At 35.6% G+C, this 57,671-nt stretch carries 54 protein-coding genes, 1 pseudogene and 1 riboswitch (2 of these 56 running past the window's edge); of the genes and pseudogenes, 35 read left to right on the top strand and 20 right to left on the bottom strand.

Annotated elements, in window-relative coordinates:
• Positions 1-365, top strand: partial view of a hypothetical protein gene (locus AAGD90_RS03800; RefSeq protein WP_244226866.1) — the 3' portion only. 229 nt of this gene lie to the left of the window's left edge; only the last 365 of its 594 coding nucleotides appear in the window; its start codon lies off the left edge, out of view; it ends in the stop codon at positions 363-365.
• A 180-nt stretch (positions 366-545) separates the two neighbouring features.
• Here AAGD90_RS03800 and gatA read toward each other — a convergent pair whose 3' ends face one another.
• Positions 546-2,015 carry an Asp-tRNA(Asn)/Glu-tRNA(Gln) amidotransferase subunit GatA gene (gene gatA, locus AAGD90_RS03795; protein WP_010962643.1) on the bottom strand — a complete coding sequence of 490 codons (1,470 nt, stop codon included), beginning with the start codon at positions 2,013-2,015 and terminating at the stop codon, positions 546-548.
• A gap of 389 nt (positions 2,016-2,404) precedes the next feature.
• Here gatA and mtaB point away from each other — a divergent pair, with 389 nt between their 5' ends.
• Both mtaB and AAGD90_RS03785 read left to right on the top strand, forming a co-directional pair.
• Positions 2,405-3,631, top strand: coding sequence for a tRNA (N(6)-L-threonylcarbamoyladenosine(37)-C(2))-methylthiotransferase MtaB (gene mtaB / locus AAGD90_RS03790; protein WP_341821657.1), 1,227 nt, complete (start codon positions 2,405-2,407; stop codon positions 3,629-3,631).
• A 66-nt stretch (positions 3,632-3,697) separates the two neighbouring features.
• Entirely contained in the window at positions 3,698-4,636 is a 939-nt protein-coding gene (locus tag AAGD90_RS03785; RefSeq protein WP_341821656.1) for a P44/Msp2 family outer membrane protein, read from the top strand.
• Positions 4,637-4,643: 7 nt separating this feature from the next.
• Here the strand turns inward: AAGD90_RS03785 and AAGD90_RS03780 are convergent, their stop codons facing one another.
• The 3 genes from AAGD90_RS03780 to AAGD90_RS03770 form a co-directional block, all read right to left on the bottom strand.
• Positions 4,644-6,149: a secretion system protein gene (locus AAGD90_RS03780; protein ID WP_341821653.1), complete on the bottom strand. Its 1,506-nt coding sequence runs from the start codon at positions 6,147-6,149 to the stop codon at positions 4,644-4,646.
• A gap of 133 nt (positions 6,150-6,282) precedes the next feature.
• Positions 6,283-7,647, bottom strand: a complete 1,365-nt coding sequence (locus AAGD90_RS03775) for an ankyrin repeat domain-containing protein (protein WP_341821652.1) — start codon at positions 7,645-7,647, stop codon at positions 6,283-6,285.
• Positions 7,648-8,577: 930 nt separating this feature from the next.
• The gene (locus AAGD90_RS03770) at positions 8,578-9,252 is read right to left on the bottom strand and encodes a septal ring lytic transglycosylase RlpA family protein (protein ID WP_209472799.1); all 675 of its coding nucleotides are present in this window, start codon (positions 9,250-9,252) and stop codon (positions 8,578-8,580) included.
• 26 nt (positions 9,253-9,278) lie between these two features.
• Between AAGD90_RS03770 and murC the strand changes: the two genes are divergently transcribed.
• The 4 genes from murC to fumC all read left to right on the top strand — a co-directional run bounded on the left by murC (position 9,279) and on the right by fumC (position 14,851).
• Positions 9,279-10,775, top strand: a complete 1,497-nt coding sequence (murC, locus tag AAGD90_RS03765) for a UDP-N-acetylmuramate--L-alanine ligase (protein ID WP_038250394.1) — start codon at positions 9,279-9,281, stop codon at positions 10,773-10,775.
• A 4-nt stretch (positions 10,776-10,779) separates the two neighbouring features.
• Complete coding sequence (gene eno / locus AAGD90_RS03760) at positions 10,780-12,054, top strand: phosphopyruvate hydratase (protein ID WP_010082238.1); 1,275 nt, start codon at positions 10,780-10,782, stop codon at positions 12,052-12,054.
• A complete protein-coding gene (gene cgtA, locus AAGD90_RS03755) occupies positions 12,042-13,064 on the top strand; it encodes an Obg family GTPase CgtA (RefSeq protein ID WP_341821651.1) in 1,023 nt (340 codons plus the stop codon). The genes eno and cgtA overlap by 13 nt, the downstream gene beginning before the upstream one ends.
• A 392-nt stretch (positions 13,065-13,456) precedes the next feature.
• The gene (fumC, locus tag AAGD90_RS03750; protein ID WP_341821650.1) at positions 13,457-14,851 is read left to right on the top strand and encodes a class II fumarate hydratase; all 1,395 of its coding nucleotides are present in this window, start codon (positions 13,457-13,459) and stop codon (positions 14,849-14,851) included.
• Between the two features lie 194 nt (positions 14,852-15,045).
• Here fumC and grxD read toward each other — a convergent pair whose 3' ends face one another.
• Together grxD and AAGD90_RS03740 are read right to left on the bottom strand one after the other, a co-directional pair.
• On the bottom strand, positions 15,046-15,369 hold the full coding sequence (grxD, locus tag AAGD90_RS03745; protein ID WP_341821649.1) for a Grx4 family monothiol glutaredoxin: 324 nt from the start codon (positions 15,367-15,369) through the stop codon (positions 15,046-15,048).
• A 15-nt stretch (positions 15,370-15,384) separates the two neighbouring features.
• Positions 15,385-15,603, bottom strand: coding sequence for a BolA/IbaG family iron-sulfur metabolism protein (locus AAGD90_RS03740; RefSeq protein WP_006280012.1), 219 nt, complete (start codon positions 15,601-15,603; stop codon positions 15,385-15,387).
• A gap of 165 nt (positions 15,604-15,768) precedes the next feature.
• Between AAGD90_RS03740 and AAGD90_RS03735 the strand changes: the two genes are divergently transcribed.
• The gene (locus AAGD90_RS03735; RefSeq protein WP_341821648.1) at positions 15,769-16,641 is read left to right on the top strand and encodes a P44/Msp2 family outer membrane protein; all 873 of its coding nucleotides are present in this window, start codon (positions 15,769-15,771) and stop codon (positions 16,639-16,641) included.
• A 14-nt stretch (positions 16,642-16,655) separates the two neighbouring features.
• On the opposite strand, the gene AAGD90_RS03730 is transcribed toward AAGD90_RS03735, so the two are convergent.
• Entirely contained in the window at positions 16,656-17,978 is a 1,323-nt protein-coding gene (locus AAGD90_RS03730; protein ID WP_341822178.1) for a malic enzyme-like NAD(P)-binding protein, read from the bottom strand.
• Between the two features lie 134 nt (positions 17,979-18,112).
• Here AAGD90_RS03730 and pgsA point away from each other — a divergent pair, with 134 nt between their 5' ends.
• The 10 genes from pgsA to lepA all read left to right on the top strand — a co-directional run bounded on the left by pgsA (position 18,113) and on the right by lepA (position 28,540).
• Positions 18,113-18,646 carry a CDP-diacylglycerol--glycerol-3-phosphate 3-phosphatidyltransferase gene (pgsA, locus tag AAGD90_RS03725; RefSeq protein ID WP_341821647.1) on the top strand — a complete coding sequence of 178 codons (534 nt, stop codon included), beginning with the start codon at positions 18,113-18,115 and terminating at the stop codon, positions 18,644-18,646.
• Positions 18,647-18,766: 120 nt separating this feature from the next.
• Positions 18,767-19,708, top strand: coding sequence for a hypothetical protein (locus AAGD90_RS03720; RefSeq protein ID WP_341821646.1), 942 nt, complete (start codon positions 18,767-18,769; stop codon positions 19,706-19,708).
• A 60-nt stretch (positions 19,709-19,768) separates the two neighbouring features.
• Complete coding sequence (locus AAGD90_RS03715; RefSeq protein ID WP_010962627.1) at positions 19,769-20,476, top strand: outer membrane protein assembly factor BamD; 708 nt, start codon at positions 19,769-19,771, stop codon at positions 20,474-20,476.
• 59 nt (positions 20,477-20,535) lie between these two features.
• Positions 20,536-21,270: a YebC/PmpR family DNA-binding transcriptional regulator gene (locus tag AAGD90_RS03710; protein ID WP_341822176.1), complete on the top strand. Its 735-nt coding sequence runs from the start codon at positions 20,536-20,538 to the stop codon at positions 21,268-21,270.
• A 3-nt stretch (positions 21,271-21,273) separates the two neighbouring features.
• Positions 21,274-22,212, top strand: coding sequence for a M23 family metallopeptidase (locus AAGD90_RS03705; RefSeq protein ID WP_264329854.1), 939 nt, complete (start codon positions 21,274-21,276; stop codon positions 22,210-22,212).
• Between the two features lie 7 nt (positions 22,213-22,219).
• Entirely contained in the window at positions 22,220-23,065 is an 846-nt protein-coding gene (locus AAGD90_RS03700; RefSeq protein ID WP_265017881.1) for an SPFH domain-containing protein, read from the top strand.
• A gap of 76 nt (positions 23,066-23,141) precedes the next feature.
• Positions 23,142-23,243: riboswitch (TPP riboswitch) on the top strand.
• The gene (locus tag AAGD90_RS03695) at positions 23,232-23,507 is read left to right on the top strand and encodes a SemiSWEET family sugar transporter (RefSeq protein WP_006280002.1); all 276 of its coding nucleotides are present in this window, start codon (positions 23,232-23,234) and stop codon (positions 23,505-23,507) included. (Overlaps the previous riboswitch by 12 nt.)
• The gene (locus tag AAGD90_RS03690; protein WP_010962623.1) at positions 23,488-24,180 is read left to right on the top strand and encodes a thiamine diphosphokinase; all 693 of its coding nucleotides are present in this window, start codon (positions 23,488-23,490) and stop codon (positions 24,178-24,180) included. Before AAGD90_RS03695 ends, AAGD90_RS03690 begins: the two co-directional genes overlap by 20 nt.
• Before the next feature lie 1,093 nt (positions 24,181-25,273).
• A complete protein-coding gene (locus tag AAGD90_RS03685; RefSeq protein WP_038198837.1) occupies positions 25,274-26,668 on the top strand; it encodes a malonyl-CoA decarboxylase in 1,395 nt (464 codons plus the stop codon).
• A 75-nt stretch (positions 26,669-26,743) separates the two neighbouring features.
• Positions 26,744-28,540: a translation elongation factor 4 gene (lepA, locus tag AAGD90_RS03680; RefSeq protein ID WP_341821645.1), complete on the top strand. Its 1,797-nt coding sequence runs from the start codon at positions 26,744-26,746 to the stop codon at positions 28,538-28,540.
• Between the two features lie 466 nt (positions 28,541-29,006).
• On the opposite strand, the gene AAGD90_RS03675 is transcribed toward lepA, so the two are convergent.
• Positions 29,007-29,866 (bottom strand): IS630 family transposase gene (locus tag AAGD90_RS03675; protein WP_156518142.1). Its coding sequence is split into 2 segments (ribosomal slippage): positions 29,007-29,542 and positions 29,542-29,866, totalling 861 coding nucleotides; the frame shifts between segments, so codons are not numbered across the junction.
• Between the two features lie 125 nt (positions 29,867-29,991).
• On the opposite strand from AAGD90_RS03675, the gene AAGD90_RS03670 reads away from it, so the two are divergent.
• Both AAGD90_RS03670 and AAGD90_RS03665 read left to right on the top strand, forming a co-directional pair.
• A protein-coding gene (locus tag AAGD90_RS03670) for an IS5-like element ISWpi1 family transposase (protein ID WP_341821644.1) occupies positions 29,992-30,824 on the top strand; the annotation gives its coding sequence in 2 pieces (ribosomal slippage) (positions 29,992-30,361 and positions 30,361-30,824; 834 coding nt in all).
• Positions 30,825-30,847: 23 nt separating this feature from the next.
• A pseudogene (locus AAGD90_RS03665) lies at positions 30,848-31,117 on the top strand (TrbC/VirB2 family protein); the annotation flags it as partial.
• Here AAGD90_RS03665 and AAGD90_RS03660 read toward each other — a convergent pair.
• Both AAGD90_RS03660 and AAGD90_RS03655 read right to left on the bottom strand, forming a co-directional pair.
• Positions 31,093-32,091, bottom strand: coding sequence for a pyruvate dehydrogenase complex E1 component subunit beta (locus AAGD90_RS03660; protein ID WP_006279663.1), 999 nt, complete (start codon positions 32,089-32,091; stop codon positions 31,093-31,095). The pseudogene AAGD90_RS03665 and the gene AAGD90_RS03660 overlap by 25 nt on opposite strands.
• A 489-nt stretch (positions 32,092-32,580) precedes the next feature.
• Entirely contained in the window at positions 32,581-33,681 is a 1,101-nt protein-coding gene (locus AAGD90_RS03655) for an ATP-binding protein (protein ID WP_341821643.1), read from the bottom strand.
• A gap of 719 nt (positions 33,682-34,400) precedes the next feature.
• On the opposite strand from AAGD90_RS03655, the gene AAGD90_RS03650 reads away from it, so the two are divergent.
• The 4 genes from AAGD90_RS03650 to AAGD90_RS03635 all read left to right on the top strand — a co-directional run bounded on the left by AAGD90_RS03650 (position 34,401) and on the right by AAGD90_RS03635 (position 38,448).
• The gene (locus tag AAGD90_RS03650) at positions 34,401-34,577 is read left to right on the top strand and encodes a hypothetical protein (protein WP_174930852.1); all 177 of its coding nucleotides are present in this window, start codon (positions 34,401-34,403) and stop codon (positions 34,575-34,577) included.
• 245 nt (positions 34,578-34,822) lie between these two features.
• Positions 34,823-36,028, top strand: coding sequence for an MFS transporter (locus AAGD90_RS03645; RefSeq protein ID WP_244663081.1), 1,206 nt, complete (start codon positions 34,823-34,825; stop codon positions 36,026-36,028).
• Positions 36,029-36,665: 637 nt separating this feature from the next.
• Positions 36,666-37,525 (top strand): IS630 family transposase gene (locus AAGD90_RS03640; protein ID WP_156518142.1). Its coding sequence is split into 2 segments (ribosomal slippage): positions 36,666-36,990 and positions 36,990-37,525, totalling 861 coding nucleotides; the frame shifts between segments, so codons are not numbered across the junction.
• A 90-nt stretch (positions 37,526-37,615) separates the two neighbouring features.
• Positions 37,616-38,448, top strand: a protein-coding gene (locus tag AAGD90_RS03635; RefSeq protein WP_341821642.1) for an IS5-like element ISWpi1 family transposase whose coding sequence is annotated in 2 segments (ribosomal slippage) — positions 37,616-37,985 and positions 37,985-38,448 — 834 coding nt in all. Because the reading frame shifts where the segments join, the coding sequence is not laid out codon by codon here.
• 257 nt (positions 38,449-38,705) lie between these two features.
• Here the strand turns inward: AAGD90_RS03635 and AAGD90_RS03630 are convergent.
• From AAGD90_RS03630 to secG, 3 genes are read right to left on the bottom strand one after another with little or no spacing between them, the layout of a single operon-like run.
• Complete coding sequence (locus AAGD90_RS03630) at positions 38,706-39,116, bottom strand: nucleoside deaminase (RefSeq protein ID WP_015588966.1); 411 nt, start codon at positions 39,114-39,116, stop codon at positions 38,706-38,708.
• Positions 39,117-39,141: 25 nt separating this feature from the next.
• Complete coding sequence (locus AAGD90_RS03625; RefSeq protein ID WP_341821641.1) at positions 39,142-40,746, bottom strand: CTP synthase; 1,605 nt, start codon at positions 40,744-40,746, stop codon at positions 39,142-39,144.
• Positions 40,746-41,066, bottom strand: a complete 321-nt coding sequence (secG, locus tag AAGD90_RS03620; protein ID WP_264723320.1) for a preprotein translocase subunit SecG — start codon at positions 41,064-41,066, stop codon at positions 40,746-40,748. Before secG ends, AAGD90_RS03625 begins: the two co-directional genes overlap by 1 nt.
• A gap of 163 nt (positions 41,067-41,229) precedes the next feature.
• Here secG and AAGD90_RS03615 point away from each other — a divergent pair, with 163 nt between their 5' ends.
• The 3 genes from AAGD90_RS03615 to AAGD90_RS03605 all read left to right on the top strand — a co-directional run bounded on the left by AAGD90_RS03615 (position 41,230) and on the right by AAGD90_RS03605 (position 43,650).
• On the top strand, positions 41,230-42,180 hold the full coding sequence (locus AAGD90_RS03615) for an IS481 family transposase (protein WP_341821639.1): 951 nt from the start codon (positions 41,230-41,232) through the stop codon (positions 42,178-42,180).
• Between the two features lie 58 nt (positions 42,181-42,238).
• A protein-coding gene (locus AAGD90_RS03610) for an IS5-like element ISWpi1 family transposase (RefSeq protein WP_341821638.1) occupies positions 42,239-43,071 on the top strand; the annotation gives its coding sequence in 2 pieces (ribosomal slippage) (positions 42,239-42,608 and positions 42,608-43,071; 834 coding nt in all).
• Positions 43,072-43,134: 63 nt separating this feature from the next.
• On the top strand, positions 43,135-43,650 hold the full coding sequence (locus AAGD90_RS03605) for a gamma carbonic anhydrase family protein (RefSeq protein ID WP_264373819.1): 516 nt from the start codon (positions 43,135-43,137) through the stop codon (positions 43,648-43,650).
• A gap of 40 nt (positions 43,651-43,690) precedes the next feature.
• On the opposite strand, the gene AAGD90_RS03600 is transcribed toward AAGD90_RS03605, so the two are convergent.
• Positions 43,691-44,956 (bottom strand): hypothetical protein, encoded by a 1,266-nt coding sequence (locus AAGD90_RS03600; protein ID WP_264706235.1) that lies wholly within the window; start codon positions 44,954-44,956, stop codon positions 43,691-43,693.
• A gap of 249 nt (positions 44,957-45,205) precedes the next feature.
• On the opposite strand from AAGD90_RS03600, the gene AAGD90_RS03595 reads away from it, so the two are divergent.
• From AAGD90_RS03595 to AAGD90_RS03585, 3 genes are all read left to right on the top strand, one after another.
• A complete protein-coding gene (locus tag AAGD90_RS03595; RefSeq protein WP_341821637.1) occupies positions 45,206-47,683 on the top strand; it encodes a valine--tRNA ligase in 2,478 nt (825 codons plus the stop codon).
• Between the two features lie 73 nt (positions 47,684-47,756).
• On the top strand, positions 47,757-48,893 hold the full coding sequence (locus AAGD90_RS03590; RefSeq protein ID WP_341821636.1) for a hypothetical protein: 1,137 nt from the start codon (positions 47,757-47,759) through the stop codon (positions 48,891-48,893).
• Between the two features lie 263 nt (positions 48,894-49,156).
• Complete coding sequence (locus tag AAGD90_RS03585) at positions 49,157-49,324, top strand: hypothetical protein (protein WP_341821635.1); 168 nt, start codon at positions 49,157-49,159, stop codon at positions 49,322-49,324.
• Between the two features lie 25 nt (positions 49,325-49,349).
• Here AAGD90_RS03585 and AAGD90_RS03580 read toward each other — a convergent pair.
• Positions 49,350-50,209 (bottom strand): IS630 family transposase gene (locus tag AAGD90_RS03580; protein WP_156518142.1). Its coding sequence is split into 2 segments (ribosomal slippage): positions 49,350-49,885 and positions 49,885-50,209, totalling 861 coding nucleotides; the frame shifts between segments, so codons are not numbered across the junction.
• Between the two features lie 50 nt (positions 50,210-50,259).
• Between AAGD90_RS03580 and AAGD90_RS03575 the strand changes: the two genes are divergently transcribed.
• The 3 genes from AAGD90_RS03575 to AAGD90_RS03565 are packed head-to-tail and all read left to right on the top strand — an operon-like array spanning position 50,260 to position 52,876.
• Entirely contained in the window at positions 50,260-51,324 is a 1,065-nt protein-coding gene (locus tag AAGD90_RS03575) for a hypothetical protein (protein WP_341821634.1), read from the top strand.
• A gap of 30 nt (positions 51,325-51,354) precedes the next feature.
• Positions 51,355-52,029, top strand: a complete 675-nt coding sequence (gene pyrF / locus AAGD90_RS03570) for an orotidine-5'-phosphate decarboxylase (protein WP_264339403.1) — start codon at positions 51,355-51,357, stop codon at positions 52,027-52,029.
• Positions 52,030-52,078: 49 nt separating this feature from the next.
• Positions 52,079-52,876, top strand: coding sequence for a hypothetical protein (locus AAGD90_RS03565; protein WP_341821633.1), 798 nt, complete (start codon positions 52,079-52,081; stop codon positions 52,874-52,876).
• A gap of 192 nt (positions 52,877-53,068) precedes the next feature.
• Here AAGD90_RS03565 and AAGD90_RS03560 read toward each other — a convergent pair whose 3' ends face one another.
• Entirely contained in the window at positions 53,069-53,362 is a 294-nt protein-coding gene (locus AAGD90_RS03560) for a hypothetical protein (RefSeq protein WP_010962608.1), read from the bottom strand.
• A gap of 48 nt (positions 53,363-53,410) precedes the next feature.
• On the opposite strand from AAGD90_RS03560, the gene AAGD90_RS03555 reads away from it, so the two are divergent.
• Positions 53,411-54,610, top strand: coding sequence for a phage major capsid protein (locus AAGD90_RS03555; protein ID WP_065094900.1), 1,200 nt, complete (start codon positions 53,411-53,413; stop codon positions 54,608-54,610).
• A 390-nt stretch (positions 54,611-55,000) separates the two neighbouring features.
• Here AAGD90_RS03555 and AAGD90_RS03550 read toward each other — a convergent pair whose 3' ends face one another.
• From AAGD90_RS03550 to AAGD90_RS03540, 3 genes are read right to left on the bottom strand one after another with little or no spacing between them, the layout of a single operon-like run.
• Positions 55,001-55,642: an amino acid ABC transporter ATP-binding protein gene (locus tag AAGD90_RS03550; protein WP_010962606.1), complete on the bottom strand. Its 642-nt coding sequence runs from the start codon at positions 55,640-55,642 to the stop codon at positions 55,001-55,003.
• The gene (locus AAGD90_RS03545) at positions 55,626-56,273 is read right to left on the bottom strand and encodes an amino acid ABC transporter permease (RefSeq protein WP_007548901.1); all 648 of its coding nucleotides are present in this window, start codon (positions 56,271-56,273) and stop codon (positions 55,626-55,628) included. The genes AAGD90_RS03550 and AAGD90_RS03545 overlap by 17 nt, the downstream gene beginning before the upstream one ends.
• A complete protein-coding gene (locus tag AAGD90_RS03540; RefSeq protein WP_341821632.1) occupies positions 56,273-57,007 on the bottom strand; it encodes a substrate-binding periplasmic protein in 735 nt (244 codons plus the stop codon). Before AAGD90_RS03540 ends, AAGD90_RS03545 begins: the two co-directional genes overlap by 1 nt.
• Before the next feature lie 125 nt (positions 57,008-57,132).
• Here AAGD90_RS03540 and AAGD90_RS03535 point away from each other — a divergent pair, with 125 nt between their 5' ends.
• Positions 57,133-57,588 carry an ArgR family transcriptional regulator gene (locus tag AAGD90_RS03535; RefSeq protein WP_338406790.1) on the top strand — a complete coding sequence of 152 codons (456 nt, stop codon included), beginning with the start codon at positions 57,133-57,135 and terminating at the stop codon, positions 57,586-57,588.
• 53 nt (positions 57,589-57,641) lie between these two features.
• On the opposite strand, the gene tatC is transcribed toward AAGD90_RS03535, so the two are convergent.
• A protein-coding gene (gene tatC, locus AAGD90_RS03530; RefSeq protein WP_341821631.1) for a twin-arginine translocase subunit TatC crosses the window boundary here: on the bottom strand, positions 57,642-57,671 show its final stretch. Its footprint extends 732 nt past the window's final position; only the last 30 of its 762 coding nucleotides appear in the window; its start codon lies off the right edge, out of view; the stop codon is at positions 57,642-57,644.

The following is a 57,671-nucleotide window of genomic DNA, read 5'->3' as shown; positions in this document are numbered from 1 at the left end:
GCTTACAAGGGATAGAAGAAGAGAAAAAAAAGGTAGTTGATCAGAAGGCAGTAGAAAAAGGAATAAGTCTTATTATAAATAGCATAAAGAATTTTTATTCTAGTGTAAAATCGAACCTGGAACAGCTAGATTGGCAAACTAAGCGCGGCATTATTAAAGCATTAATAGGACAAATTAACATTGGTTGTGATCAGGTAGAAGTAGGATTTCAGATCGAAGAACCAGCACAGGATGGGGGAATTCTTAATTTGTATCATTGTACTACACATCATAATAAGGGGGTTGGCAAAATGTGTCAAGCAAGTTTTTTCGTTTCTATAAATCTGGATTTCAGCGTTATGCGCTGGAATGACAACGTGAGGTAAATTTTTCAACATCCCAAAATTACAGAATTCAGTCTGTTTAATTAAGTGTGAACTGTTACACGAAAATTTTGTAAACAGATTAATATACCCTGTTTTTGCTATTCATCTAAAAATGGAACCATAGAGTACGTTGAGGAGCGTAAGCAAATTTTAATGCAAAAATTACTATCAAAAAATAGATTATGCAAGAGGTCTAATTATTCTGCCGCAATTTTGCTCTATCACACTTGCCACATTTAATATTCCAGCTTCATCATAATAATTTCCAATCACTTGCAAGGCAAGTGGTAAACCCTCATTGGAGAGCCCAACAGGAACAGAAATAGCAGGCAATCCTGCCAGACTTGCCGGCACAGTAAACACATCATTGATGCACATAATTAGCGGATCTGGCTTTTCATTTAAGCCAAAAGCTTCTGTTGGAGCAGATGGCACAAGTATGTAATCTATTTTTTCAAACGCTTTTATAAAATCATTTCTGATTAATGCCCTGATACACTGTGCTTTTTCGTAATATTCATTGTAATGACCTGAGGAAAGCGCATAAGCGCCAATTAAAATTCTTCTTTTCACCTCTTTACCGAAACCTTCTGCTCTTGTTAGTGAATACATTTCTTCAAGGGTATCAGCATCAACCCTGAACCCATAACGCACACCGTCATAACGAGCAAGATTGGATGAAGTTTCAGCAGAACAAATTAAATAATAGACTGGTATTGCATATTTAGTATGTGGCAGAGTAACGTCAACAACTTCAGCGCCATTTTCTTTTAAATAGGAAGCAACTTTCTCCCAATTATGGACTATTTCCTCTGAAATTCCATCCATCCTATATTCTTTTGGTATACCAATACGCTTACCCTTGACATCACCATTTATAAAGCTAGAAAATTTAGGCACTGGCTTTTCGCTTGATATTGAATCTTTTGTATCATAGCCACAGATTGCTTCCAGCATTAATGCTGAATCAGAGACAGAACGAGTAATGACTCCTGCTTGATCTAGAGAACTCGCAAATGCAATCATACCAAAACGCGAGCATCTTCCATAAGTTGGCTTTATTCCAACCACTCCACAATAAGCTGCTGGTTGGCGCACAGATCCACCGGTGTCACTCCCTAGTGCTCCAGCGCATAAAAATCCAGCCACCGATGCTGCAGATCCACCAGATGATCCACCAGGAACAACTTTTTCCCCATCGCTTTTTCTAATCCACACATTTTCAACAGGGCCAAAATAGCTATTTGTGTTCGCAGAACCCATAGCAAATTCATCCATATTAAGCTTACCGAGCATGGCTGCTCCACTTTTTAAAAGCAAGTCAGACACCGTAGATTCGTAAGTCGGAACGAAATTTTCCAGCATTTTTGAGCATGCTGTTGTTTTTATTCCTTTTGTACAGAATAGATCTTTGATGCCAACTGGTACACCCATGAGCGGCGAGATTAAATCATCCTTTTGCCTAGAGAAATGTTCATCTGCAGCTTTAGCAGCTTTCATTGCTATCTCTGGGGTTTTTGTTATAAATGCATTTAATTTCTCATTTTCAACCGCACTGATGTGCGCCTCTACGAGTTCAACGGCAGAAAAACTCTTTTTTTTGAGCCCGTCATGCATTTGTGTAATACTTAACTTTCTTAGTTCATTCATCAATATTTAATTTTTAGCAAGACGTTAATTATAACATGGCACGATAAAAAATCCATACATTTATAGTTACAGCTAGAAATGTAGCTAAGGTAACTTAGATTCACCGACAATCGTCATCCCGCTACTTGTTAGCGGCTAAGAGATACCACAGCGGTATGACGTAGAAGCTATACTTTTATACTCACCAACTCAGTATCCAATCCGGATTGTATCTTAAAAAGGTCAAAAGACTATAATAAGCAAAGGAGTGATACTGTGTCTGAGTGAAAATCGTTGAGATCCCAGTGTCTGCTGCTTGCATAGCATTTATTTACAAAAAAATAGTCATGCAAGAGACTTTGCTTGGATATTTGATATAATTTAGGTCTATTAAAGCAAAAAATACTAACATGAATGAAGTGATAACATTTGGTTGTCGTCTAAATTTTTACGAGAGCGAGTTAATCAAAGAAGCATTAAAAAAAGCAAAGAGAGAAAATGTTGTTGTGGTGCATAGCTGTGCAGTGACAAACGAAGCAGAACGTCAGGTAAAGCAAAAGATACGTAAGATTTACAAAAATGATCCAAATAAAGAAATTATCGTAGTTGGTTGTGCTGTTCAGTTGGATCCAGAAGTTTACAGTAGCATTCCTGGTGTAAGTAAAGTGCTCGGTAATCAAGATAAGCTAAAAGCTGAAAATTACTTACTAAATGACGATAAAATCTTGGTCAGTGATAACCAAGTAGAACCTGTTCTAATTAATGGATTTGAAGATAAGTCAAGGGCATTTATTGAAATTCAAAATGGTTGTAATCATAGCTGCACATTTTGTTCAATTACTGAGGCAAGAGGGAATAATCGATCTGTGCCAATAAACAGTATTATAGAGCAAATCAGGATCTTTGTAGAAAATGGATATCAAGAAGTAGTGTTTACAGGGGTTGATATTACTGACTTTGGTACAGATTTGTTGGGTAAGCCATCACTTGGTTCAATGATTAGGAGAGTTTTAAAGGATATACCAGAGTTGAAGAGGCTAAGACTTTCCTCTATCGATATTGCTGAAGTTGACGACGAATTAATGGATTTAATAGCTAATGAGTCAAGACTTATGCCTCATTTACATTTGAGTCTACAATCTGGTAATAATTTAATACTAAAGAGAATGAAGCGTCGTCACAACAGAGAACGAGTGATAGAATTTTGTCATAAAATGAAGAGCTTGAGGCCTAATATAGCATTTGGCGCTGATATTATTGCTGGATTTCCAACAGAAACTGATGAAATGTTTCAGGATACAGTTGATTTACTGAAAAAAACAAATATAGTTTACCTACATGCTTTTCCATATTCAGAGCGGAAGAATACACCTGCTGCACGAATGCCACAAGTACCAGAGAATGTGCGTAAAGAACGAGTAAAAAATTTAAGAGAAATGAATAGAGAAATGATGAGTAGCTTTTATCAATCTTTGATAGGCACTGAACAAAGTGTTCTGGTTGAGCAAAATCATATCGGTAGAGCAGAAAATTTTGCATTAATAAAGCTTGAATCAAGAGCGCAAGCTAAAAGTATTGTGAAAGTTAATGTTACAGGCGTAGAGAATAATTATTTAATTGGAAATACTCTTTCTTAATTTTTGTACATTAAAGAAATATATGATATGATGGTTATACTATAAATGATAATTATGGGTTCATTTGTGATAACTAAAAGATCTATTACTTTATTTTTGATTTTAATTTCATGTGTCTATTTTTTTATTACTTATATCGGTAATTATGTACACGTTGAACAAGTTATTGGAACACAACTCTTAAAACTAGAAACGGACAATAATGAAGATGTAATGCATTCTAAAGAGGTTAATGAAAAAGAAGTACTAACAGAGGATTTAAAATATCAAGAACCTGAAAATAGTCCTATTGAACAACCTTCTATTCTCCAAGTAGCTGATCAGAAAAATATGTGGTCACGTATTGCAGATCAAGCTGAGCCTACAAAAGAAAAATCAAAAAAACTTGATTTTTATGTTAGCGCTAACGGTGGTAAGGTATACCATGATAATTCAGAAACATTTGTAAAGGGTATACAAGAAATAGGAAAAAGAGTCCTAACTTTAGTTGAAAGTCATTATGGTTTTATAATAAAAAATATAGTGGCAGATGAAATTAAAAGTATACAGCAATTTGATGGTAAAATTGATTTCCAGTGGTTTAGCAGCATGTCTTTAGGTTACTATGCTGGAGAAAATGGTAAAATTGATTTTGAAGCCGCGTATTCTATAGCCAATATTGAAGATAGTAATTCTCCTCCGGTATTTGATAAATCAGCAAGTATATTTGCGTTTTTGTTAAACTTCTATTATAATCCCAGCGTTCAGGATACACAATTTGCTCCGTACATCGGTCTTGGTATAGGACCAACAGTTTTTAGATTAAAAAGGATTAATGGGTCACCCCAAAATTCAATGCCACTGAATGTTCCTTGGTTTGCTTATCAAATAAAACTTGGTGTTGATTATTCAATAATCCCAGAAATCAAAACCTTTCTCGGCTATCGTTACTTTAGCGTTCCGATACCTGTTGCAGATGACATATCTACTCACAATATTGAAGTTGGTTTGATATTTAATTTTTAGTGATAATTTAATATATATATAAATTCTTATCTTTTCTATCTAACAAACCAAATGTTGGTACGATTGTTGCTTTTAAAAAAATGACAGTTTCTACTGTTCTAATATTATTCGCTAGCCTTTTTGATTTCTGATGCAATAAGCTTTGCTTATCTTCTCTATGTTCTATAAGCCCGCCGATTACCATAATTTCACCGCTCTTAATTTTTAACATAGAGTTCATTTCTCTGATTTCAACAATTGGAATGTCGCTATTTAATTTCATTTTACTCTGCTGTGCGACGTACTCTATATCTGGATCTTTAGTGTAGCCGTTAATTCTTGATAAAGTTGGATGTATATCCATGAATATTTCACTAGTATCAATGTTAATGCTTGGGTGGATTATTAGCACAACACCTATTGGGACGCTATTCATCTTGGTAATTAAGGTCTGATTAGAGTTTCTAGTATCTTTTTGTATATCGGAAGTAAAATAAATATGGTTTTTAGTAAATGAAATCATCGCTTGCTGATTATTTATAGCATGTACTCTGGGGCTTGAAATTACAGTTGAAGTGCCAAATTTGTCTAAATTTTTTACTAAATCTCCTAGATCATTCGCACCAAAGTTCATTGCTAGGTTAATAATGGAGTTATCTTGATTTATTATAGACTTAGTTCCATCGTGTAAGTCATTTAAGTTCATACCAGAAAGGTATTTGTCATCTAGCACAACTTCAACTATTTTTGCCTCTATCATTACTTGAGAAGACGCTAACTTCTTAACCTTATTAATATATTCTTCAACAGCTTTGTGGATATCTTTTCTAGCATTCAAAATAATAACACCAGCTTCTCTGTTGGATGAGAGGAATTCGCCATCATCCACCCCGTTAACATCCATTATTGCATTCAAGCCTTTTTCTAATGAATTCCATAAGTCACTACTGTATTGAGACTTCATAACATTGTTATAGTCCCTATCAACGTTACTTCCATCACTGTTAGTAATATTGTTACTAATGACGAAACTGCTTTGAGCAGAATGTTGAATATTGATGAAGTCTACGTAATAATTTTGCGCGTATGGCAAGTCCTGCTCAATTCTAATTACACCATTACTTGTTGAATAGCGCAGTTTGGCGCTATTTGCTATACTCTGAATTACTTCATTTATATCCTTATCTTTTAGCTTTAAAATAATATTACCTGATATTTTTGGGTCCATATCCAAGTTAACGTCAGAAAGTTTTCCTATCTCAATCAGCAAATCTTTTACTGATACTTCTTCACTAACATTAATAGAAATAAGCTGATTACTGATTGTGAGATCGGGAAACTCTATTGGTAAAGGCATAATTTCTGGTATTGCCGATTCATTACTCTCCAAAGAGGTGTTATATTGTTGCAACGAATAATCGTGCTCACCTATATCATGATGATCTTCGTTGCCTATATTAGTAAGATGTTGCTTAGTAGGCAGGTGTGTGCAAGAAATAATGAAGAGGAGTATTAAGCATTTAAAAATAGCCATTAGAACAGCATATAGATCTATACTAATAGATTTCTATAAAAATATTAAAAATGTATTTAATCTCATTTTCATCGAGCAGATAATTGTCATATATTAGCTTTGGCTATGTATTTTTTGTATACTCTTCTTGTACTTAAATGTAGACCAGCATAGCCTTAGTTTTTTTATATATTTTACTTCTTTCTCTATATTTAATAATAGGCTTGAAAATAAATGGTAAGCCTATAATTGTTAGGCTTAGAGCTAGGGTTGAAAGTATACAACAGGCTTTGTGTTTACTATGTAGCTCTTTCAGGTAAAGCATCAAAAATCTACAAAATTTTTTGTAATTTTCTTCGATGTTTTTTTTGCTATGAGCCTTGCTAATGAACATATCTATTGCGGTATGACCGTTATTACACTTAATATTAAGGTCTGCACCTTTTTCTATTAACATCTGAGCTATATCAAAATAATCCTTTTGAACAGCAAGATGTAGAGGTGCAAAACCTTGTTGCTCACAAATGTTCATATTGGCTCTAACTTCCAATAACATTTTCACAATTTTTGTATGGCCTTTTTTAACTGCCAGTAGCAAGGGAGTTCTGTTACATTTAGTAACAGCATTAATGTTTACCTTAAGCTTCAATAAGAGCTTAACTGTTTTAGTGTTACCATTATGGCTAGCTTTATGCAGCCTAGCGTTACCATTAAAATCTTGATCGTTTGCTTCTATTCCCTTTAAAACAAGAAATGTTACCATTTTTCTATTATTATGCTCAATAGCGCAATCTAACGCATCAAAACCATGGTTGTTTTTTGTGCAAAAAAACTCTTTAAGTTTAATTTTATCGTTACTTGCTTGCTGTTTTTTTGCAATAAGTTTTACTATTTGCATTTTGTTGTTATACGCTGCTAGGAAAAGCGTAGTGTTATTTTCTGCATCTTTGGCTTCTATATTTGCACCTTTCTTTATCAGATATTCTATAATTTCTGCTCTGCTGTCATAATGTGCGGTGCATTGATAAATGGTTAAAAACAAAGGAGTACGAAAATTGTTATCTTCACATTCGAGATTTGCTCCGCTATCAATTAAAATTTGGACGCTTTTTTTAGAACCGTATAGTGAAGCTATATGAAGAGGAGTATAGCCCTCTTTGGCATCTTTTTCATTAATTTTTGCGCCTTTTGTTATCAAAAAATCTATTAATTCCGTGTCATCTTGTAGTGCAGCAAGGTGCAGTGGAGTGAATCCATTTTTATCCTTGGAATTAATTGTCAGTTGGTTAACAAAAAGTTTAGCAACTTTCTTGTGTCCATGCATAATGGCGTAATGCAGAGGGTTTCTATTTTCGTTGTCTACGACATTGAAATCAGCTTCGTGCTCTAGTAATGACTTTACTCCAACTAAATCGCCTTCTTTTGTGAACTTATGCAAGAGAGTGATTCCACTTGCATCTTTTGAGTTAATATCAAATCCATTTTCTACTAATTGGTTTATATCTTCCTCACGCGCCATATCACTTAAATCTCTAATTAAACTCTTTTCGCGTTAATAATACTCCTACTTGATTAAGTTTAAATGAATCTGTGAGAAATGGCTAGTGCATTCTTGCATAACAAACTTTTGGCAGCGCATTGGATGAAACGAAAAACTTACTTGACAAACTCCGCCAGCCCTCCTATCATGAAACTGAAGCTATTTATTTATCTTCGCAATCTCTGCAGTGGATTAATGACAAAAAACTTAATGTATTTGGCGTAAATCATGCTTAATTTTTTGCACTATGTGCACCTCATGTCTTTATAAAACTTTTAGGTTTCTACCTATACAAGCCGAAACGCGCTTATAAAGTGTTTAAGACAGTAAAAGACGTCAAATAGACAAGGGAGAATTTGAATACTAGCTACCCTAGGGTTTCTTTGCCTTTTTTTTTATTTGGTAAATTTCTTAACATTTATAGCTAAACGACAACTGTCATTCCTGTAAAGGTCAAGTATCCCGCTACTTGTTAGCGGGATCTAGAGATACCGTGACGGTATGACGTAGGATTGCTGTCATTCTGCTACTTGTTAGCGGCTGAGATACCGCGAATGAATCGCGGTATGACGGTTCGCGGTGGCATGACGATAAGCTCGTCATCCCGCTACTTGTTAGCGGCTGAGATACCGCGAATGAATCGCGGTATGACGGTTAGCGGCGGCATGACGTAGGATTGCTGTCATTTCGCTACTTGTTAGCGGCTGAGATACCGCGAATAAATCGCGGTATGACGGTTAGCGGTGGCGTGACGATAAGCTCGTCATTCCGCTACGTGTTAGCGGCTAAGAGATATCGCGGTGGTATAGCTATAAATTGTTGATATCTTTTTTATATCACATTTTTAACTTACAATAGTTAGCCAGCGTTCCTTACATTAACCAAATCTTTCAAATTCTGCACTCACCACTACCTATAACTCACTTTCACGCAATATTGATCGTTCTTAAAAAGCAATCTAACATTTTTTATTCCTTGATTGCGAAGCTTTGATGCAGCTGATTTAGCAGCCTGAGCACTTTTAAAAAATGCAACATATCCCTTACTTTCTGCACTGTCTTGTTTCGGGTGACGTTTCTGCATTTCTTTTTCATATTGCTTTCTGTAATGAGGAGTATTTTGTATCAATTGTTCTGACATCTTTCTTAGGTATTGAACTTTTACTTTTGCAAGCCCAGATTTATGAAATCCTAAGACTTGAGCTGCTTTTTCTGATAAGTCTATTATTCTGCCTTCAATAAAAGGCCCTCTATCGTTAACCCTTGTAACAAGCTTTCTTCCATTTTCTAAATTAGTGACAAGAACAAAGCAGGGTAAGGGCAAAGTCTTATGCGCTGCAGAGATCAAGTGACGGTTAAACGCTTCACCATTTGCTGTAAGTGTGCCATGATCTTCTATTCCATACCACGATGCTATCCCTATCTCTTCATAGTGTTTACAGTTTTTTGGGTGATAAGTTATACCATTTATTGTGTAGCTGCTGCCAATTTTATAATGACCTGCAGTGCAGTTAAACCTGTTGCTAAAACTGCAGCTACTTATCAAAACAAATATTAGACATAGAAAGGTTAGGTTTTTTATCATTGTATTCGGTAAGAGGGTTCGATACTATGAGGATTTTAAATTATACTATAATAAATTTAGTAATGAGTAAACATCTACTGCTAAATATTAACAAAACTCAAAAAGGAATAATACATATTATTGGTATAGGTGGAATCGGAATGAGTGCCATTGCTGAAATTCTTCACAATTCCAATTGCAAAGTTCAAGGCAGTGATGCACAATCAAACGACAATATAAATAAGTTACAAAAGCTAGGTATAGAGGTTTTTATTGGTCACAATGCTAATAATATAAGCCAAGCTCAAATAGTTGTACATTCTTCTGCAATAGAATCTGATAATGTGGAGTTAATTGCGGCAAAAAATAACAATAAAACCGTTTTGCATAGATCAGACATACTTGCTGAAATTATGAAAGGTAAATATGTGATAGCGGTTTCAGGTTCAAGCGGAAAGACAACAACAACCGCTATGATTGCTTCCATTTTTGATCATTCTGGCATTGATGCGACTGTAACTGTAGGAGGGATATTAAATTCCTATAAGAGCAACTTCAAACTTGGAGGGAGTGACACTTTTCTGATCGAGGCTGATGAGTCTGATGGAACTATGCTAAAAATCCCTGCAAAGATTGCTGTCATAACAAGTATCAACAATGACCACATAGATTATTACGGCACATTTGATAATATCAAAAATGCATTTTCCCAATTCGTGAATAATGCAGGTTCTGCAGTTTTACCTGATTCTGTAGACATCGATTATGATGCGGGTAATTCTATAACGTTTGGGTTTGAGAATGGTAGCATAAGAGCCAGCAACATTAAACAGCATGCTAACAGCATAGAATTTGATGTGTTGAACAACTGGATTCCAGCATTACGTGCTGGAATGACAAAAGGAAAGTGTACAGAGATGTCATCCCAGTGCGTGACACTGGGATCCAGCCCTTTAAAAAACATAGTACTATCAAATGCAATTGGAATTCACAAAGTAAGCAACGCCCTAGCTGCAATATCAGTTGCGATAAAGCTCGGAATTAGCGATGCAGATATTAAAAAAGGCCTTTTGGAATTTCAAGGAGTAGCAAGAAGATTCTCTTTGATTGCCGATATTAAAGGTGTTAAGTTAATTGAGGATTATGCCCATCATCCAAATGAAATATATGCAACTTTAACGGCTGCACGTTCGATTACTAAAGGAAAAGTAATAGGAATTATCGAACCACTTCGTTTTGCCCGCATTCGTAATTTTTTTGATGAATTCATACGAATTTTCATGATGTTTGATTATGTCATCCTCACTCCTGTTCATCCCCCAGAAGACAAGCCTATTCCTGGTTGTGGGATTGATGATATACAAAAAGCTTTAATCAGTAATGGATTTAATAACACAAAAATTATGAATGATGCTTTGCTCATTTCACATTTTATTAGTGATTCGACAAGTCCAAGTGATATAGTATTATTTATTGGTGCTGGTAGTAATATAGCTAAATTGGCAAAGGAAACTGCAGCACTTATTGCGGAAGTTAAGGTTTAATGTAATGAATAAGATAATCAATAACGTATTTGCAAGAGAAATTTTAGATAGCAGGGGTTACCCCACTATTGAGGTAGAAATTGAGCTCTGTGATGGTGCAATAGGCAGGGCATCTGTACCTTCTGGAGCTTCAACCGGTAAATTAGAAGCCTTGGAACTCAGGGACCAAGATGAGAAAAGGTATTGTGGTAAGGGAGTGCTGAAAGCTGTTCAAGCTGTAAATGGGATAATAGCAGATGAAATCATTGGAATGAATGCAGCGGACCAAAATGCAATTGATAAAGCATTAATTGAACTGGATGGAACAAAAAACAAATCAAAACTTGGAGCAAATGCAACTTTGGGTGTGTCTCTTGCAGTTGCAAAAGCAGCAGCAAACAGTTTCAAAATGCCGCTATATAGATATTTGGGAGGAAAGCAGACGAGTGTTATGCCGGTTCCACTCATTAACATAATTAATGGTGGAGTACATGCAGACAATAAGCTCGATTTCCAAGAATTCATGATTCTTCCGGTCGGTGCTGAGACTTTCAGCGAAGCGATTAGAATATCTGCGGAGGTATTCCACAACTTACGTAGCATTCTTAAGAAAAAAGGTTATAGCACAAATGTAGGGGATGAAGGTGGTTTTGCACCAAATATTGAAAGTACTGAAGAAGCACTTGATTTGATCATATACGCTATAGAATCAGCAGGTTATTCAGCGCAAAGTGATTTTGCACTAGGCCTTGATGTTGCTTCATCTACTTTTTATGAAGATGGAATTTACAAATTTGAACACAGAGATCTTACTTCAGAAGAGTTGACTGAATATTATTGTAATCTTGTGGAAAGATATCCAATAATTTCTATAGAAGATGCAATGAGTGAAGACGACTATGAAGGTTGGAAATTACTTACTGCAAAATTGGGGAGTAAAATTCAATTGGTTGGGGATGATTTGTTTGTTACAAATTGTGAACTGATATGCAAAGGAATAGAGGAAAAAATGGCAAATGCTGTACTGATCAAGCCAAATCAAATAGGGACGTTAACAGAAACTTTTGCTGCTATTGAAATGGCAAAATCAAATGGCTATAAAGCTGTTGTTTCTCATCGCTCAGGTGAAACAGAAGACACAACAATATCTCATATAGCAGTTGCGTCAAATTGCGGGCAAATAAAAACCGGGTCGCTATCGCGTTCTGATAGACTCGCGAAGTATAACGAGCTAATCAGAATAGAAAGCGCATTAGGAAAGGATGCTAAATATTATCGTGGGTTAGCATGGGTTTTATAGACGAAGTAAAATTGTGTTTAAAAGCTGGTGACGGTGGTGATGGCTGTGCAAGTTTTCGTCGAGAAAAGTTCGTTGAATTTGGTGGTCCAAATGGTGGTAATGGAGGAAAGGGTGGAAACATAGTTTTCATCAGCGACGCTAATCTCAACACTTTGCTTCATTTTCGTTATAGAAGACACATTAAAGCAGATAGTGGAAAAAATGGTGCAGGCAGGGATAGATCTGGCACAGCAGGGAAAGGCGTTATACTTAAAGTTCCAGTCGGTGCACAAATAATTGATGAAGAAAGTGAAGAGATAATAGTAGACCTTGACAAGCCTGGTATGGAATTTCAAGTAGCACAGGGTGGAAAAGGTGGACTTGGAAATACTAATTTTAAATCTTCTACTAATAAGGCACCAAGACATTTTACTTACGGTCAGCCTGGCGAAGAAAAACATGTATTATTAAAACTAAAAGTTTTATCAGATGTTGGAATTATTGGCATGCCAAACGCAGGTAAATCAAAATTTTTGACTCGCTGCTCAAATTCCGATACAAAAGTAGGCGATTATCCATTTACCACCGTAAGACCTCATTTAGGCATGGTAAAAGTGGATGATAGCGAAGTTGTAATAGCAGATATTCCTGGAATAATTACTGATGCTCACCTTGGAGTTGGGCTCGGGCATAAATTTTTAAAGCACATAGAAAGGTGTCAAATTTTACTTCATTTAATCGATGTAACTCACGATGACGTTGTTTCGGCTTATAGTTGTATCCATAATGAATTGGAACTTTACAATAGTGATCTTGTTGAAAAAGAAGAGATTGTAGTATTAAACAAATGCGACTTATTGAGGGAAGCAGAAATTCTGGAAAAGAAGAATCACCTAGCTAATTATCTCAATAAAGAAGTGCTGTGCTTATCAATTAATGGTGATTTACAGCCTATTTTAAGATTATTAAGTGAAAAATTGAAAAAGAGTAATTCTAAGGAAATCGATGTATATGATCCTTTTAAAGCGTAAATTTTCTATTTATGGATGTACAAGAATGGTAGCGTGCAACCAGAACTAAGCGTACAGCTGTGCAAACATCGTGATTTGAGTCCACCAGAAGGGTGTCATCCCAGTGCCCAGACACTGGGATCCAGGAATTTTATTAAGTTGGTAAGCATAAAAGTAGCCGTTTTATGTTAAAATACAACGTTTTGATGATTATGAAAAGGCTGGATTCCAGACTGGAATGACACCATCATAAAGTGAATCAGTGTCAGCTACTTGCATCTACCATGCAAGTTAACTGAAAATTGCAATGTTCGTACACTTGACTACTTGGATCTAGTATGATTTAATTAACCAAGAAGTAGGCATGAAAAAATTATGTAGTGAACCAGTTTGCATAACACCAGGAGGAAAATATGGATAGAAAGACGAGAATAGAATCAGACAGCTTAGGGGAAGTAAAAGTACCAAGTGAACATTACTGGGGAGCACAGACTCAGCGTTCTTTAGAAAATTTTAAGATTGGCACAGAAAAAATGCCAGAGCCTCTGATTAAAGCATTAGCAATAGTAAAACTTGCAGCAGCGCGTGTTAATATGAAACATGGTGTTATAGATGATAGGGTAGGGGACGCAATTTGCACAGCCGCGAGGGAAGTAATAGATGGCAAATTTAATAATGAATTTCCGCTTGTTGTTTGGCAAACCGGATCCGGAACGCAGACTAATATGAATATGAATGAAGTGATCAGCAATCGTGCAATAGAGATTTTAGGTGGTAATTTGGGTAGTAAATCTCCAATACATCCAAATGATCATGTGAATTATGGTCAGTCGTCAAATGACACCTTTCCAACAGCAATGCATATAGCAGCAGCAGAGCAAATAAACTGCTTGCTTATTCCAAATCTTGAAAAATTGCATAAGGTGCTGGATAATAAGGTTCAGGAATTTAAAGATATAATAAAAGTAGGACGTACTCATCTGCAAGATGCAACGCCCCTAACACTAGGACAGGAGTTCTCTGGCTATGCAGTCCAGATTAAAAAGGGGATAGAGAGAGTAAAATCAACTTTAAGTGGTATATACGAGCTTGCACAAGGTGGCACTGCGGTTGGCACGGGACTCAATACTAAAAAGGGTTTTGCTGAAGATTTTGCAAAGCAAGTTGCAGGAATTACTAACCTTCCATTTACTTCAGCAGGCAATAAATTTGAAGCGCTAGCAGCAAATGATGCTTTAGTTGAGCTCAGTGGAACACTCAATACAGTAGCAGTCAGTTTAATGAAAATTGCAAATGATATAAGGTTGCTTGGTTCTGGTCCAAGATGCGGAATTGGGGAAATAATGTTACCGGAAAATGAGCCTGGTTCTTCAATTATGCCAGGTAAAGTGAATCCAACTCAGTGTGAAGCGGTGACTATGGTATGCACTCAAGTTATGGGAAATCATGTTGCTGTAACCATTAGTGGTTCAAACGGTCATTTTGAATTGAATGTGTTTAAGCCAGTGATAATTTACAATGTTTTGCAGTCTATAAGACTTTTAGCTGACGCAAGTTTAAATTTTACAGAAAAATGTGTAGTTGGTATTAAAGCAAATGAAGAGAGGATAAAAGATTTACTGAATCAGTCGTTGATGTTGGTCACTATATTAAATACGCATATAGGGTACGACAATGCAGCAAAAATAGCGAAGCTTGCTTATAAAGAAAATATCACTCTAAAAGAAGCAGCAGCAAAACTTCAACTGCTCACTGAGGAAGAGTTTGAAAGGATAGTGAAACCAGAAGAAATGGTAAATTATTTGTAACCGCTCACACTTAATTCTTCAATCTCACTAATAGAAAGGCCAGTAAACTTGACAATAGTGTTAACATCAACATTATTATCTTGCTTTGTCTACCTTATTTTGCCGCTCCCCTGAACGGATACGGTTTAAGACATAAGATCCTTTTTCATAGCTATACTACGTTATCCAGCGTCTGGGCACTGGTTTCTTGGTACTTATTCCGCAATAATTTTTTTTTCCCTCAATAAACTTTGCAGTTCGCCTTTTTCGTACATCTCGCGAGTGATGTCGCAACCACCAATAAACTCTTCCTTTATATATAATTGTGGAATTGTTGGCCAATCAGAAAACTTTTTTATAGATTCACGTATTTCATCATTCTCCAACACGTTAATATACTTAAACTTCACGTTCAATTTTTTTAGGATTGACACGACGAGTCCAGAGAATCCGCATTGAGGAAAATCAGAAGTGCCTTTCATATACAATACCACATCATTTTCTGTTATATCTTTTTTTATTTGTTCAAAATTGCTCATAAATTCACCTTATTTTTAAGTATTAGTTTCCAGTTGCAAGGCGTGTATAGACTGACCTTCCAGAGCTTTATATACCATTTTATGCTGTTCTATTTTTGTCTTTCCAAGAAAACACTTGGAGTTTATTTTTAAATGATAATGGTCATCATCTCCAGCAAGATCATGAATCTTTATATCAGCGTCGGGGAACGATTGTTTGATGATCCTCTCTAATTCGTGAATTGCAATAGTCATTGATTTGCTTTAAATTACAATACTTTCATTATAAATCTAAAACGATTGAGCGCAATAAAAAGTTGCTATCATAAAAAATAGAAGCATACTATAATAATGGAATGACAAATTATGCAGGGAGGCTTTTTGGTGGGCGAAAGATTTAAATTCACATATCTATTGGTTTTGCTAACTTTTTCATTTAGGTGCTTATCTTACGATGATAAAATAAATAACTTAGAGAATGTTTACATCAAAGCTAACTATTTTGGAGCATTCTTCAATGCAATAGGTTCTCTAGAAGGAAAAGAAGATGCAGGTGACAATATAACAGAGGGGGTTTTTAGTTTTAATAAGAAGGAGCGAATTGAAGCTGGATACAGTCCTAAATATGTTCCAGGGTTTGCCGGTAGTGCTGCAATAGGGTATTTATTCAAAAATATGAGAGTTGAGTTTGAAGGCTTATATTCTCAGACTAACTTATATGATGAAGATTATTCAGATAAGAAAAAAGCAAGATATATTGAACTTCGTCGTCACAATGATGCGTCTACTGGAGCGGAATGCAATTCACCTTGGAGAAGTGGAAAGGTTGATATTCACATTCAAGAAAATTGTAGTGTTGAAGCAGAGTTCAGAGCTGCATTTAAGATGAAAAATGAAGGTTTTAATAACTTAGCTGGAATGGTCAATGTATATCGTGATTTTAATATAGCAAAAATGCCATTCACCCCATATGTTGGTATTGGTGCAGGTGTAACTAGGGTTAAATTTCTAGGAAAAACCAGATATGCCTTGGCTTACCAAGCAAAACTTGGTATCAATCACCAACTTACAGCACAAACTCAAGCATTTGCTGGTTTACGCTATTTTGGTATCCTTGATAACCAATTTAAAGATATTGTACCAGAAATAAAGATACTAGCTGGTGAAGGATATATTCCTGCCGGTGGAGGAAGTAAAGTTGATGGAACTGCACGTGTTGAATCAACAACTGCAACCATTACCAATAGGTTTGGCATATATGGCTTAGAGTTTGGGTTGGTTTATCACTTTTAACTTTATCCAATAAATTACATATGTGAAGATAGTAAATTCAGCGTGCTGAGAACATTAGAAAGACGAGATTTTAATTGATTTTCATATTTACTCCAATCTTGTATTGCCTTTCTTGCAACACCTGAATCAACTGCGGCTTTTGCAACAGCAGAAGCTACTATAGAAATTAATCTTGGGTCAAATGGAGTAGGTATTATATATTCACGTCCATAGCCCATTTTACGACCGCCATAGACTGCAGATATCTCACCTGGTACTGGCTCACGGGCAAGCTTTGCTATTGCATCTGCAGCTGCAATTTTCATTTCATCATTTATTGTTGTTGCATGTACATCAAGTGCCCCTCTAAATATATAAGGAAAACCCATTACGTTGTTGACTTGGTTGTTGTAATCTGACCTACCAGTTGCAATTATTGCATCTGGCCTCACAGATTTTGCAAACTCAGGCCTTACTTCTGGATCGGGATTGGCAAGAGCAAAAATAATCGGGTCTTTGCCCATACTCTTTAACATCTCTTCATTTAACACATCTTTTGCAGATAGTCCGATGAATACATCAGCGCCTTTTATTGTATCAAGTAGAGAACGTTCGGAAGTATCAATTGCATACTTTTCCTTCCACTCATTCATATCCTCGTTTCTACCTTTGTATATTACTCCTTGCTTATCACACAGCACTATATTTTTAGCGCCCATGGACTTTAGTATTTCTAAACATGCAATACCGGCTGCTCCAGCACCATTCATAATGATCTTAACGTCCTCTAATTTCTTTTCAACAATATCAAGAGCATTTTCTATGCCAGCTGCAACAACCACCGCAGTTCCATGCTGGTCATCATGGAACACTGGAATATCCATCAGTTCATTCAGGCGTTTCTCTATTATAAAACAATCGGGAGATCTTATATCTTCTAAATTTATCCCCCCCCAACTTGGCCCAAGATACCTTACTGCATTGATGAAATCTTCTATATTTTCTGTACCAACTTCTATATCAACTGCATCAATATCAGCAAAACGCTTAAATAAAACAGCTTTGCCTTCCATGACAGGTTTTGCAGCAAGAGGACCGATATTACCAAGTCCAAGCACTGCAGTGCCATTTGAAATGACAGCAACACAGTTGCTTTTTGCTGTATAATCATAAACAACCTCAGGATTTTTAGCTATTTCAAGGCACGGAGCTGCAACACCAGGGGAATAAGCAAGTGACAAATCATACTGGGTAGATAAAGGTTTTGTTGGCATGATTGAAATTTTACCAGGGTTACCACCTCTGCTGTGATACTTAAGCGCTTCTTGTTTTGTGGTACTATCTAAATCATCGTTCATCATTACATCCTTATATTTTAAGCTTGTATTTTTTAAGTATATGGAGTTTTTATAAATGTTCAATTGTAAACTATTAACTTGTGAACTCTGTTGTACTTCTGTATAAGTTTACCTATTACGTAAGATGATGTTACATGCTTAAAAAAAACGTGCCTAATTTGCTTACAATTTCTCGTGCACTTGCAATACCAGCAATAATATTAAGTTTTTATATAGAAAATAAATATGCAGGCCTGATAACAATATCAATCTTTGTGTTTGCGTGCATTACGGATTTTTTTGATGGTTACTTGGCGCGTGCGTGGAAAGTCCAATCAAAATTTGGCAAGCTATTTGATCCAATTGCTGATAAATTAATAGTGGTTTCAACGATAATTATGCTAGTTTATAAGCAGAAGATAAATGATTTTACAATAGTACCATCGATTATCATCATCTGTAGGGAGATATTAGTCTCGGGTTTGCGGGAGTTTTTGATAGCTACAAATGTTAGTCTACCTGTAAGCAAAGCTGGAAAAATTAAAACATTTTTGCAGATGGTTGCTGTAGTAGCGCTAATAATGAACGATTATTATATGATTCAATATACAGGTGCGATTTGTTTATGGGTTGCAGCTATTATAACTATGTGGTCAGGCTATAATTATATCCTAGCCTGCATCAAATAGATTGATTAAATCTCCTAGGAAATAGTTAATAGACAAGAGTAGTTAATATCTTAGTGATATTGACTCAGAAAGCAAAAAGGTGTATAATTGTATTAACTTACTACTAATTAGGTTAATATTATGAAAATACCTAGTGGCAAATTTTCTTCTACTAAAAAGGTTCCAGGAAAGAATAAGAAAAAAAGAGATTTTGAACCATTAGAAGAGTTTTTTTGGGATTTTTGGCCAACAGTTGATAAAGAAGTCAAAAGAGAAAGGCTAGAACAAGAACTATTAGCACTAAAAAAAAGAGAGCTATATAGAAAATGTGCATCATTGGCAACAATGGTCCCATTTACATTGCTGATGGCGATTGAACTGGAAAAAACATATAGCGATCAGGTATTACTTGGCGTGATAAGTGGCGCGCTAAGCCACACTATATTACCTTTTACAGTCTTATCTCTTATTTGTACGCTATATTTAATTTACAATAATAGGAAGATAGCACAAAAAGAACGAGAGTTGGAGATTATTGAAAATGGAAAGGAAGTAAAGGAAAAAGAGCACAATATTTCTGATATAGGTCAGTGTTTGATCTATATTGAGGCTATAACAACTGCACTGGTTATTGTAGGTATGATAATGGGTGAAACATCTTCACTTGAAGCAGCAGAGGATGCAATTTTATTTCTTGCCAATGCAATTGCTTTTCTTGCAACTCTTGTTTCTTATATTGATAAGCATGAAAAAAATAAGAAAAAGGAAACAGAAAAGTCTGATCTTGATGAGAAATCTAGCAAGAAAACTAGCAATATATCTGTAGCCGGATTGGCGCTTGCTGGTTCTTCTGTGTTTTTAATAAGAAGGATAATGTTAATAGCATTAGCATCGTCCTTAAATCCTGCTGTTGGACCTACTTTAGGCTTGATAGGTATTGCAATTTTTATGGCTGTACAGGTCTTAACTATACATTCCTACAGTAAGACGCTGAAAGATCCAAAAGTGGAAGGACGAGGTGAATCAAGAAATGCAGGTAGTTCTGACCGTAGTTATAAAGAAGAAGGACCGGCTATTGCCTAAGAAATTTATTTATTTAAGTAATATTTAGGTCTATACTTTATTTTGATCGAAAAAAATCTTATGTATAAGACTTTAATCACGTGCTTTATTTTCCTAATTTGCTCCTTTACACAATCGTATGCGGATGATCTTGAAAAAACTGAAACTGAACTATATGAAGAAGCAGTTGAACTTTTTGACCAGAAAAAATATAAACAAGCTATTAGGGCATTTCATAAGATAGAGGATTTGTATCCTTTTTCTTATTGGGCAATGAAAGCAAAATTATTATCTGGGGTCTCTCACTATAATATGGGTAACTATAGCAGTGCTGCAAGTGATATGGCTGATTATATATATGTTTATTCAAATGGTGAAGATTTACCATATGTATACTACTTAAGAGTATTATCTTATTACATGCAAATTAATAAAGTGCAACTTGGACAGCAAACTGCATATAAAACTTTAGAGCTAGCCACTGAGTACATTAATCTCTTTCCAGGCAGCGAATATGTAGACGAGATAAAGGAAAGAGCAAAATTAATCACAGAACATATATCAACAAAAGAGTATTCTATCGGTAAATTTTACCTGAGGCGTGGTGAATATTTAGCAGCAATTAAGCGTTTCCAGAATATGGCAAGCTATAAGGATTCTAAATATTTTTCTAAGTCTATTAACCATTTAATAGCAGCCCATTCAGCTCTTGGCCTTGACTTAGAAGCTGAGCAGTATGAAAGTATGTTATTAGCAGAAAACCTGCAAGATGCCAAGCCAGAGGCTTGAAAATTTGCTTTAGCTTTTTCTATGCTTTGATATATAATTAGGTTTTTAACTATTTGAATATGGCTGGTCATTCACAATTTTCAAATATAAAACATCGGAAAGGCGCTCAGGATGCAAAGCGCTCTCAAAAATTTACGAAGATGATTAGAGAAATAGCAGTTGCTGCAAAGCAAGGGCTACCCGAACTCAACCCGCGCCTTCGCTCTGCTATATTTGCTGCACGCAAGGAAAATCTACCAAAAGATAAAATAGAAACAGCAATAAAAAATGCAACTGGTAACGTTGCTGGAGAAAATTACGAGGAAATACAATATGAAGGTCATGGGCCTTCTGGCACTGCACTCATTGTCCATGCCTTGACTAATAACCGCAACCGTACTGCTTCTGAGGTACGTTATATCTTTTCTCGTAAAGGTGGAAATTTAGGAGAAACAGGAAGTGTTAGTTACCTTTTCGATCATGTAGGCTTAATCGTCTATAAAGCAGAGGGTGTGAATTTTGATGATTTATTCAGTCATGGAATCGAATTAGAAGTATTGAATGTTGAGGAAAATGACAAAGAAGGATTACACGTTATAACTTGTGAAATAAAAGATTTTGGTAAAGTACGCGATGCCTTTTATGCAAAATTCGGAGAACCAGAACTTGCTCGTCTTTCATGGCAGCCAAAAGATCTGATTGAAATTAGCGATAAAGAGTTGATTGATAAATTATCTGCATTGGTTGAAGAATTAGAAGATAATGATGATGTACAGTATGTGGAAGGTAATTTTACTTTTGTTGATGCTGTTTAAATGATGAAGCTGATTGTATTTATGCTGCTCTTTATCTTACCGTTATATACCGCTGAAACATCAACAGATCTTGCACAGCCATTCCAGCATGGAATCAGAAAAAAAAAAGCTACTTTGACGACAGAAAGTGATAGAAAGTTGTTATTCATATCCAGTACCATAAAATCTTCCTTTTTTGCCACGGAAGGGTTGGCGCCAAATACAGTGGTGAAATTGATCAACATATATAAAGATTTCGGTGTTGATTTTAAAAAAGACATTGTGCCGAAGAGTAAATTGGAGGTTCTTTTTGAGAGATTGCCTAATAATCAGAAGACTGAAGAAAAAATTTTATATGCTTCACTGACAATAAACAAGAAAGCTATTAGTTTATATCATTATAAATCGCAAGACGGCAAAGAAAGATATTTTAATAAAGAAGGAATAAGCTTAAAAAATGGCGAAATTTTTGCAAATCCTTTAAATGGAGATTATCGCGTATCCTCGAAATTTGGTAATAGAAAGCACCCTATTCGCGGTAAAATTGTTTTTCACAAAGGAGTGGATTATGCAGCTAAACTTGGCACTCCCATATACGCTGCTGCAGAGGGTGTGATAGAATATATAGGAAAGAATGGTGGCTATGGAAATTACATCAAAATAAAACACAAAAATGAATATTCAACCTGTTACGCGCATGTAAGTAGATTTAGTGGCGATATAAAGTTAGGCTCTAAAGTAAAGCAGGGGCAGATCATCGCTTATGTTGGTAGCACTGGTGTTGCAACAGGACCCCATTTACATTACGAAGTTATATATAATGGCAAACACATTGATCCGCTTACGATAGCACATAAAACTGAAGTAAAATTGCCTGATCATGAATTAAGAGAGTTTAAACTATTTGTAAATAAGATAAATAAAACGATCAACAGAGAGGGTTCAAGTGAAAAAGAAGTTTAAAGACAATATGGATAAGAATACGATAAACGATAGAAATTTAAGTCAACTCCGGTTTTTTCCTGTACTAATAGCGCTAGGATTAATTTTATCGCTGCTTTTTTTGGCATATGACAGCACAATTGCACTTGGAGTTGCTGCCGTTTCAATTTTGACTTTTCTTCAAGGATTTTTTATTAATGACCCTAATGAAGCAAGAGTGATAGAATTTTTTGGTCATTATATTGGAACTTATTTTAAGTCTGGAATATGTGTAACGCTTCCCTTTTCAAGCAAATATATAGTTTCCCTAAAATTTCAAAATATCAACACAGAAAAAATAAAAGTGAATGATGCCAATGGAAGTCCAATAGAGATTTCAGCAGTGATTGTTTGGAGAGTAAATAGCCCTGCAAAGGCGTATTATAATGTTAACAACTATCACGAATTTGTTTTTGTACAAAGTGACTCAGTAATAAGAGAATTAGCTAGTAACTATCCGTATGACAGCGAGAGCAATGAGGAATCTTTACGTAAAAATTCTGATAAAATTTCAGATGAATTGCGGTCAATGTTACAACAAAGATTAGATATTGCAGGAATTGAGATTACAGAAGCAAGAATATCGCATTTGGCGTATTCGTCCGAGATTGCACAAGCAATGTTAAGGCGTCAACAAGCACATGCTATCACTTCGGCAAGAAGGCATATAGTGCAAAATGCAATAGGAATTGTCGAGGAAGTAATAGCTCATTTTGAAAAAAACAAAAGCTTACAATTAGATGGCAAGCAAAAGGTTCAATTGATAAATAATTTGTTGGTTGCCCTAATCTCTGAGCAAGATGCACAACCGACGATTAGTTTAGATAATAATTAGCATAGAAGCCGATTGGGTTTCATAAATGCAAGTCACTATTAATTTCTTGATTAATAGACTAAATGATGTTATAAATTACACGCATTAGGGGTGCTCTAGAAAAGCTGAGAGTACATAAAGTACAACCCTTTGAACCTGATATGTTAAAGCAAGCGTAGGAAAATGTATGTATATAAATATTGAAGAATGCTTCGGCTTCATTGCGTTAATTGCATCTCTAATTGGATTATCACCTCAAGTATATAAAGCATATATCACTAAAGTTACTCGTGATGTATCGATGTTAATGTTAGTAAACTATCTTATTTGTTCATTGTCTTGGATTGGCTATGGTCTTTACCAGAGCTCAATTTTTGTGGTGCTTAGCAATATTGCTGGATTAGTGATTAGCATAATATCAATTATTCAAAAATGTTACTACGATGCAAAACCTGCACCATGATCATGTGCTGCACTGCAGTACACAACAACAATATCGTTCTATTGTAGTGCTAAATGGAAAAATACCGAGCTCATCGTTTTTTAAACGAGATATACCTATTATTGCTGTAGATGGAGGAGCAAACAAGCTTCTATCAATTGGCGTAAAACCTGATCTTGTAGTAGGAGATTTGGATAGCGTAAATCTGGATTTACGTGCTAATTTGAATACGATATATCTACCTGATCAAGATTATTGCGACTTTTCTAAAGCAATGGCTCACTTAAAAACAGTAAAGTTATTGCCATCAATAGTAACGGGTATTACTGGAGGAGCAATTGATCACATACTACAGAATATTAACATTTTTCTAAGTACGGGCAGTATCTTTTACACACCTTCACCTCCCATGGTAGGTTACACTTTACAAAAAGGTATTACCCATTTTTTTTCTTTGCCAAAAAATACTAAAATATCTTTACTTGGTATACCGAGAGCTCAAATATCAACTAAAGGATTAAAATGGGAACTGCACCTTAGTAATCTTGCTTTTCCGGGAAAAAATTCTTGCTTTAATCGAAGTTTAGGCAATAAGGTATCCGTAGAAGTACACAGTGGTATATGTCTAGCAATGATTTATTTAGAGACAGTAGATGATGCTGCAAGACATCATGTGCGTCAAGTTAAGAAGTAAATAGACTTCTTGCATAACCCAAACTAAGTAGAAAAAAGGTATCATCCAAGTAGCTGACACTGGTTCCTTTATGACGTGTCATTCCAGTTTCAGCTACTTGAATGACAGCAGTCCTACGTCATACCGCCGCGGTATCTCTTAGCCGCTAACAAGCAGCGGGATGACGAATTGCTTAACCGTCATTACACCGTCATACCGCGATTCATTCGCGGTATCTCTTAACATAGATCCCTTACTTAACCGTCATACCTTAACATAGATCCCGCTAACAAGCAGCGGGATGACGAATTACTTAACCATCATCTACACCGTCATACCGCGATTCATTCGCGGTATCTCAAAGCATAGATCCCGCTAACACGTAGCGGGATGACGATTGTCGTTTAGCTATAAACATTAAGAAATTTACCAAACGAAAAAAAAGGCAAAAGAAGCCCCGTGGTTATTATCCGCTTTAAAATATTGGCGTTTTTTATGTTTTAAACGCTTGACAAGCGAAATTCAGCTGCTTTTAATTGCAACTAACTTACGCTGCAAATGTTTAAGAAATTTACTAAGCAGAAAAAAAGACAAAGAATCCCCGAGTTAGCTAGTCTTTTACTATCTCTGTCGAGTATTGGCATTTTTTGATGTCTTGTAACGCTTTATAAGCGCGTTCAGCTTATTTAGATAAAAATCTAGATGTAGATGAAGTTTTGTAAAGACATACAGTATCTATATACTGCAAAAAATTGAACATAAGACGCCGATACATTAAGTAATCCTTACCTTTTAATCTGCAGATTGGCGAAAGCAAATACAATAGCTTCAGTTTCATGATAAGTGGGCTGGCGGAGTTTGTCAAGCAAGTTTTTTCGTTTCTACTGAATGACAGTTGTGGCTTGGGAGGTAGTGCAAGAAGTCTATTGTATTACTGAATTATTAATAATTCAGTAATAGTGCCTGCTATGTAGCTAAAATTTTCCTTTAACTTAAGCTATATGTAGCTAAAATAACTTGGGTTTACCGACAACCGTCATCCCGCTGCTTGTTAGCGGGATAACGCGGCGGTATGACCCTGACTTGCATTAGCTATGTATAATAAAGGGAATCTATGACAAAAGAATCATTGGTAAAAACTGATATAGTGAAAGTTGAAGACAAAAAGGCGGTAAGAAGCTTTTTTAAAATACTAGGTGGAGTGGCAGATGCTGTAAGATCGTGGATTGGTAACATCAGTCCTGATTTAAGCAACAGTCGCGATATCGATAGTTTAGTCTTGAAGATGAACGAGTGCTTAAATCCAAAGGGAGGGGAGGTTTCAGCACGTAAAAACGCTGTATCTCTTGGTAACTTGTACTTAAGCTTATCAGAGAAAGGTAAAATAAAATTTCTACAAACCCTGGCAGAAAAATTTAATCCGAATAAAGCGGAAATAGATGAGAAAATTAGAGAGTATAAGAAAAACCAAGATCCCGAGTTAAACTATAAATTTGAACAGGATTTAATAAAAATTCTTGAATCACCGCGTTCTAAAATATTGAAGCAATTTATTTCTTTACCAGAAGGCCTTAAGTTTATTGTTGATATGCGTTCTGACGTGCTTAAGCTAAAGAACCAATATAGAAGCTTGAATCCACTAGAAAGCGAATTAAAAAATATACTCTATACTTGGGTTGATGTTGATCTACTTGATCTTCGTCAAATCACCTGGGATTCACCTGCATCATTGCTAGAAAAACTTATAAAATATGAAGCTGTGCATAAAATTTCCTCTTGGGATGACTTAAAAAACAGGCTGGGTCTCTGTTTTGCTTTTTTTCATTACAAGATACCAAACGAACCTCTAATTTTTGTAGAGGTTGCATTGGTGGATAAGATTGCAGATAGTATTCAACACCTTTTAGATGAGTCAGTACCTTCAAATGATCCGAGTAATGCAAGCACTGCTATATTCTATTCAATATCAAACACTCAAGCAGGGTTATCTGGAATCAGCCTTGGTAATTTTTTGATCAAAAGGGTTGTAGAAAAGCTATCACAGGAGTTTAAAAGTATAAAAACATATGCAACTCTTTCTCCAATACCTGGCTTTACGAAATGGCTAAAAAACAATCTAAACCAAGATGTCACTTTATTGGGCAAACTAAATATAAAACAATCTAGTGCAGAAATTTTAGAAAGTGCAGAGCAATTAAAAATTAACGTTGAATGTATAAATGAAACTAAACAATGCATGCTTAAACTATGTGCATATTATTTACTAAAAGTGAATAATAGTAATGGGAATGCTTATGATCCGGTGGCGCATTTTCATTTAAGCAATGGTGCATCGATAAAACAATTAAACTGGATGGCGGATACTTCTGAAAAAGGTATTAGTCAGTCGGCTGGAATGATGGTAAATTATCTGTATGAGTTGCCTAAAATAGATAATAATCATGAAAACTATATGGTTAATAAAGTGATTTCCTGCTCGAAAAAAGTGTCGTCTATGTTGAAGGAGTAAATAGTCTCTTAATAAAGGATTGCCCTCACAACACTTAAAATGTAAAATGGTTCTACTTAAGTAAAATAGCCATAAATGAACAACATAAGAAATTTTGCAATAATAGCGCATATAGACCACGGTAAGTCAACGCTTGCTGACCGTTTAATAGAGGAATGTAACGGCCTTGAAGCAAGAGAAATGATCAATCAAATACTCGATTCAATGGATATAGAACGCGAACGTGGGATTACAATTAAGGCACAGACGGTAAAACTCAATTATACGGCAAACGACGGTAATCAATATTGCCTAAATCTCATGGACACCCCAGGTCACGTTGACTTTTCTTACGAGGTAAGCCGAAGCTTAGCCGCATGTGAAGGTTCACTTTTAGTGGTAGATAGTAGCCAGGGCGTTGAAGCACAAACCCTTGCAAATGTATATAAAGCTATTGACAACAACCATGAAATAATAGTTGTGCTCAATAAAGTTGATCTTCCTGCTGCAGATCCAGAAAAGGTAAAACTCCAGGTTGAGGAAGTAATTGGCATTGACGCAAGTGAGTCAGTTTTAATATCAGCAAAAACTGGACTTGGAATAAAAGATGTACTGGAAGCAATAGTAGCAAAACTTCCAGCTCCTCAAGGTGATGTAAATGCTCCATTGCAAGCAATTTTGGTTGATAGTTGGTATGACACTTACTTAGGAGTAGTAATTTTAGTGCGAGTTAAAAATGGAGTGCTAAAAAAAGGCATGAGAATTGTTATGATGTCTAATAATGCTACATATCAGATAGATAATATCGGTATTTTCACCCCTAAAAAAGTGATGACGGGTGAACTTTCAGCGGGTGAAGTTGGTTTTATAACTGCTTCAATGAAGGAAGTAGCAGACTGCAAGGTAGGAGACACTATCACTGAGGAAAAGAGACCTTGTAGTGAAGCACTTCCTGGATTTAAAGAAGTGCATCCTGTGGTATTTTGTAGCATTTTCCCTCACAAAACGGATGATTTTAAATATCTAAGGGAAGCTCTAGAGAAGTTACATTTAAATGATGCAAGTTTTACCTTCGAAGCTGAAACTTCAAATGCACTAGGCTATGGATTTCGTTGTGGTTTTTTGGGAATGTTGCATCTTGAAGTTATTCAAGAAAGACTCGAGAGAGAGTTTGATTTAGATCTAACAGCAACTGCACCGAGTGTTATATATAGGGTTACAACACGAAGTGGTGAAGTTTTGAATATTCATAACCCAAGTGATATGCCAGATCCAACGAAAATTGAAATTGTGGAAGAACCGTGGATTACCGCAACCATAATGGTCCCTGACCAATACTTGGGAGAGATTCTATCTCTATGTGAAGAAAGGAGGGGAGAACAGGAGGATTTATCTTACATTTGTAACACAACAACAGCATTGTTAAGATATAAATTACCACTGTCTGAAGTTGTTTTTGACTTTTATGATCGATTAAAATCAATTTCCAAAGGATATGCAAGTTTGGATTGGGAAATTTCCAGCTATCTGGTAAGCCAAATAGATAAATTAAGCTTTTTAATTAATGGAGAGCCCGTAGATGCATTAGCCTGTATTGTTCACAAAAGTAGGGCAGAAAAAAGGGGGCGTGAAATATGTGCACGCTTGAAGGATCTAATACCACGTCAGCAATACAAAATCGCGATTCAAGCGGCAGTGGGCGGAAAAATCATTGCCAGAGAAACGATTAACCCATACAGAAAAGATGTAACAGCTAAACTCTATGGTGGGGATGTAACGCGAAGAATGAAACTACTTGAAAAGCAAAAGAAGGGTAAAAAAAGGTTACATTCTATAGGGAACGTAAATATTCCACAGAATGCTTTTATTCAAGCCTTGAAGATAAGTGATTGATCTTAAAAGACTTCTTGTATAGTTTTTGGCAACAACCGTTAGAAACGAAAAAACTTACTTGACAAACTCTGCCAGCCCCCTTATCATGAAAGTGAAGCTATTTATTTATCTTCTCTGTACAGATTAAATGACAAAAAAACTCACGTATCTGGCGTCTCATGTTTAATTTTTTGCACTATGTGCACCTTATGTCTTTATAAAACTTCTACCTACATAAGCTGAAACGCGCTTATAAAGCGTTTAAAACATAAAAAAACGCCAACTTAAAAAATGGATAGTGAATAACTAGCTACCCTAGGGTTTCTTTTGCCTTTTTTTCTGTTTAGTAAATTTCTTAATGTTTCTAATTTAGATTAGTTGCGGTTTAAAAGCAACTGAATCGCGGTTATTAAGCATTTAGAATAAAAAAACGCCATACTTGAAAGTATAATGTAAGTATAGCATTTCTCATAATAGTCCGAATAGGTCATAGGAAGGCAGAATCAACAGCACGACGAAAGGATTCGAATAGAGGAATGTTTTTCCTGGCTCTGTTTTTTATAGCAAACCAATGATGCTCAATTTTGTTAAAATCTGGAGAATAAGGCGGCAGATACAAAATTTCTGCACCGACTCCTTTAGCGAGCTTGATAAGCTTATCAGACTTATGAAAAGTAGCATTATCAAGAATGACAGTTTGTCCAGGTTCTAAGATCGGTGCCAAAAATTGCTCAAACCATCCATTAAAAATATCCATATTACAGTGGCCTTCAAATGTTAATGGAGCAACTATCTTTCTTCTACTTAAGGCTGCAACCATGCTGATTCGTTGAGTTTTTTTTCCAGATTTTAGGGCATAAAATCGCTGTCCTTTCTGGCAATACCCATATGGATAGTCCTCCGTGTTATCAATCCCAGACTCATCTATATACACTAAGTTTTCTGGTTCTTTTGTTGCTATAATTTTTAAGAATTCAGCACGTTTTTCTTCGTTCCTTTCCTTGTATCCATATGTCTTTTTTTGCGCGTAAATCCAATTTTTCTGAGAGCTCGGTGGATCGTTTGGATACTAACGTTGCCCCAAAGTTTAGCCATTTCCGACAGAGTTTTTCTACCGTGTTTTTTAGCAAATTCGATAAACTTATTCCAGTCGATAATTTTCTGATTGTAACCTCCATTACCGAGTTTTTTTGACTGAAAGTCGCCTGTTTCTTTTTTTCTTTGCTGCCACTCCCACAAAGTAGTTCGTCCAATTTTAAATCTTGCTGCCACTGCTTCTCTGCTTTCCCCTTCGTCTAGTGCTTCCATTGCTTTTTTTCTTAAATCATAACTATATGCTGCCGGCATCCAACCTCCTTATCGCCATCTATCCTTAATCTTATCATATCCGGACTTCTGTGGAAAGAGCTATAAGAGGTTGTCCGGAAACAAGTAAAAGGCTATAATATCTGAAATTTTAGTACGGGGTAAAGATGAGAAAAAAGTATCCAACAGATCTAAGCGAAAGGGAATGGGCAAGAATAGAAAAACACTTCAGAGTATCATACAAGAAAGGAGGAAGGCCGCAAAAGTATAGCAAAAAAGAAATATTAGAAGCAATTTTCTATGTATTGCGTACAGGGTGTCAATGGCGGTATTTACCAAATGATTTTCCGCTATGGAAGACTGTGTATGAGCAGTTCAGGCAATGGAAGAAGCAGGGAATTTTTGAGAAAATGAATTATGAAATTACAAAATATAGTAGAAGAAAAATAGGAAGGAATGAGCAGCCGAGTGCCTGTATAGTAGATAGTCAATCTGTAAAGACTACAGAAAAGGGGGGATCAAAGGCTATGATGGAAGTAAAAAAGTAAAGGGTAGAAAAAGGCATATAATTACAGACACTCAGGGTTTTATACTAGGTTGTTACGTAGGCGCTGCTAACGAAAATGATAGAGATGGTATTAAAATAGCATTAAACAATATGAGAACAAAATATACTAAAGTTAAAAAAATGTGGGCTGACATGGGATACCAAGGAAGAAATTTAAAGAATCACATAAAGGAAGAATATGACATAGATATTGAAATTGTTAAAAGGCCTCCATGTAGATTTTGGGTGCACAAAGATACGCCACCTGAGCTACTACCAACAAGAGAACAAGGGTTTAAAGTACAGCCAAGAAGATGGGTTGTAGAAAGGACTTTTGCTTGGGTTAATAGGAATAGAAGGCTATCGAAGGAGTATGATTTACTCACAACATCCACTGAGAATTTCATATACCTAGCTATGAGTAGGGTTATGTTAAAGAGGGAATATGCTTGAATTTACTAGTTTCCGGACAACCTCTAATATGTAACATTATTGGCTACGTTTGGGGAATAGGCGGACCGCTTATGACCGTAGTGATAATAGGTGCAGCTTTGCTTGCGATATTTGGTAGAATGCCATGGCCAGCTCTTTTTGCACTCGGTATATTTTGTGCTGTATTTTTCGGTGCTAAAACTATCGTCATAAAAGTAATGGGTGGTATAGGCGGCACTGGAAATACTTCTTTGATGGACCAATGTGGAACAGGAGACACAAAAAAGAACTATTTTTTTCTAAAACAGACCTGATGTACGGCTTTAACTATATCTTCCACTTGTGGTAATGCTTTTTTTTCTAGATTTGCAGCGTAAGGTAAGGGGATGTCCTTGCCAGTTACGCGTACAACTGGAGCATCAAGGTAGTCAAATCCTTGTTCCATAACAACGGCTGACAGCTCTGCTCCTATTCCTGCAAATGGCCATCCTTCTTCTACACTAACTAACCTATTAGTCTTCTGAATAGAGTTAATAACAGTTTGAGTGTCAAGTGGTCTTAAGGTTCTGAGGTCAATAACTTCAGCTTCTATACCTTCACTCGAAAGTAAATCTGCTGCATTTAAGGCATCCATTAATTTTAATGAAAAAGCAGTGATAGTTACATCCTTTCCTTCCCGTATAACAGCAGCTTTGCCTATCTCAAGTAGATAATCTTTGTTTGATAGCTCAGAGTCAGAAACTTCATGCTCATGTCCATAAGCTATTTCGTTTTCTAGAAATATTACCGGATTAGGGTCACGAATTGCAGCTTTAAGCAGACCTCTGCAATCGGAGGCAAAATAGGGTGCTATTACTTTTAACCCCGGTATATGCGAATACCAAGCTGCAAAGCATTGAGAATGTTGTGCAGCAACTCTTGCTGCAGCGCCATTTGGTCCACGAAATACTATAGGGCATCCAAGTTGTCCGCCTGACATATAATTTGTTTTTGCTGCGGAATTCACAATTTGGTCAATAGCTTGCATAGAAAAATTAAAAGTCATAAACTCGACTATTGGCTTTAATCCAGCAAATGCCGCTCCAACAGCAAGGCCAGCAAATCCATGTTCGGTAATAGGCGTATCAACTACTCTGTTTTCTCCAAACTCTTTCAGTAATCCTTTCGTTACTTTATAAGCACCATCATACTCTGCAACTTCTTCACCCATGATAAGCACATCAGAGTCGTTTTGCATTTCTTCTCTAATTGCTGTGCATAAAGCTTCTCTTACACTTAAGGTTGCCATTTATAAACTTTTATAGACTTTAACTAAAGTAACTATATCAGAATTACTGGGGATAAGTAAAGTGTACAAATTAAGTTTTACAAACATAATGATTGTATTGCTTGTGTTTTTAATAATATATACTGCTAAGTTAATAATAATTCACTTGGGAATAACAGAAAAATACATGATAATTTTATATTTCAAATAGAATAAAATCCTTTTTATTGATACTGTCTTTTTTTGTAAAAAACATTCCTAACTTTTCCACCACTTTTTCTGGCTAAGGTCAGTATAACTTTTGCTTGAAATAACTGTTTATATGGTGCAATTTACAGCTTTTAGTTGCTAAAATTATAACTCTTAATTTAATAATTTTAATCCAATAAGCTTTCAGGTTAATAAAATTAAATTATTTGAGTAAATGCAATACCATGTCTTTATTTGTGGGTAATAATAAGAATAACGAAGGTTGGCTCAGCTACACTTCTATAATTTCAATTTTTATGTTTACCGTATAAAAGAAGTTTCTTCTGTCTGTGTCTCCCTGTTTGAAACCAACCTTATTCTCTCTCTTTCTTGTTCTGAACTTAACCCGCGAAGCGCGTGATCGAAATCTTTCTCACTAATCTTAGACCGTCTTTCCTCAACAGCACACATTTTTGCCTCATTTACTAATTGCTCTAACTCAGCCCCAGAATAGCCTTTAGTCCTTTCCGCAATGTTTTTAAGGTTTAACTCATTATCGGCTTCTGTACCTCGCATATAAAGTTCTAATATTTTTTGTCTCGCTTCTACGCTTGGATTAGGGATATAAACCCTCTGACCTAAACGTCCAGGTCTAATAAGTGCTGGATCTATACCACCGATAAGGTTAGTTGCACCAATTACTATTATATCTTTTCTGCTCTTAAATCCATCTATTTCAGTTAACAACTGTGTTAAACTCTCTCGACAATGGTAAGCTGAGTTATTAGCGGTACTTCTTTTTTGTGCAACTGCATCTATTTCATCTATAAAGACTATACAAGGAGAATATTTTTTTGCTATTTTAAAAAGCTCGCGTACAGCATGTGCACCATGACCAATATATACTCCAATAAGTTCAGGACCTGAGATGCTTATGAAATTCATATTTGATTCACCTGCAATTGCACGAGCCATAAGTGTTTTACCATTTCCAGGAGGGCCATATAATATGTAACCTCTTAGTGAATTAATACTTTTATTTCCAAACAGCTTGCGCATTTCTTCTGTCATTTGGTCACAGCAAATCATCTGCAACCGTTGTTTTAAGGAGTCATCAATTATAGCATCAGCAAATGTTATTCTTTTATCATCTGAATTAGCTAATTCTATCGATATAGGCAGCTCTACTTCCTTTAGTTTGCTGAATACTTGATCATATACAAACCAAACAATAAAAAGGAGAACGACAAGTAACACACAAGGCATAGCTTCACTAACATAATGTGCAGCTAACTCATACCCTTTACTAAGCAACATTGTATGCATATAGGCAAACAAAAAAGCGATAGAGACAATAGTTGCCACGCATAGTAAACAGATTGAAATTCTTTTTAGTAATTCTGAAATTTCAATTTTTTTCATCTTAATACCTTATACCAATTTTAAACTAAGAATAATTTTATCTAGCTTACCTATTTTAGCTTGATTAGAGCGTTCAGAAAAATTATCAAGTACGTACTTTAATTTATTAAATACTAAAAACAATATATCACCATATTGTCACATACATCTTTAAAGTTTACCAAATTCATTTTCAAAAAACAAGATTTTATTATTAACCCGAATTCTGGATTAGATTTTAGGTAAATTATTGAAAGTCTTGAATTTTACTAAATTAGTAACTAGTCTTAAAATGCTTACTGCTTTATCGTAAATGCTAAAACAATAAGCTATTGATATTCTTGTTTTTTTTAATCTCCAATCCAGAATTCGGGTTAAAAACGCTAACTTGTATCTTCAAGAAGTAAGACATAATAGCTCTAAAATGTCTTGCAAGGAAAGGTAAAGCTGAACGCTAACTTATGCCAGAAAAATACCGTCTTGTTTGCCTTTTTGAGTAGTATCATCTTATTTTTCCTGTAAATTTTGTTTATAACGCCTAAGATTTACGATATTTTAATCCCGGTAGAATATCTTATAAAATCAGATTATATGTTATACCTATGGAAATAGATAACTTTCAGCAATATTACAACCAAGAAGAAATGAAGACAGTAACATTAGCTCAAATTTATAAAGACTTGGTAATAAAGATATTCGATATAGCCACAAGCAAAATGTAAGCTACTATTAATGGTATTATGGAAATAGCACCAACGATACCACCTACTATACCTACTACCAGAGGTGACGGAGTAGTAAGGCTTAATATAATAAGTGGGAGAGATATAATTGATAGTATTATAGAAATTACACCTACTGTTTTCAGAAGAGATAGAAATCCTTTTGAATCTAAGTGTTCTTTTTCCCTTAAATAATATAAAGAAAATGCTTATACACATTATAGCACAAAGTATTACTGCTGCTATAAGTGCTGCTAAATAAGCTATATTCATTGCAATTATCACACACCATAATAAAAAAGTCAACTCCATATGTTTAGGTTGTAAAATCCCAAAAAGCAGCCAGAATAGAATAAGCAAACATTTACGAATTGAATTTAGTGCAAACAAGGGTGTTGATATCAACCATACTCTGCAGAATCGCAATATGGTATGACTACATGCTTTTTATTGATTTGATTAACATAATCAGCAGAGAGTTTTGTTTTGCAAAAGATGTCTACAGTAACATACTGCAATTATTTGGAATTGTAGGGCTAGGTGCAATTGTAAGGCCACTTGGTGCATTCATATTTGGTCACGTTGGTGACAGGTATGGAAGGAGGATAGCATTAATAATTACTATCTTGCTAATATCGATACCATCAAGTCTCATTGCATTTATTCCAAGTCACAATCAAGTAGGTATAATTTCTACTATATTGCTTCTTGCAATCCATATAACACAAGGAATTGCACTTGGTGGTGAACAAGGAAGTTCTGTTTATCTTATAGAGCATTTATCCAGTAGGAAAGAGAACTTAGGGATGTATTTTGGAATGATGGGTTTTGGTCGCTCCATTGGCGTCTTGCTTTCTGCGGTGATAGTGATTATCTGCAAAAAAACTACTGATTTTTGTACCTGGGGTTGGAGATTGCCATTTATTTTCTCAGCTATTTTAGGATTAATTAGCGCGTATAGCATATACACATTGGGAGAAACTCCAGCATATGAAAAAAATCGAAAACAAAGAAATTTACCTGATTTGCCAATAATAGAGCTTATAAAACGCCACAAGAGAGCTCTTATACTTGCTATTTTAATATCTGTACCTGTTAATGTTGCTGTTGGATTTACCATATTTCTTCGAACTCTCGCAAAGGAAATAGCATCAGTGGATGTTTATGTAACAACATATATCAACGAAATTGTATTGATTATAACCAGTGTATTAATGCCGATATCTTCAATAGCGTTTGGAATGTTGGCTGATAAAGTTGGAAAAGAGCGCACTGCAATCTTATTTATAGCAATTACAATGGCACTGTGTTGTCCTGCGTTATCTATTGCATATTACTATAAAAATTATCTTGTGATTGCGTTGAGCGTAATGGTTCTCTCTATAATAGAAAGGGGTATAGTTCCCATAGGAATAGTTGCATCTGAACTCTTTCCTACCAATGTTAGATTTAGTGGTGTGAGCTTATCACGCAATATCTCTTATGCGTTACATGGAGGATTTACTCCTATGGTTTGTATTTGGTTGACTGTAACATTTCCTCAAACAAACCTTGCTGCTGGGCTTTATATAGTCTTCTGCTTGTTGATCAGTGTGGTAGCAATATTGCAAATAAAACCGCAAGATAAGAAATTTGATTGGTCTTAGTTTTCTCCTATGTGATTTGATAGACCGGGAAAGGGTTTCATCTAAGTAGCTGACACCCTGACAACCGTCATCCTGCTGCTTGTTAGCGGGATCTAGAGATACCGTGACGGTATGACGTAGGACTGCTGTCATTCCAGTCTGGAATCCAGAGAAAAGGATGATGTCATCCCAGTGTCCCTGTAATGTCATTCCAGTGCTTGACACTGGAATGGCTTTGTTGCATCGCTACTTATGAAAGGCTAACTATAGTTAGAATTATAAGCAACCTATTGAAAATCTTGTTTTTTTGCAATCAATCTGATCAAATTTAAGAATAGTAATTTATTATTTATATTAATAAATTTAATTCTATTGAAAATAGCTAAAGCATTGAAATTCTTGAATTTTAGCCAGATTAGTGAGTGGTAGTGAAATTTCTTTTACTCAAATTTAGGTATTCACTGACCGTTCTTATTATAAATACCAGAATAATAAGCTACTGATATTCTCCATCTTTTTTATCTTTAATCCATCATAGCTAGCGATGCAACAAAGCCCACTGGAATCCAGCCTTTATTATGCAGCCACTTGGTTATAGCTCTTTCCACAGAAGTCCGGATATGATAAGATTAAGGATAGATGGCGATAAGGAGGTTGGATGCCGGCAGCATATAGTTATGATTTAAGAAAAAAAGCAATGGAAGCACTAGACGAAGGGGAAAGCAGAGAAGCAGTGGCAGCAAGATTTAAAATTGGACGAACTACTTTGTGGGAGTGGCAGCAAAGAAAAAAAGAAACAGGCGACTTTCAGTCAAAAAAACTCGGTAATGGAGGTTACAATCAGAAAATTATCGACTGGAATAAGTTTATCGAATTTGCTAAAAAACACGGTAGAAAAACTCTGTCGGAAATGGCTAAACTTTGGGGCAACGTTAGTATCCAAACGATCCACCGAGCTCTCAGAAAAATTGGATTTACGCGCAAAAAAAGACATATGGATACAAGGAAAGGAACGAAGAAAAACGTGCTGAATTCTTAAAAATTATAGCAACAAAAGAACCAGAAAACTTAGTGTATATAGATGAGTCTGGGATTGATAACACGGAGGACTATCCATATGGGTATTGCCAGAAAGGACAGCGATTTTATGCCCTAAAATCTGGAAAAAAAACTCAACGAATCAGCATGGTTGCAGCCTTAAGTAGAAGAAAGATAGTTGCTCCATTAACATTTGAAGGCCACTGTAATATGGATATTTTTAATGGATGGTTTGAGCAATTTTTGGCACCGATCTTAGAACCTGGACAAACTGTCATTCTTGATAATGCTACTTTTCATAAGTCTGATAAGCTTATCAAGCTCGCTAAAGGAGTCGGTGCAGAAATTTTGTATCTGCCGCCTTATTCTCCAGATTTTAACAAAATTGAGCATCATTGGTTTGCTATAAAAAACAGAGCCAGGAAAAACATTCCTCTATTCGAATCCTTTCGTCGTGCTGTTGATTCTGCCTTCCTATGACCTATTCGGACTATTATGAGAAATGCTATAAGAGGTTGTCCGGAAACAAGTAAAAGGCTATAATATCTGAAATTTTAGTACGGGGTAAAGATGAGAAAAAAGTATCCAACAGATCTAAGCGAAAGGGAATGGGCAAGAATAGAAAAACACTTCAGAGTATCATACAAGAAAGGAGGAAGGCCGCAAAAGTATAGCAAAAAAGAAATATTAGAAGCAATTTTCTGTGTATTGCGTACAGGGTGTCAATGGCGGTATTTACCAAATGATTTTCCGCTATGGAAGACTGTGTATGAGCAGTTCAGGCAATGGAAGAAGCAGGGAATTTTTGAGAAAATGAATTATGAAATTACAAAATATAGTAGAAGAAAAATAGGAAGGAATGAGCAGCCGAGTGCCTGTATAGTAGATAGTCAATCTGTAAAGACTACAGAAAAGGGGGGATCAAAGGCTATGATGGAAGTAAAAAAGTAAAGGGTAGAAAAAGGCATATAATTACAGACACTCAGGGTTTTATACTAGGTTGTTACGTAGGCGCTGCTAACGAAAATGATAGAGATGGTATTAAAATAGCATTAAACAATATGAGAACAAAATATACTAAAGTTAAAAAAATGTGGGCTGACATGGGATACCAAGGAAGAAATTTAAAGAATCACATAAAGGAAGAATATGACATAGATATTGAAATTGTTAAAAGGCCTCCATGTAGATTTTGGGTGCACAAAGATACGCCACCTGAGCTACTACCAACAAGAGAACAAGGGTTTAAAGTACAGCCAAGAAGATGGGTTGTAGAAAGGACTTTTGCTTGGGTTAATAGGAATAGAAGGCTATCGAAGGAGTATGATTTACTCACAACATCCACTGAGAATTTCATATACCTAGCTATGAGTAGGGTTATGTTAAAGAGGGAATATGCTTGAATTTACTAGTTTCCCGACAACCTCTAAAATTAAGTCTTCTGGATCCCAGTGTCTGGGCACTGGGATGACAAAGGAGGGCAGTGTCAGCTACTCGGATGACACCCTGCTGGTGGACAATGTTTGTATAGTTGTGCGTCACGCGCTGGAATGACGAATTACTTAACCGCCATACCGTCACGGTATCTCCTAGCATAGATCCCGCTAACACGTAGCGGGATGACGATTTTGTATCGGAAAACAAGTAGCATGACGATTTATCAAATGTTCCTTAGTTTCTCAAAAAAATCCTTTAACAAAAAAGAGCATTCTGTTTCTAATATCCCACCATAAACTTCAGGTATATGGCTGCAAAATTGAAATATCTTAGCACCATTTTCAATTCCTCCACCTTTTGGATTATAAGCTCCAAAGTACAATCGTTTAATTCTGGCAAAGGAAATGGCTTGAGCACACATCGGACATGGTTCTAATGTTACGTACATATCAGCATCACAAAGCGTGGGAGTTGAAAATGCTTGTCTGATCGCTAACATCTCTGCATGTGCAGTTGGATCGCTGGATATATTGTGTGCAGAAGAAATGATATTGTCTCCACTCACTATTACAGCACCTATGGGCACCTCATCATTTTTTTGAGCGAGTTTGGCTTGCTCTATGGCAAGCTCCATATATTGATACTTAAACACTAGGCACTTATTTCTTATCAATTGTTGCTTTAACGAACGACACGAAAAGAGGATGAGGAGAAAACGGCTTTGATTGAAATTCTGGATGAAACTGCACACCAATAAACCACGGATGACTCTCTAACTCCACTGCCTCTATGCACGTTCCATCTTCTGATATGCCACTGCATAGCAGCCCATTTTTTTCCAAATCATCTTTATAATCTGAATTGATTATGTATCTATGCCTGTGTCTTTCTGAAATAGTAGTGTTACTATATGCATCCATCATTTTAGAGTTTGCATTTATATTACATTTGTATGCCCCAAGTCTCATGGTTCCACCAAGATCGTCATCTTGATCGCCAGCTAACTTAACGATTGGATGTTTACAGTTACGAAATTCTTCAGAGTGTACATCTTCAAGCTTAACAACATTACGAGCAAATTCAATAATTGCAAGCTGCATACCAAGGCAAATTCCGAAAAATGGGATATTATTTGTACGGGCATAATTTATTGCTAATATTTTACCCTCTACTCCGTCATCACCAAACCCCCCTGGAACAAGGATTGCATGAGAATTCTGTAATTTCTCTCCTATAAGTTTTTCATTTATAGGTTTTTCTTCCTTCTCTCTTGAGTTAACCCAATTTATCCTTACTTTGACTTTATTACTAATCGCACCATGATTTAATGCTTCAACTAGTGATTTATACGCATCAGGGAATTCGGTGTATTTTCCCACTATAGATACAGTAACTTCCTGTGTTGGGTGCCTTATGGAATGCACTATTTGATCCCATTCAGTCAAGCTTGGTTTTGGCTTACTTAAATGAAAGTGCTCCAAAATTTGCGTATCAAGCCCACATTGGCTATACAACACCGGTAACTCATATATATGACTCACATCAGGGGCAGGTATCACATTGAATAAAGAAACATTGCAAAGCTTAGCTATTTTCTCTCTTTGATTATCGAAAATTTCTTTCTCACTGCGGCATAATATAATATCTGGCTGTAACCCCGCGGAATTTAACTCTCGAACTGAATGCTGCGTTGGTTTTGTCTTTAATTCTTGCGCTGCGGTAAGATATGGTATTAAAGTTAAGTGAATAAGGATAACTCTTTGTTTTCCTAATGTGTAGTTAACTTGGCGTATAGCCTCCAAAAATGGTTGGCTTTCAATGTCACCTACAGTTCCGCCTATTTCACATATTACAAAATCTAAACCTTCCGTACCATTAAAAATGAACGATTTGATCAAATCTGTCACATGAGGAATGACTTGCACAGTTTTGCCCAGATAATCACCACGCCTCTCTTTCTTCAATAACTCATGATATATCTTACCAGTTGTTATATTGTCATCTTTTGTTGCTTTAATTCCAGTAAAACGCTCATAATGCCCAAGATCCAAATCAGTTTCAGCACCATCTTCGGTAACAAATACCTCTCCGTGCTGAGTTGGGTTCATTGTCCCAGGATCAATGTTGAGATACGGGTCAAGTTTTCTGATACGGATCTTAAAACCGTGAGCTTGAAGAAGCGCACCAACGCTTGAAGCAACTAAGCCTTTACCAAGCGATGACACAACTCCACCTGTGACAAAGATAAATTTAGCTTCCTTCATTAATTTTCAAATGGAACAGAAGTAGATTCACTTTCTTGCTTTTTTTCTAATATAATTTTTTCTGCGATCGATTTTTTATGTACGTCTTTTGAACATAATCCTGACAATAGCAATGTATTTATAATAAACAATCCAGCAACAATAGCCGTTACTCTGCTGAGCGGGTTTTCAGAAGATTTCACTGGAATCATCGAGTTGACCCCCTGTTGTGTATTACTAAAACCACTTAACGAACTACTCCCAGGTGGCTGCAAGAGCACTAAAATTACTAACACAACAACCAATATTATTTGAAATATACTTAATACCGCTACTGACATTATAGATAGGGCTGAAAATAAAAATCTTAGCAGTACAAAGCACGTAAGTCAAGAACATCTGTCACCCAAGTAGTTTGAAATCTAAGTATGTATTTACTGCTTACCTTAGATGTATGGTCCCAGAGAGTGATGGTATACTATCATCATCATTTAAGGAGTCATTATGGGACAGATATTACATGGGTGCGCCAAAACAACACAGACGATTCGTAGAGCAATACAAAATAGAAAAGAGAGCATAGCAAAACTCTCCAAGCATTATAACCTTAATCCAAAAACTATTATTAAGTGGAGAAAACGTTCATTTACGAAAGATGCTGATATGGGTCCAAAGCATCCAAGATCAACTGTTTTAACGCTAGAAGAGGAAGCTATAATAGTTACATTTCGCAAGTATACACTACTGCCACTAGATGATTGCCTTTACGCTCTGCAGTCTACAATTCCGCATTTGACTCGCTCTAGCTTGCATCGTTGTTTACAAAGACACAACATTAGCAGATTACCAACTGTTGATGGAGAAGTTAAGTCAAAAAAGAAATTCAAACAATATCCTATCGGTTACTTTCATATTGATATTGCTGAAGTTAGAACTGAGGAGGGCAAATTACATTTGTTTGTTGCTATTGATAGGACATCCAAATTTACCTATGTTGAGTTGTGTAACAGTGCTACAAAACCCATAGCTGCTGAGTTCTTACGTAATTTGATTAGAATTTTACCGTATAAAATCCATACTATTTTGACAGATAACGGTATACAATTTACAAACCAGAAGCGTCATAAGTATGCTTTCCAACATATATTTGATAGAGTTTGCGAAGAGAATGTTATTGAACATCGTTTGACAAAAGTTAGCCATCCTTGGACGAATGGGCAAGTCGAGCGTATGAATAAAACTTTAAAGGATGCTACAGTTAAGAAGTATTACTATCAATCGCACCAGCAACTTAAAGAACACCTTTATAACTTTGTTATGGCTTATAATTATGCAAAGAGACTCAAAACTCTTAAGGGTCTTACTCCTTATGAATTTATATGTTATCAGTGGACACAGTCTCCAGAATTATTTATACTAAATCCACACCATCACACTCTGGGACCATACAGTTAGAGGTTGTCCGGAAACAAGTAAAAGGCTATAATATCTGAAATTTTAGTACGGGGTAAAGATGAGAAAAAAGTATCCAACAGATCTAAGCGAAAGGGAATGGGCAAGAATAGAAAAACACTTCAGAGTATCATACAAGAAAGGAGGAAGGCCGCAAAAGTATAGCAAAAAAGAAATATTAGAAGCAATTTTCTATGTATTGCGTACAGGGTGTCAATGGCGGTATTTACCAAATGATTTTCCGCTATGGAAGACTGTGTATGAGCAGTTCAGGCAATGGAAGAAGCAGGGAATTTTTGAGAAAATGAATTATGAAATTACAAAATATAGTAGAAGAAAAATAGGAAGGAATGAGCAGCCGAGTGCCTGTATAGTAGATAGTCAATCTGTAAAGACTACAGAAAAGGGGGGATCAAAGGCTATGATGGAAGTAAAAAAGTAAAGGGTAGAAAAAGGCATATAATTACAGACACTCAGGGTTTTATACTAGGTTGTTACGTAGGCGCTGCTAACGAAAATGATAGAGATGGTATTAAAATAGCATTAAACAATATGAGAACAAAATATACTAAAGTTAAAAAAATGTGGGCTGACATGGGATACCAAGGAAGAAATTTAAAGAATCACATAAAGGAAGAATATGACATAGATATTGAAATTGTTAAAAGGCCTCCATGTAGATTTTGGGTGCACAAAGATACGCCACCTGAGCTACTACCAACAAGAGAACAAGGGTTTAAAGTACAGCCAAGAAGATGGGTTGTAGAAAGGACTTTTGCTTGGGTTAATAGGAATAGAAGGCTATCGAGGGAGTATGATTTACTCACAACATCCACTGAGAATTTCATATACCTAGCTATGAGTAGGGTTATGTTAAAGAGGGAATATGCTTGAATTTACTAGTTTCCCGACAACCTCTTATTTTGATTAACATATGCATAAGACTTTGGGCTTAATATGTATCACATTTTAAAATACAAAGATTATGAACCAAAAATAGACGAAAGTGCTTTCATCGCAGGTGGTTCGCATATCATAGGCAAGGTTGAAATAGGAAGAGATGCAAGCATCTGGTTTAATTGTGTAATCAGAGGGGACGTTGGATCAATAAAAATAGGTAATGGAACAAATATTCAAGATGGAACGGTAATTCATGTGGATAGAAACCCAGGTGGTGACACAATTATTGGCAGCATGGTAACAGTGGGACATTTTTGTATGTTGCACGCATGCACGGTGCATGATAAAGCGTTTATTGGTATGGGCTCTACCGTGATGGACCATGCAGTTGTGGAGCCTGAAGCTATGGTAGCTGCTGGCTCACTGGTAACACACGGAAAAGTGATAAAAAGTGGGGAAATATGGGCTGGCAGGCCAGCAAAGTTCTTCAAAAAGATGTCGAATGAAGAAATTAAACATATTACACAATCAGCACAAAATTATATTATGCTAATGAAGGAATATAAAAACTGAAGTTCGCGTCAAGTGTTTTACTTGACACGTACATTTCGGCTTAACCCTTGTTACTTCTTTTTCCCATCTCATTTACTTCTTGTGCTTTTGCCCCATCTACTTGAGTACTAGGTAATACTGCATATGTAATACCACCGGCTACAAGTGCAGATGCTACTGCTATACCAACCATTACCCAAATATCTAATCTCACTGTACGTTCAAGTGCAGTAAATGCTATCAGTCCAGCAGCAAGACCCATACCAACAGTAGCAGTGTACCGTGCTCCATTGCCTTGTTTTGGTTGCTCAGTTGTTTTGTTTTTAGCTTCTAGTTCTTTATTTTCCTTCTCTAACTGATGAACTCGAGCATTTCGAGCTTGTAAGTCTTTCTTTAGGCTTTCAACTTCAGCATTTGGTTGGTTTATTTTAGCTTCTAATTCTTTTATCTTATCCTCTTTACCCTTTAACTGAGCAGCATCTGGTCGGTTGCTTAACTGTGCTTCTAAATCTTTTATTTTCTCGTCTTTATTTTTTAACTGAGCAGCATTTGGTTGGTTGTTTAACTGTGCTTCTAAATCTTTTATTTTATTTGTTAGTGTTGTTTTTTCACCCTCTAACTTCGTAACAGCAGCATCTGGTTGAGCTTTTAATGCTGTTATTTCATTCTCTTTCTCTGTTAACTTTTGCTGTAACGCCACAGCATCTAATGCTTCCAATTCTGTTATTTTAGCATTTTTCTCTTCTAACTGCTGCTGCAACGCTGTAGAATCTATTGCCTTTAGTTTTTCCACTTCAGCTTCTAAGTCTTGTTTTTCCTGCTGAGCTGTGTCCAATTGATCTTGTAATTCTTGTGTTTTAATTCTCAATTCCTCCTCAGCTTTCTTCTTTGCAGCTTCTAATTCTTCATTTTTCCCCTTTAACTGCTCTTCTGCAGCTTCCAATTCTGTTGTTTTAACATTTTTCTCTTCTAACAATTGTACTGTGGGATGGCAAGATAGGGCTTTTACCATAATCTCCTCTTTCCCATCGTTAAAGCCTAACAGATTTTTCATTTCTTCTAGGCGACTAAAATATTTGCCACCCTTTTTCCCAACGGATTTTACATTCATGATTGTATTATCTCCTAGTTCTTCTTGAGGATAAGAACCAGTAATATATAGTTGTTGATCATTTAGCGTACAGCCCACATAAAACTTGTCATCAATTATAGCACCACTCTTATCTACGTTTTTATACTTTTTAAATTCTTCATAATCATCTTTTTTTATAACAAGCACTATTTTATCATCGGCAACCTGTATTGTACCATTCTTTAAGCTTAGCATAACGAGCCTCAATTATAACTTAACATTACATAATACCCTTAGAACCTAAGGTCAAGTAATATTTTTATCATAGCATAGAAAATTTATGTTCGTAAACAAAAAATTTTGGCGTAAAATTGCCGTAATTGTGCTATAGCTAAAGTAATTTAGGTTTACCGACCATCGTCATTCCGCTGCTTGTTAGCGGGATCTAGAGATACCGCGGCGGTATAACGTTGCTAGCTTAAGGTGTAAAATTGAGAAATATTTATGTTAAAAGAAAAATACGGCTTTAAAGAAGTTGAAGACAAATGCAACATATTATGGGAAGGTAGTAAAGTTTACAGGTGGAATGGTGAAAAGGATAACACTTTCACTATAGACACACCTCCACCGACAATATCGGGTAAATTGCATATTGGCCATATATTTAGCTATTGCCACACGGACTTTATTGCAAGGTTTCAGCGCATGCTGGGAAAAGATGTGTTTTACCCAATTGGGTTTGATGATAATGGGCTTCCCACTGAAAGATTGGTTGAGCAAACCTATAAAACCCGCGCAAAAGAAGTTGGCAGAGAAAAATTTATAGAGATGTGCCATGAGGTTATTGAAAAATCAAAGCAAGAATTCAAGGAACTATTTAAATCGGTCGGCATTAGTTATGACTGGGATTTGGAATATCACACGATCAGCAAGGAAACTGTGACGCTTTCACAGATGTCGTTTATTGATCTATATAATAAAGGGTATGCATATAGAAAAATGCAGCCCATCCTTTGGGACCCGGTTGATAAAACAGCAATTGCGCAAGCAGAAATAGAAGATAAAGTTTTTGAGTCATCCTTAAACACGATAGTTTTCTCTACTCAAGAAAATGAGCAGATCAACATTGCAACTACGCGGCCTGAGTTACTTCCCGCATGTGTTGCAGTTTTTTGTCATCCAGAGGATGCGCGCTACACTCATCTAATCGGAAAAACAGCCATAGTGCCAATAACAAAGGAAAAAATTCCAATCATAGCTGATGATAAGGTTAAAATAGATAAAGGCACTGGGCTTGTTATGTGCTGTACGTTTGGTGATGAACTCGACATATATTGGCAGCAAAAGCATAATCTACCGATGAAAATTATCATCGATCAGGATGGGAGGATGAACCTTCATTCAGTACATGGTCAGAAGGAAGAAACATGGATTCCAGTGTCAGCTACTCGGATGACAGACGATATACTAAATGAAATAAATGGATTGAAAGTTACAGCAGCAAGAAAGAGGATGATTGAAATCTTGAGTGGAAAAGGACTTTTGATAGAAAGCACTAACATTTCTCATTCTGTTAAGTGTGCAGAAAGATCTGGTGCACCACTTGAGATATTGCCTACTTATCAATGGTTTATCAAGACCTTAGAGCAAAAAGCTCAAGTATTAGATAAAGTAAAAGAATGCAATTGGCACCCAAGCAATATGCGTAAACGCATGGAAGTGTGGATAGAAGGGCTAAATTGGGACTGGTGCATCTCAAGGCAGCGCTATTTTGGTGTGCCATTTCCAGCGTGGTATTCCAAGCGTAAAGGAGAAGAGGGCAAAATCATCCTAGCTGAAATAAAGGCCCTACCTATAGATCCATCGAAAGATTTACCAAAAGGGTATAGCAAAGAAGAGATTATCCCAGATCAAGATGTAATGGATACTTGGGCCACAAGTTCAATTACTCCTCAACTAAGTGCACTGGCAGTAAACAGTGAGTTTAGCTTACCAAATCATCGCTATGATACGATATTTCCTGCAGATCTGCGCAGCCAGAGCCATGAGATAATAAGAACTTGGGCTTTTTATACTATTTTAAAGGCACATTATCATGCAAATTCTTTACCTTGGAAAAACATTATGATCAGCGGTTGGTGTTTAGCAGATGATAAGAAAAAGATGAGTAAATCAAAGGGTAACATCATCACTCCTCATGTAATACTTGAAACTTATGGAGCTGATGTAGTGCGCTATTGGGCAGCGAACTCAAGGCTTGGAGTTGATACAGTCTACTCTGAAAATATATTCAAAATTGGCAAGCGCCTAGTTACAAAACTTTGGAACGCTAGCAAGTTCGTTTCCATGTTCATGGAAAAGCATCAAACAGTAAGCATAAATTCCATCAGTGAGACGATGGATAAATGGATACTGTCTAAGCTGTACAAAGTAATAGGTAGAGCAACGAATAACCTATTACAATTTGAATACTGCGAAGCTTTGGGCGTAATAGAGGAATTTTTTTGGAAGGATTTTTGTGATAGTTACTTGGAGTTAGTAAAAAAACGTGCGTACGGAAGCAGTTTAAGTGCAAAACAAAGCTTGGCATATGTACTGAATATTACTTTGCGGTTATTTGCACCTTTTCTGCCATATATTACAGAAGAGATATATCACCAGTTGTATAGTTATAATTCTGTACACAATCAAAGTAATTGGCCGAGCAAAGAAGAACTTATCTACGATAAATATTCAGAGGAAATGGGAGATAATGTTATTCAGATATTAAACATTATCAGAAAGATAAAGGCAGATAATAATGTATCAGTTAAGCATCTGATAAAAAAGTTGATGATAAAAGCAGATCTACGAGAGGATAAATTGAATCAATCTGCACAGGATGATTTGCAGGCAGTTTGCAATGCGGAAACGATAGAGTGGATGCAGTCTGAGCTTGAAACTGAAGACGGAAAATACATAGTGAATATAGATTTACATTGATTTTTGTGTGAAATTAGTTTGACTTCCTTTAACGTGAGTGTTACCATAACAATCGTTTTACGTGTCAGGGATAATGATAGGAAATCTATATAATAAAAATAATGCACCATATTTTATAGCTGGTGCTCTTGCTACTTTGGTATTGCTTGCGTCTGGGACACTTGCTGTTGCCCCTTATGTTAAGTTCTTGTCTTCAGTTGCAGCCTTTAATGTAGCTCTTCCTGTTGCTTTGAGTTTGTCTATACTTTCTATTTTGGTGCTTGCACTTTCATGTAAAATAATTAGTAATAATGTAGAATTGGAAGCAAAAGTAAAAGGTCAGTTAGAACATAAGGAGGAGATGCTTTCTCTTGAACACCAAGAGTTACGTGATGAAAATACAAGATTGAATGAAAGAGTAGATTCTTTAATGGAGGAATTGTGTCAATGCAAATTAGAAAGTGAAAAGAATAAGTTATGTTTAAAGTCAGAATATGAAGATGAGTTACTCTTAAGATTGGAATATGAAGGTGAATTAAACTTGGAATTAGAACATAAAAGTAGGGAAGCTTCTTCTCTGCGTACTCAATTAACTATGTTAAGAAAAAAAGTAGAAGTAGAAGAAGTAAAACAATTAAAAACTTTAGAATCGGAAGAACAACATGAGAGCTCAGAAAGCGACATAGAAGAATTAGAGAAGAAGTTATGCCAGTCGGAAAAGGAAAAGAAAGAATTAGAAGGTAAAGTTAGTGATGAACGTCAAAAGCGCACTGATCTTGAAAGTAAAGTTGATAAATTGTATACAAAGGAGAAAGAGTACTTATCTAAAATTAAGGAGCTGGAAAAGGAATTATCATCTTTAAAAGAAGACGAGGAAGAACTTGTTGATGAATCAATGAGAGCTAACGATGATCTCAAGGAAACTGCAAATAAATTTAAAGAAAAAGAGAGAGAATATGTAACGAAAGCAGTATTTACTGTACTCGATGTAGTGGAAAAAAGAGTAGAGCAAGAACTTTCTGATTTGGAAGAACAGCAATACATACAAGATACAGGCCATATACAAAAAGGAGTTGATGTATTTATGCAACCTATATATAGAAAGTTAAATATAGATAATCAACAAAAACTCAACGATTGTACTACAACGTTGAAACAGTTACAGGATCTTCTAGCTCCTTGCGATTCTGGATATGCTAGTAGACGTTCTACCCCGATCAATAGCCACTAGACATTTTGAGTACAGTTGTACACTGGATACATAAAACCTTAGCCATTTTTAGCTAGTAGACTGAAGATGGGAAGTTTGTTGTAGGTGCAGGATAAAAATAAATACTCCCCTCCACAGATAAGAGAATTTTAATAAATATATACAAGACTGCTGAACGTGGGGGGGAGGGGAGTAATGAGCAATTTGCTTAGTGAGGCTAATGCATTTTATTTTGTAGCTAGTTCCTTAGCTACTCTTACGTTACTTACATCTTTAGCGCTTATTTGGTGCTTGCACTTTTATATAAAATAATTCGTAATAATAAGAAAATAGAGATTGAGAGAAATAAATTCGCTCAAAAAGAGCAAGAGTTGGAAAATAAAATAACTCTAGGAAAGGAAGCTGAAGAAGCTGCAAACAAAGAAGTGAAGAATCAATTACATGAATTATAGCATTTCTCATAATAGTCCGAATAGGTCATAGGAAGGCAGAATCAACAGCACGACGAAAGGATTCGAATAGAGGAATGTTTTTCCTGGCTCTGTTTTTTATAGCAAACCAATGATGCTCAATTTTGTTAAAATCTGGAGAATAAGGCGGCAGATACAAAATTTCTGCACCGACTCCTTTAGCGAGCTTGATAAGCTTATCAGACTTATGAAAAGTAGCATTATCAAGAATGACAGTTTGTCCAGGTTCTAAGATCGGTGCCAAAAATTGCTCAAACCATCCATTAAAAATATCCATATTACAGTGGCCTTCAAATGTTAATGGAGCAACTATCTTTCTTCTACTTAAGGCTGCAACCATGCTGATTCGTTGAGTTTTTTTTCCAGATTTTAGGGCATAAAATCGCTGTCCTTTCTGGCAATACCCATATGGATAGTCCTCCGTGTTATCAATCCCAGACTCATCTATATACACTAAGTTTTCTGGTTCTTTTGTTGCTATAATTTTTAAGAATTCAGCACGTTTTTCTTCGTTCCTTTCCTTGTATCCATATGTCTTTTTTTGCGCGTAAATCCAATTTTTCTGAGAGCTCGGTGGATCGTTTGGATACTAACGTTGCCCCAAAGTTTAGCCATTTCCGACAGAGTTTTTCTACCGTGTTTTTTAGCAAATTCGATAAACTTATTCCAGTCGATAATTTTCTGATTGTAACCTCCATTACCGAGTTTTTTTGACTGAAAGTCGCCTGTTTCTTTTTTTCTTTGCTGCCACTCCCACAAAGTAGTTCGTCCAATTTTAAATCTTGCTGCCACTGCTTCTCTGCTTTCCCCTTCGTCTAGTGCTTCCATTGCTTTTTTTCTTAAATCATAACTATATGCTGCCGGCATCCAACCTCCTTATCGCCATCTATCCTTAATCTTATCATATCCGGACTTCTGTGGAAAGAGCTATAACTAGAGAGAAGCAAAATTTAGACAAGAGAGCAAAAAAATTGAATCAGAAAGTAAATGAGTCAGAAGCTGAGAGAAAATCTTTTCTTAAAGAAAAAGAATCTTTAGAGAAAAAATTAGAAACAGCAAAGAATCGTACGTTTGAAATAGACAATGAATTGGACAAAACAAAAGAGGAAATAGATAAGCTTGTTGCACGAGAAGAAGAATTACATCTTAAAATCTCGTGTTTACGTGAACAGTTACAAGAAAAAGAAGAACGTATAACAGAATTGAAAGGGAAAATAGACAATAATCAATGCAAAGAATTAGAAAATAAAAAATTGAATGAGGAAGTAGAAAAATTACGTAAAGAAATAAGGGAGTTATACGAGAAAGAAGACAAATTTTATAAAGAAAGAGATATATTACGTAAGAAAGAAGACACACTTTATAAAGAAAGAGATATATTATATGAGGAAGAAAAAAAGTTGCATACAAAATTAGATGACCTAAAATGTGAAATCAGAAAAATCAATAAAGAAAAGGAAAATTTATCTAAAAAATTGGAAAAGAAATTTGACGAGTTAGATGAAGCAAATGGTTTAATTGAAAATCAGTCTTTTGAGTTAGACGGAATAAGAAAAGATTGTAACAATGAGGTAAAAGGTTTAAAAAATTTACTTTTAGAGCGAGACAGTCAAATAGAACAACTTGAAGAAGATTTGTTGAGAAATGCAGAAGAGAAAAAGGGTTATTTACCGGAAATGTTAGAATCTGTGGTAGACAAGGTAGAAAAATTGGTAAACAATAATGAAGCGATCGGAGATCGTAGTAGAAAAATAATATTACAGGAGACTCAAAAAATAAAGTTTATATTGAAGGAAATTATGCAATTCACGCTAGGTGAAGATTCTAGATGTGAATCACCATCAGAGGAAACGTTTGATTGTTTACTGGAGGATCTTGGATATGCAAGTCGCTCATCCACTCCGATCAAATTGCCAAATTCACTATTGACAGAATCTTATGAACGTAATCAGAGTGAAAGTATTTGCAAAACACAACAATGAGTCTTATTATAAGATAAATCATGCAAGATAATGAACCCAATAATATGCGCACTGGATACACAAGACTTAAATAAGGCTATTTCTCTAGCTAATGCTCTGCGTGGTAAAGTTGGCATGGTAAAGCTGGGATTAGAATTTTTTGCTGCTCAAGGTCTTTCTGGAGTGCAAGAAGTTGCAAAATGCAATGTACCAATTTTTTTAGATCTGAAATTGCATGACATTCCAAACACTGTAGCTAAAACAGTTGAAGTAATAAAAGTTCTGAACGTTGAAATGTTAACTCTGCACATCAGCGGTGGAACAAAAATGCTTGAAGAAGCGCTAAGTGTAGTGCAAGGCACAAAAATAAAGCTGATTGGAGTGACAGTGCTAACTAGTATGAGCAATGAGGATTTAAACGAGCTTGGAGTAGCAAGAGAGGCAAAATCACAGGTAATTTTGCTTGCAAAGCTTGCAAAAAAGATTGGACTCCATGGAGTAGTCTGTTCTGCACTAGAAGCTCAAGAAGTGCGCCGAGAGTGCGGTGAAGACTTTAAAATTATTACTCCAGGAATTCGTATAGATCCAGGTCATGACGACCAAAAAAGAACAGCAACACCAAAAGAAGCAATAAATTCAGGAGCTGATTATATCGTCATTGGCAGACCCATTACAAAAACTACAAGTAGTGCGGAGCTAATATTGAAATCCATGAAAGAATTTTAATATAATAACTTAATTTATAAAAATACTAACATATTAATTAGGAATAAGCATGAGTAATATCAATAGAATAATACGCAAAGTAATCAAGGAATTCCGCTCAAAATTACCAGATAAGGAAATAGAGGAATATTCTGGCAAATTGAATAAGCTACATATCTACCAGTGCAATAAGCATATAATAGAAAATAAGAAGCTATATCATTATACAATAAATGGGAAAACCCATGCTATGGGTCAGCATGGGCATAATTTTGTCAAGAGTTTAGAAGTTATCTTGAGGAATAAGCCACAAATTTCCTTAGAAGAGGTAATTGATTTTATGGAAAAAATAATTAATTTTGGTATTGATAGTTGTTATGGAGCATTTGAGATGATATTTGAATCTCGCTCTGGTGTTACAATAGATGATGCAGTTAATTTTGTAAAAGATAGCTTATCTAGTAAATTTTATAGATTCCATGGCAGTGGGATTTTCAAAGTAATATTAGAACTTAATCCAGAGAGCTCTCTTGAAGAGATAGAGAAACAATTTAGCAAAGTAGTAGATCCTTACTTTCTTAATGCTTGGAGTCGAGAAAGTGAAAGGGCTTTTGCTAAGATATGTAGGTTATGTAGAGAAGGACATGTGGAGAATATGCAGAAATTTGATTTTAGCAATTTTAATTTAGATCAAGATAGTGCTGGAGCATTAAGAGCACTGTTACAGTATTGTGTTGACGTTTCTAATCAAAAAGCTTTAGGTGATTCACATGAATTGCATAGAGAAGAGATGGAGGGGATATATAAATTTGATGATAATTACGATTTAAATTTAGATAGTGATCATAATGATAGTATCTGGCATTGAAATTATACTACAATAATAAAATAACTGGATAAAAATTATCACCAAAAAAATTCAAAAAAGTGCTTGACATAAAAGAACGAACATTATATAGTGTCATTATCTTTTATTTTATCTCGCTTAATTTAATTACTGGATTAAGCTTACAGTACTAAGCGTGGCACAAAGTGCCACGCTATTTTTCGGTTTACATTTTCAACAGATAAAAAATGATGCCATTTCAGTGCCAAGCACATAACTGTACGGATATTCATTTTTAAAGGTAAATTGCACAACAGATGATGTCATTCCAGTGCTTGACACTGGAATCCAGAAATTTTGCTTATAACTGAGCTGATGAGCTAAAGGTAGTTGTCTTACGCTAAAACAAACGTTTTTAATTAAGTTGCATAGAAGCTGGATCCCAGTGTCAAGCACTGGAATGACATCGTTTACTATGTACCATATTGCAATATTCGTACAACTGTGGGAAACATCTATGGATGCCATTCCTATTACCTTATTTCCATTTTTATTTCATTTTCAAAGGAGGCTATTATGTCACTTACCGATATCGCTCACCGTATCAATGAACTCGCTTCATCATGGGAGCAATTTAAATTAATAAATGATCGCAAACTAAAAGAAATTGAAAGCAAAGGGCGTGCTGATTCTGCAACAATTGAGCAGCTATGCAAGGTAAATAATGCCATTGATAGTTGCAAAGAGCGTTTAGACTTGATCGAAACTGCAGCTCAACGCCCAGAAGTAAATACAGATTTTAGCACAAGCGATAAATATTTTTCTGATTATATCCGCAAGGGAATGGAAAGCGGTTTATCACACAAAACCCTCAGTGGAGATGACAGTGATATCGGGGGGTATCTAGTTACTCCGCATATTGTAAAACGCATAAACAAGCGCGTAACTGATTCGTCCCCAATGCGACAAATATGCTCCAGTCAAAGAATCTCTACTGAAACATTGGATTACATTATAGAAGATTTTGACCGCGCCGGTGCAGGTTGGAGCAGTGAAACAGTAGATGATGAGGACGGTGGCAATAAGTCTAAGTATGATTTTGCAAAAGATACGGACACGCCCAAAATCCAAAAGATTTCCGTCACAACTTACGAGTTATATGCTCAACCACAAATATCACAAAAGTTACTCGATGATGCGTTTGTCGATGTTGAGAGTTGGCTGGTGGAAAAGATTGCCGAGACTTTTAGTAAGGAAGAAAGCGAAGCCTTCATTAAGGGTGAGGGCACTTTTCAACCAAAAGGAATTTTAGCTTATGAAAATGGAAACAGTTATAATAAAATAGAGCAAGTTAAAACTGAAAAATTAGATAGTGATTCAATAATGATGTTGTATTACTCTCTGGACGAATATTATTCCAAAAATGCGTCATTTTTGATGAACAGGAGTACGTTGAAGGATATCAGGCTGCTAAAATCTCAAACAGGTCAGTATCTCTGGCAGCCAAGTCTGTCGCTTGAAGCTCCAGATACTTTAATGGGAATACCAGTATATCAATCTGCCGATATGCCACCAGCGCCAAACAATCAGCTACCAGTAATTGCGATGGCAGATTTCAAACAAGCTTATAAGATTGTAGATAACAGAGGAATGAGAATATTAAGAGACCCTTATACGAATAAACCTTATGTGAGGTTTTTTGTCACTAAGCGTGTCGGCGGAGAGGTTGTAAACACCAGTGCTATTAAATTGTTGAAAGTTGCGAGCAAGTACTAAAAACTTCCGCAGCATCATCTTTATAGCTGATCAAAGCAACACGTCATACCGCGATTCATTCCATAACTGTACGAACATTGTGATTTTGGCCCATCAGGAGGGTGTCATCCCAGTGCTTGACACATATAGCTAAACTGACTTAGATTTACCGACAGTTTGAAAAACAAAAATTCGTCATTCCGCTACTTGTTAGCGGAATCTATGCTGAGATATCGCGGCGGTATGACGTAGGAAAACCTTTCTTGGGTTAGCTATAGTTTGCTATATTATGTGATTTTATTTTTAGCATTGCTTCTTACATTATGTAATTTTGTTTTCCATAATGTATATTATGTAATTTTCGATGCTAAAATCTGTTATAGCTCTCAGTATGATATGAGTGATTCTCTTTTAATAATTATTTTTTAAATAGTTTGTTGGTTCATCAATTTCTTTAGGATTGATATCTACAATTATTTTTCCGTTTTTTAACAGAATAATCCGATCTGATATTTTTGTTAAAAAATCCAAATTGTGAGAAGCGATAATCATAGTAATACCCATATCTCTAACTGATTGTAAGAGTTCCACAACGTCGACTATTGTTGCTACGTCTAAACCAGACGTTGGCTCATCGCATAATAGAATCCTTGGATTCATCATTAAGCTTCTGGCAAGCGCAACCCGCTGTTTTTGCCCACCGGATAGATTACTAGGGTAATCATTTTTTTTAGAGGCAATACCCAAAGACTCAAGTAGTGAATCACTTTGATCCTGAGTTTTGTTTTTAAGTTTGGGAGCATATGTAAGATTTTCCCAGACAGTCATATGTGAGAAAAGTTGAAAATCCTGAAATACAAAACCAGTACTATCATTGCATTCAATGCTACCAGAATCTAAAACTTCGAGTTTTTGTATACAACGTAACAATGTTGATTTACCACTACCAGAAGGACCAGCAAGACCAACTATAGATTGTTCTATAATCAGGTTAATATTATTAAGTACTGGAACATTATTAAATAATTTACAAACATTATGCATTTTTATCATATATACCTTTCTGTTCAATCTTTTTGCCTATATATTCAATTAGTAATACAAGAGCGTAATAATAAGCCCCAGCAAGACAAAGTGGTATAAAATAAGTAAATTGTTCTGCTGCAAGCATTTGCGCAGAGCGCATAATATCAACACCACCAATAGTAGAGATTAATGCCGTTTCTTTAAGGAGTGCAATGATCTCATTTATCATTGCAGGAAGAATATTTTTAATAACTTGTGGTAATATAATATCTCTCCACATATAGAAACTAGGTATTTGTAAAGTTTTAGCTGCTTCAAACTGGTTTTTTGATATAGTTTCAATACCAGCTCGTAAAATCTCAGCAATATAAGCACAGCTATTTAGACCAAATGCTATAATGCCAGCACTAAATATGTTTAATTTAATTCCTGCAATGGTTGGAGTCATAAAATAAACAACACTTAACTGTAATATAAGGGGGGTGCCACGTATTACAGATATAATTCCATTAATTAATGGAATACAGATCTTATTATATCTGAGTACTGAAAATAACCCTCCTAGACTCATACCTAAAAGCAGTCCTCCAATCAATAATTTTAAAGTAAAGGCAAGGCCTGTTCCAACAAACAAGAAATTAGAAATTAATTCCTGCATCAGTTATCTCCTAGCCATTTTTCTGCTATTTTTTGTATTACACCTTTACTTTCTAAACTTTTTAATGCCTCGTTTATTTTATCCTTTAAATCAGATCCTTTATTCACAGCAATAGAATAACCATTATCTGACTTAGCGATGGCTGACCATGATAGACCAGGATTTTTTTTGCTAAATACTTTACCTTGGAACCCATCGATTAGGACGCCATCAACATGACCAGACTTTAATGTTTCTACAGCTTGATTATTATTGTCTATAGCAATAATTTGAGCTGTTGTAGGAACATGCTCTTTTAGCCAAATTTCCATGACAGTTCCTAGTTGAACGGCTATCTTCTTGTGAGTTAAATTGTTTATACCGGCTATGGGTTTATTTTTGTGATATAGAATAACAAATTCCCCTGTATAATAACTATTTGAAAAATCAAAATTTTTTTCACGCTCTTCTGTGCTACCAATAGTAGATATAGCAGCATCTACAGAATTACTTTGCAATGCTGCAAATATAGTACTAAACTGCATATCTTTAAATATTGCTTCTTTACCTAACTCTTTTGCTACTAATTGAGCAAGCTCAATGTCAAAGCCAGTAAATTTACCATTTTCACGATATTCAAAAGGTGGATAATCTGCAGAAATTGCAAATTTAATGATATTATCGTATTTATCTTCCTTGCATCCTGTTAATAGAATACTTATCGCTATAATAGCATTTAAAATGTATTTTTTCATATTACTAATTTATATTCATATTTTATTCATCTTATGAATATAGACATTAAAAATTGAATAGTCAAGAAATAATGAATATAATTTCAAATATACTTATTACATATTCAATATGAGGAAAATGCATAATGCATGACAACACACTAGGTGAACATATTTTAAATATTATTCAAAATCACGAAATTTTAGAGCAGAGCGATTTACAGACCTTGCTTAAAGAAAGAGGGCACAACATTCCTCAGGCTACTTTATCAAGAAAATTAAAAAAACTTAAAATTGCCAAAGTTGCTGGTGTGTATAAAGTAATCGATATCAACCAGTATCAATTACCATTGATACTTAATATGCAAATTTCGGATTTTGGTTTAATAGTACTACATACCCAACCAGGACAAGCTAGCAGTCTGGCTTACTTTCTAGATCAGAAATATGTTATTTATTCATTAAATAATAGCAAAAACATAGGAATTATAGGAACTATAGCAGGTGATGATACAGTATTATTGATCATCAAAAGTAAGACTGAACTTAACAAAGTATTACAATCAATTTATGAAACATTTCCATATTTAAGTCCTGAATAAGAATGTTGTAAGTTAAAAATGTGATATAAAGGAGATAAGAGGGATTTCTTTGTTTAAATCTTTGTCTTCTTTTTTTCAATATA

Origin of the sequence: Wolbachia endosymbiont (group A) of Ischnus inquisitorius (assembly GCF_964026985.1) — a bacterium.
In the GTDB taxonomy this organism is placed as follows: Bacteria; Pseudomonadota; Alphaproteobacteria; order Rickettsiales; family Anaplasmataceae; genus Wolbachia; species Wolbachia pipientis.
Note: the sequence above shows the minus strand (reverse complement) of the source record. Positions and strands in the feature narration are given on the sequence as shown.

Bases quoted from the DNA above. Each gene is read 5' to 3' on its own strand.
- AAGD90_RS03740 (WP_006280012.1), bottom strand. From the start codon at position 15,603: ATGACTATTGCAATTCACGAATTAGAGAGGATCATCAAACAATCGTTC.
- AAGD90_RS03555 (WP_065094900.1), top strand. From the start codon at position 53,411: ATGTCACTTACCGATATCGCTCACCGTATCAATGAACTCGCTTCATCA.
- AAGD90_RS03550 (WP_010962606.1), bottom strand. From the start codon at position 55,642: ATGATAAAAATGCATAATGTTTGTAAATTATTTAATAATGTTCCAGTA.
- pgsA (WP_341821647.1), top strand. From the start codon at position 18,113: ATGCTTAAAAAAAACGTGCCTAATTTGCTTACAATTTCTCGTGCACTT.
- murC (WP_038250394.1), top strand. From the start codon at position 9,279: ATGAGGATTTTAAATTATACTATAATAAATTTAGTAATGAGTAAACAT.
- gatA (WP_010962643.1), bottom strand. From the start codon at position 2,015: ATGAATGAACTAAGAAAGTTAAGTATTACACAAATGCATGACGGGCTC.
- AAGD90_RS03595 (WP_341821637.1), top strand. From the start codon at position 45,206: ATGTTAAAAGAAAAATACGGCTTTAAAGAAGTTGAAGACAAATGCAAC.
- AAGD90_RS03695 (WP_006280002.1), top strand. From the start codon at position 23,232: ATGTATATAAATATTGAAGAATGCTTCGGCTTCATTGCGTTAATTGCA.
- AAGD90_RS03770 (WP_209472799.1), bottom strand. From the start codon at position 9,252: ATGATAAAAAACCTAACCTTTCTATGTCTAATATTTGTTTTGATAAGT.
- AAGD90_RS03685 (WP_038198837.1), top strand. From the start codon at position 25,274: ATGACAAAAGAATCATTGGTAAAAACTGATATAGTGAAAGTTGAAGAC.
- mtaB (WP_341821657.1), top strand. From the start codon at position 2,405: ATGAATGAAGTGATAACATTTGGTTGTCGTCTAAATTTTTACGAGAGC.
- AAGD90_RS03710 (WP_341822176.1), top strand. From the start codon at position 20,536: ATGGCTGGTCATTCACAATTTTCAAATATAAAACATCGGAAAGGCGCT.
- AAGD90_RS03780 (WP_341821653.1), bottom strand. From the start codon at position 6,149: ATGGCTATTTTTAAATGCTTAATACTCCTCTTCATTATTTCTTGCACA.
- AAGD90_RS03645 (WP_244663081.1), top strand. From the start codon at position 34,823: ATGCTTTTTATTGATTTGATTAACATAATCAGCAGAGAGTTTTGTTTT.
- AAGD90_RS03660 (WP_006279663.1), bottom strand. From the start codon at position 32,091: ATGGCAACCTTAAGTGTAAGAGAAGCTTTATGCACAGCAATTAGAGAA.
- fumC (WP_341821650.1), top strand. From the start codon at position 13,457: ATGGATAGAAAGACGAGAATAGAATCAGACAGCTTAGGGGAAGTAAAA.
- AAGD90_RS03545 (WP_007548901.1), bottom strand. From the start codon at position 56,273: ATGCAGGAATTAATTTCTAATTTCTTGTTTGTTGGAACAGGCCTTGCC.
- AAGD90_RS03625 (WP_341821641.1), bottom strand. From the start codon at position 40,746: ATGAAGGAAGCTAAATTTATCTTTGTCACAGGTGGAGTTGTGTCATCG.
- AAGD90_RS03590 (WP_341821636.1), top strand. From the start codon at position 47,757: ATGATAGGAAATCTATATAATAAAAATAATGCACCATATTTTATAGCT.
- AAGD90_RS03655 (WP_341821643.1), bottom strand. From the start codon at position 33,681: ATGAAAAAAATTGAAATTTCAGAATTACTAAAAAGAATTTCAATCTGT.
- AAGD90_RS03720 (WP_341821646.1), top strand. From the start codon at position 18,767: ATGAAAATACCTAGTGGCAAATTTTCTTCTACTAAAAAGGTTCCAGGA.
- AAGD90_RS03540 (WP_341821632.1), bottom strand. From the start codon at position 57,007: ATGAAAAAATACATTTTAAATGCTATTATAGCGATAAGTATTCTATTA.
- eno (WP_010082238.1), top strand. From the start codon at position 10,780: ATGAATAAGATAATCAATAACGTATTTGCAAGAGAAATTTTAGATAGC.
- AAGD90_RS03630 (WP_015588966.1), bottom strand. From the start codon at position 39,116: ATGGAGCTTGCCATAGAGCAAGCCAAACTCGCTCAAAAAAATGATGAG.
- AAGD90_RS03605 (WP_264373819.1), top strand. From the start codon at position 43,135: ATGTATCACATTTTAAAATACAAAGATTATGAACCAAAAATAGACGAA.
- AAGD90_RS03615 (WP_341821639.1), top strand. From the start codon at position 41,230: ATGGGACAGATATTACATGGGTGCGCCAAAACAACACAGACGATTCGT.
- AAGD90_RS03565 (WP_341821633.1), top strand. From the start codon at position 52,079: ATGAGTAATATCAATAGAATAATACGCAAAGTAATCAAGGAATTCCGC.
- AAGD90_RS03650 (WP_174930852.1), top strand. From the start codon at position 34,401: ATGGAAATAGCACCAACGATACCACCTACTATACCTACTACCAGAGGT.
- AAGD90_RS03690 (WP_010962623.1), top strand. From the start codon at position 23,488: ATGCAAAACCTGCACCATGATCATGTGCTGCACTGCAGTACACAACAA.
- AAGD90_RS03730 (WP_341822178.1), bottom strand. From the start codon at position 17,978: ATGAACGATGATTTAGATAGTACCACAAAACAAGAAGCGCTTAAGTAT.
- secG (WP_264723320.1), bottom strand. From the start codon at position 41,066: ATGTCAGTAGCGGTATTAAGTATATTTCAAATAATATTGGTTGTTGTG.
- grxD (WP_341821649.1), bottom strand. From the start codon at position 15,369: ATGAGCAATTTTGAACAAATAAAAAAAGATATAACAGAAAATGATGTG.
- cgtA (WP_341821651.1), top strand. From the start codon at position 12,042: ATGGGTTTTATAGACGAAGTAAAATTGTGTTTAAAAGCTGGTGACGGT.
- pyrF (WP_264339403.1), top strand. From the start codon at position 51,355: ATGAACCCAATAATATGCGCACTGGATACACAAGACTTAAATAAGGCT.
- AAGD90_RS03705 (WP_264329854.1), top strand. From the start codon at position 21,274: ATGAAGCTGATTGTATTTATGCTGCTCTTTATCTTACCGTTATATACC.
- AAGD90_RS03715 (WP_010962627.1), top strand. From the start codon at position 19,769: ATGTATAAGACTTTAATCACGTGCTTTATTTTCCTAATTTGCTCCTTT.
- AAGD90_RS03560 (WP_010962608.1), bottom strand. From the start codon at position 53,362: ATGGCATCCATAGATGTTTCCCACAGTTGTACGAATATTGCAATATGG.
- AAGD90_RS03775 (WP_341821652.1), bottom strand. From the start codon at position 7,647: ATGGCGCGTGAGGAAGATATAAACCAATTAGTAGAAAATGGATTTGAT.
- AAGD90_RS03700 (WP_265017881.1), top strand. From the start codon at position 22,220: ATGGATAAGAATACGATAAACGATAGAAATTTAAGTCAACTCCGGTTT.
- lepA (WP_341821645.1), top strand. From the start codon at position 26,744: ATGAACAACATAAGAAATTTTGCAATAATAGCGCATATAGACCACGGT.
- AAGD90_RS03535 (WP_338406790.1), top strand. From the start codon at position 57,133: ATGCATGACAACACACTAGGTGAACATATTTTAAATATTATTCAAAAT.
- AAGD90_RS03600 (WP_264706235.1), bottom strand. From the start codon at position 44,956: ATGCTAAGCTTAAAGAATGGTACAATACAGGTTGCCGATGATAAAATA.